Raw genomic sequence first — 57463 nt, forward strand, 5'->3', positions numbered from 1 at the left:
ACCCTTCGATTAACAGTCGAATGCTCTGCCAATTGAGCTACGGAGGAATGAAGCGTGTACAAGCCTAACAAAGGGCTGCCGGGAAACGAAATCGGCGCCAGGGCGGCCCTCAGCTGTCCATGCGGAGCGCGCGGCGCTGCATTTCCAGCTGCATGAGTTCCCGGTTGAGGCGCTGGAACTCCTCAGGCTGGGCCGAGGCGTCCAGACGCTGCAATTGGCCCATCTTGTCCGCCTTGACCCTGGTGATCTGCAGCTCGAAAAGCCGGGCCAAAATGTCGCGGCAATAGCGCTGAAGCGCTTCGGGCGTGCTGGCCGGCAGTGGGACGACGGCAAGCTCGGAGACCAGGCCTTGGAGCGGTTCCGGAACCTCCTGGCGAATCCCTTCCACCCAGGCCACAGGGTCTCCCGCGTGTGCCAGCCCGGCGGCCCGGATGGCGGTGTGCACGGCTGAGTAGGCCGGAGTGACGAAATGGGACGCTTCAAACCGTTCCCATGCTCCGCCGCTAAGCGCAGCTTCGCCACCGAGTACGGCCGGGTTCTGGATGACCACTTCGAGGGCCTGCCGTTCCATGGCGGCAATGGGATCCCGCGGGTCCGGGCGCATGAACGCGATGGGAGCGTTCGACGGCGGTGCTGCCGCCGGCTGGCCGGACTGGCCCGGCGCTGCGCCTTGCCCGTGCCCCGGGGTTCCTGGAGTGCCTGCAGATCCCGCAGTTCCTGTATTGCCCGCCGCGCCGGAGGCAGCGCGTTTGGCGGCCAAGCCCACGGCCCGGCTGACTTCCTCGATGGGCATGCCGAGCCAGCCTGCCAGCTCGCGGACATAGGCGGGACGGATACCGGAATCACGAATCTGCGCCACGACGGGGGCCGATTCCCTCAGGGCGGCGACCCGGCCTTCCACGGTGTCCAGGTTGTGGCGTTTGAGTGAGGCCCGGATGGCGAATTCAAAGAGGGGCCGGCGGGTGCCGATCAGGTCCCGGACAGCCGCGTCGCCCTTGAGCTGGCGAAGATCACAGGGGTCCGCTCCGCTCGGTTCCACGGCCACGTACGTCTGCGCGACGAATCGCTGGTCTTCTTCAAAGGCGCGCAATGCGGCCTTCTGCCCGGCGGCGTCGCCGTCGAAGGTGAAGATGACCTCTCCCCCGGTGCCGTCGTCGGACAGCAAGCGGCGGGCGATCTTGATGTGGTCCGTACCGAAGGCCGTACCGCACGTGGCCACAGCGGTACCGACGCCGGCAAGGTGGCAGGCCATGACGTCCGTGTACCCCTCCACCACCACCAGTTGCCGGTCCTTGGCGATGTTCCGCTTGGCGAGGTCGATGCCGTAGAGGACTTGGGACTTCTTGTAGAGCACGGTCTCCGGAGTGTTCAGGTACTTCGGTCCTTGGTCGTCCTCGTAGAGCTTGCGGGCGCCGAAGCCGATGGTGTCGCCGGCGATGTCCCGGATGGGCCAGATGAGCCGGCCCCGGAAGCGGTCGTAAATGCCCCGGTTGCCTTCGGAAAACATCCCCGTCAGCTTCAGCTCGGCATCCGTGAACCCGCGTCCGCGCAGGTGCTTCAGCAGCGAGTCCCAACCCTGGGGCGCGTAGCCGACGCCGAACTGTTCGGCCGCGGTCCGATCGAAGCCGCGGCCGTGGAGGAAGTTGCGGCCCTCTGCGGCACCTGCGGTGAGCAGTTGGGCACGGAAGAACTCGTCGGCGATTTTGTGGGCATCCAGCAGCCGTTGGCGCTTGCCGACCTCTTCGCGGTTGGGACCTGTGCCGCCGTCTTCATAGCGGAGCTCGTAGCCGATCCGGGCTGCGAGCTTTTCCACGGCTTCGTGGAAGGAGCTGTGGTCCATTTTCTGGACGAAGGAGATGGCATCGCCGTCTTCGCCGCAGCCGAAGCAATGGTACCGGCCCACTTGCGGACGGACGGTGAACGACGGCGAGCGCTCGTCGTGGAAGGGACACAGGCCTTTGAAGGTCCCCAGGCCGGCGCCCTTGAGGGTGACGTAGCCGTCCACTACTTCCTTGATATCGGTGCGCTGGCGTACTTCGTCGATATCTTCACGTTTGATCAGGCCAGCCACGTCACCATCCTAGTCGCTCCGCCCGGTCAGCCGTGGGCCGCCGTCGGGGGCCGCCGTCGGGCTACCAGAGCGAGGGGAGGCTGCCCACGAGGCGTTCGTACATCGCCAGCGCCGAAGCGTCCGTCAGGGACGCCACCTGGTCGATGACAACGCGAAGCCGGGCGCCGTCGTCGGGGGCGTCCCGCCAGTCCGCGGCGAACATCGGTTCCAGATGCCGGTCTCCGCTCGCGTTGAGCACGCCGACGAGGGCGTGCAGGACTTCGCGCTGGCGCTCATAAACGGGCTGCCGATGGTCGGTGGAGATCACGAACGTCGTGGCAAGGCCCTTCATGGCCGCGATCTCGGTGACGGTTTCCTCGGGGACCATGAGTTCCGCAGCGTACCGGGTGAGGTGGTCCGGGCCGAAGTGCGCCCTCGTGGTCTCCAAGGCACTCTGGCAGAACCGGCCGATCAACTGGCTGGTCATGTCCTTCAGCGCGGCCATCGACTTGCGGCTGCCGTCGGCTTCGCGGACCCACACGCTCGTGGCTTCGAGGCGGGCCAGTGCGGCGTCGATTTCAGCGGGATCGTTGTGGGGCAGGTACCACTGCTTGGTGTAGCCCACCACGCGGGCCCGGTGGTCGGGATTGTCCAGCCACTTCAGCTGGAAATGGCCGGCAACAATGGCGTCCTCGACGTCGTGGACGGAGTACGAAATATCGTCGGCCAGGTCCATCACCTGGGCCTCGATGCAGGAACGGTTCCCCGGCGCTCCGTCACGAAGCCAGGCAAACACGGGCAGATCGTCCTCGTAAGCGCCGAATTTGCTGCTCCGCTGTCCGTGGATGACGGGGGCATCGACAGCGGACCACGGATACTTGGACGCGGCGTCAAGGCTGGCCCGGGTCAGGTTCAGGCCCGCGGGCCGGCCGTCGGGGGCAAGGACCTTGGGTTCAAGCCGGGTCAGCAGGCGCAGGGTCTGGGCGTTGCCTTCGAAGCCACCGATTCCATGGGCGACCTCGTTGAGCGCCGATTCCCCGTTGTGCCCGAAAGGCGGATGGCCAAGATCGTGGCTCAGGCACGCCGTGTCCACAACATCCGGATCGCAACCGAGAGCGCGGCCCAATTCGCGGCCCACCTGGGCCACTTCAAGGCTGTGCGTCAACCGGGTGCGCACGAAGTCATCGGTATCCGGGGCCACCACTTGGGTCTTGGCCCCGAGCCGCCGGAGGGCTGACGAATGCAGCACCCGTGCCCGGTCCCTCTCGAAGTCCGAGCGGTAGGTATTCTTGCGGGGTTCCTGGACCCAGCGTGCCGAGTCGGCCTCCACGTAGCCTGGAATGCCCGTTGCGTTTTCGGCCGGGCGTGCTGCAGACATCGCTTCAGTTCCCATGGGTATCTGCCTCCTCCGCTTGCCGTGCACCGGCGTCTCTTCAGCCCGTGCCTATGCAGCCAGTTTTCCACGACTCGGGCTGTGCGCGTGCACGCGCCGGTCCGGGCCGCGCTTTAGCCGCCTGAGACGTCGAGTTCGGCTGCGGCGATATCGCGCGTCTGGTCCGCGTCCATCTGCCGGCTGAGAAGCCAATCCTTGGGCAACGCCGGCTTTTTGGGGGAACCTGCGCGTCCGCGCGGGCCTTCCGAATCGATGCCTGGGTACGGCAGGTCCATGTCCAGCTGGTCCAGCAGCTCGCGCAGGACCTCGAGCGTCGGCACCGTGGCCAGTTTGGCACGCAGCTCCCCTCCCACCACGTAGCCCTTGAAGTACCAGGCCATGTGCTTGCGGATCTCACGCAGCGCCTTGTACTCGTCGTTGCCGAAGGTTTCGATCATGAGCTCGGCGTGGCGGTAGACGCCCTCGGCTACTTCGCGCAGGCCCGGACGGTGGCGCTGGTCGCTTCCTTCAAACGCGGCTTGGAGGTCGCCGAAGAGCCACGGGCGACCTTGGCAACCGCGGCCAACTACGACGCCGTCGATCCCGGTTTCGCGCACCATGCGGACTGCGTCTTCGGCGGACCAGATATCCCCGTTGCCCAGGACGGGAATGTCCGGGAGGGCTTCGCGCAGGCGTGCGATGGCGGACCAGTCGGCCTGGCCGGAGTAGAACTGCGCGGCTGTGCGGCCGTGGAGCGCGACGGCGGCAACGCCCGAATCGCGGGCGATCCGGCCGGCGTCGAGGTACGTGAGGTGGTCCTCGTCAATGCCCTTGCGCATCTTGATGGTCAGCGGGATGTCGCCCTTGGAGGCTTCCTTGACAGCCGTCTGGACGATCGAGGTGAAAAGGTCGATCTTCCAGGGGAGGGCGGATCCGCCGCCGCGCCGGGTGACCTTGGGCACGGGGCAGCCGAAGTTGAGGTCGATGTGGTCCGCCCGGTCTTCTTCGACGAGCATGCGCACTGCCTGGCCAACGGTGACGGGGTCCACGCCGTACAACTGCACGGAACGGACTTTTTCATCGTCGTCATGGGAGATGATGCGCAACGATTCCGGGGTGCGCTCCACTAAGGCACGGGAGGTCACCATCTCCGCCACGTACAGGCCGCCGCCGTATTCACGGCACAGCCGACGGAAGGCCGAGTTGGTGATTCCGGCCATCGGGGCGAGGATCACGGGGGTGTCCACCGTGATCCGGCCGAGCTGCAGCGGGGGCAGTTCGAGCTTGGGCGAAGGGGGCGTTGCTACTACAGTCACCCGTCCATTGTCTCAAAGCGGGGCAAATCGACGGGACGGTCGAATACGTGCCTGGCCGCTAGAGCAGCCAGCCGTTGTCTTCGGCGATCCGCACGGCCTCGGCACGTGTACGGCCGCCGGTCTTGGCCATCGCGGCGGACAGGTAGTTCCGCACCGTCCCTTCGGAAAGCATCGCCGACTTCGCGATGTCGGCTACCGTTCCGCCGTCGGACGCTGCCTTCAGCACCTCCCCCTCGCGTTCGGTCAAAGGGCTGTCTCCCGCGGTCAACGATTCCGCGGCAAGCACCGGGTCCACCACCCTGAGACCTTGGTGTACGCGGCGTACCGCTTCGGCCAATTGCCGGGCGGGCGTGTCCTTGACGACGAATCCGGAAGCGCCGGCCTGCATGGCGCGCTTGAGGTAGCCTGGCCGCCCGAACGTGGTCACCATGAGGACCCGGCAGGACGGCGCGGCCCGCCGCACGGCCGCTGCCGCGCTGATCCCGTCCAAGCCCGGCATCTCGACGTCGAGCATTGCCACGTCGGCGGAGTGCTCGACGACGGCGGCCGCCACCCCTGTCCCGTCGCCCAGTTCGGCGACCACCTCGATGTCCGGCTCCAGCCCCAGCAACGCGGCCAATGCTCCGCGCACGAGCGCCTGGTCGTCTGCGATCACCAATCGGATACTCATACCTCCACCGCCAATCTGAACCCTCCCAGGTCGCTCGGGCCAATGCTGACCGTTCCCCCGGCGGCACCCACGCGTTCGCGGATCCCGGCCAGTCCATTCCCGGAGCGGCCCCCGGAGGCCGGACCGACGCCGTCGTCCTCGACTAGAACGCTCGACGCCGTCAACCGGACGCGGCAGCGCGCGGCGCCGGAGTGCCGCACAACGTTGGTGACGCCTTCGCGCAGCACCCAGCCGAAGAGCTCCCGGTGACGCGCCGGAACCTGTTCGACGGTTCCCGGCAATTCGGCGTCGATCCCTGCCGATTCCAGGGCCGTCCGGGCGACTGCGAGTTCCGCCAGGACGTTGACGCCGCGGTAACCGGCCACCGTGGCGCGGACGTCGGCGAGCGCGCCACGGGCCAAGTCCTGCACCGCGGAGATCTCGGCGGCGGCCCGGTCGCGGGCCGGGTACTCGCCGGGGACGGTGTCCAGCATCCTGCCGGCCAATTCGGCCTTCACGGCGATGACCGTCAGGGAATGCCCCAGGATGTCGTGCATGTCCCGGGCCACGCGGCTGCGCTCCGCCGCCACGGCTGCATCGGCCAGTTCAGTCTGCGCTTCCCGGAGCCGTGCGGTCTGCCTGATCAGCCGCGCGAAGGCGGACATCATGAGGCCGAGGGACACGATGATCCCGGCCTGGAGCAAGGCCTGCTCCCCGTTGCCCGTCACCAACTGGGTGGTGAAGGAAGCGAGGGCCAATCCGACGATGAGGAAGAAATCCGCGCGCGGCGGAAGAGACGTCATGGCGATGGCGCAGGCCAGGAACGTCCAGGTCCACAAGGCTTCCCGTCCGATGATGAAGATCATCAGCCCGTTCAGCGCCAGCAGGATGAAGACGGACACGATCCCCGCCCGGACGCCCAGGCGCCAACTGATCTGTGGCAGGAAGACGTAGGCGGCGAAGAACACAATCAGGGACGCCGACGCCGCCGTTTTCCAGGCCAGCGGCTCGTCCACGGACCACACGATGTTCCACGTCGGCCAGGCCCAGAGCAGGATGGAAAGTCCCGCGCCGATGAACCAGCCCCGCGGCCCAGGACCGCGGAACATGGCACCGCGGAACATGTTGCCGACGAGCATGTCCCTGAAGGAGGTTCGGCCTTGGCTGCTGGTCATGGTGCCCACCCTAGCGGCCTGTTCAGACACGTTTCGTGTCGCGGCGGAACGCCATCGCAGCCCCGGCCACGAAGATCGCGAGCCAGATAAGGACGTTGACGATCCACGCCCAGTCGAACTCGCCGGTGATGGGACTCCGGGCCAATTGCCCGATCCCGTACGCGGGCGTGAACTTGGCGATGTTCCCGAAGGTCTCCCCCATGATCTCGATCGGCATGAACAGTCCACCGAGCATGGCAAGGATGGCCAGGGCCGGGCCGAGGATCTGCATGACGTTCTGGCTCGGCATAAGGTATCCGACGAACAAACCGAGGGCCGCGAAGACCAGCGAGCCCAGCCAAGCCACCAACCCCGCGGTCAGCCAGGTCTGGGCATCCATGGTGACACCGGCAAGGGCGCCGATGACGAACTGGGCCACGACGGCGACAAGGGACAGCGTGAGGGCGGCCATGGCTTTCACCGCGATGTACGCACCGGGCAGGAGGGGCGTGAGCCGAAGCTGGCGGCTCCACCCTTGGGCACGCTCCACCGCCACTTGGCTGCCGGCGCCCGTAGCTGCGGTCATCGCGGCATAGACCGTGAGGCTGATGAGGATGTACTGGCCGTAGCTGTGCCCGTTGGGCAGGAGCTTGTCCTTGTTGGAGAGGCCGAAAATGAAGAAGAAGACGGCCGGCATGAACACCGTGAACATGATGGTCCGGCGGTTCCGGAGCATCCGCTTGATTTCGATCCACAGGAACGTGCTGTTGACCCCGCCGGAGGACGCTTTCCGTTCCTGGAGGACTGTTGCCGCGCTCATACGAGGTCTCCTTCAAAAGTGATGCTCGTGGATTCCGGCACCGCATCGTCTCCGGTGAGGGCCACGAAGGCCTCCTCGAGGTTGTTGGCCGCCACTTCCACGTCGTGGGCGCCCGTGTTGTTGAGCAGGAAACGCACGACGGCGTCCGAGTCGCCCGTGCGGACGGTGAGGCGGCCGCCGTTGTAATCCATGCTTTCGACGGGCGGCATCCCGGCCAGGAGCCCGCGCTCTGCCGCCGGAAGCGAAGCCTTGACGGTACGGCCCGAGGCAAGGTTCTTGATCTGGGCGGCGGTGCCGTCCGCCACGATGCTGCCTTGCCGGACCAGCACAATCCTGTCCGCGTAGGCGTCGGCTTCTTCGAGGTAATGGGTGGCGAAGATGACGGTCCGTCCGCGCTGGGCGTCGCTCCTGATCGCGGTCCAGAAGTCCCGTCGTCCCGCCACATCCATGCCGGTGGTGGGCTCGTCCAGGATCAGCAATCCGGGATCGGAGACGAGGGCCATGGCGAAGCGCAGCCGCTGCTGCTGGCCGCCTGAGCACTTTTCGACCTTGCGGTCGGCGATCTCCAGGATGCCCGCCCGCGCCAGGACTTCGTCCACGGGCCGGGAGGAATCGAACATGGCAGCGTTGAGCTGCACGGTCTCGCGGACGCTGATGTCCCGCAGCAAGCCGCCGGTCTGCATCACGGCTGCCACCTGGCCGCGGGCGATGGCTCCCCGGGGAGTGTGGCCGAAGATGGAGACGCTACCCTGGTCCGGGGCGCTCAATCCGAGGATCATGTCGATCGTGGTGGTCTTGCCCGCCCCGTTGGGACCGAGGAACGCCACCACCTCCCCCGGCTGCACGGTGAGGTCCAGGCCGCGTACGGCGTGGACCTTCCCGAAGCTCTTGTGCAGTCCGGCGGCTTGGACGGCCGGCACACTCGCTGTTGTCATGACTCTCCTTGGCTTTGGTTTGCTCCACTACCCATCAAAGCCGGGATCCGTGTCCGGCGCCCGGGCGTGTGTCACCAATGAAGGATGACAAATGTCATCGGAGGCTAGCGGCGCTCGGCTTCCCTGCGTGCCCGCCTGGTCATGACGACGGCGGCAAGCTCGCCAGTATCGAAGGACTCGAAGGCATCGGTGGACCCGGCGTTTTCAAGCTCGCGGACCTTCCCGTCGTCGTCGAGAGCTGGCGCCGCATCCGCCGCGACGGCAGCCGCGAGCCGCCTCGGACCGGTCGCCTTCACCACCAGCACGGCGATCAAGGTGGTCACGGGGATGGCCAGCACCAGGCCGATGGAGCCCACCAGTGTACGGATGACTTCCTCGGACAACTCGGCACTCGTGAGGGCATCGACCAGCGGACGGTCGTACAGCATGACGATGATCAGGAGGGGTAGCGCTGCGCCGGCGTAGGCAAAGGCGATGGTGTAGACCGTGGAGGCGATGTGGTCCCGGCCGATCCTCATGGCCGAGGTGAACAGCTTTCGCGCGCCAGTCTCGGGTGCGAGCTCGTAGAGTTCCCACACGGCCGCGGACTGGGTGATCGTCACGTCGTTGAGCACTCCGAGCCCGGAAATGATCAGACCGCAGAGAATGATTCCGGAGAGCGAGATCTTGTCCGACATGTTCACGAGCGTGGCGCCCTCGCTGCTCGCGATCCCGGTCAGGTTGGCCGCATCCGTGGCCCAGGCCGCCAGCAGCGCCGTAATGCCGAGGCCGAAGATCGTACCCAGCAACGCGGTGGAGGTCTTGGCCGAGAATCCGTGGGCGAAATAGAGCACCCCCATCATGATGGCGGTGGAGCCGACCAAAGCCACGAGCAGCGGCGGCTTGCCTTCCACCAGTCCCGGAAGCATGAAGCTCACCATCACCACGTAGGCTCCGGCCAGCCCGAGGAGCGCCCTGAAGCCGCGCCAGCGCGCCACCGCAATGACCACCACGGCATACAGGATCGCCAGAAGGGCCATGGGAACGGTCCGCACGAAGTCGAGGAAAACGTACGACGGCGAGCCGTTGCCTGCCGCTGCGCCCTGCACCCCGGAGAGGTTCAGGTAGCGGATGCTGTCCCCCACTTTGACGCCGTGGGACTTGGCCACGTCCGGGTTGATGACCACTTTCACCGGGCTGCCGCCGTTATCCGGTTGCGTGGACGCGAAGGTGCATTGGGACCCCTGCGGCTGTGCGCCGCTGCTTTGGTTCGTGCCGTTCGTACTCGGCGCCTGCGTACCTTGCGTGCAGCTTTCCTGGGTAACCGCCTGGATCTTGCCCGTATCGAACGTCACCCCGGGAGCGGCCGTGTAGGGGCTCGCGAACGTGATGCCCTCTTTGCTCCCCGATGGCCACATGACCACCATGGCAACGATCGTGAGTACCGCGATCGGAGCCAGCACGGCCACGAGGAGCCAGTTGGCCCGCCTGCGTGACGCGAGCGCCGTCGGGCTTGGCTCGAAATGCTCTGCGTGTCCGTGTGAATGGCCGTGACCCATTAGCTGCAAAACCTCATGCCCACAAGCCTACGTGGGGCAGCGCTGTGTCCCACCCAACTAGCTCGCAGTTGGTGTCGTTATGAGCGCTCAAAACGACACCTACTGCTAGTCAGTTGGGCTCGGTTGATACCCGAGTGCTCAGGCGGGTTTGATGTTTTGGTTGACATGGAAAAGGTTTCCTGGGTCGTACTTGCCCTTGATGGCTTGCAGCCGCTCGTAGTTGACCCCGTAGTTGTCGCTGATCCTGCTTTGGTCTTCTGCATCCATGAAGTTGATGTAGCCGCTGGCAGCCGAATGCGGACGGAGCGCCTCCGCGTAGTTGCGGGCCCAGGCAATGTTGGCTTCGTTGTCCGCGGGGTCCGGCCATTGTGCCGCGATCACCGGGGCGAACTTCATGCCGCGGTTCGCGAAGGCGGTGTCCTGGGCTCCGACCCGGGCCGCCGCGCCGTCGATCGGGTAGACATGGACGGCGGTGTTGAGGCTGGTCACCGTGGACCCGAACTCCGCATGCGCACCAATGACGCCATCGTTGAGTTCACTGATGAAGTTGGCTTTCCAGTATCCTTGCAGCCCCTTGGGATTGAGCCCGTCAAATGCCACGTTGAGTGCCGGGTACGGCATCGGGGTGATCAGGGATCCGGCTACGGGTGCGGCTTCGAGGAACGGCGCCCAGCGGGATTCGCCTTCGGCCATGTCTCCCGTCCACATCCCGACCACGACGCACACTGGCTTGCCGTGCCATTCTTCGGGAAGGAACGGCACCGGCGGGCCTTGATGGAAGCCGAGGAACGCGCCGAACTCTTCGGGAGCGGAGTCCATATAGTCCCGGTAGAACTTCGCCACCGTCTCGGTGTTCTCCGCTCCGTAGATGACAATGCCCACATGGACCATGTCCACTGGGTGCAGCTTGTACTCCAGCGAGGTCACCACACCGAAATTTCCCCCACCTCCCCGCAAGGCCCAGAAGAGATCCTCGTTCCGGGTTTCGCTCGCAGTCAGGAACTTGCCGTCCGCAGTCACGACGTCAGCGGAGATCAAGTTGTCACAGGACAGGCCGTGCTTGCGGGCAAGATAGCCGATGCCGCCACCCAGGGTCAGGCCTGCGATGCCGGTGGATCCCACAATCCCGCCAGTGGTAGCGAGTCCGAAGGCATGGGTGGCGTGGTTGAAATCTGCCCAGGTTGTTCCCGCCTCGGCACGGGCCGTACCGGTGTCGGGGTCAACACGGACCCCGGTACGGTTGACGAAATCTATGACAAGGGCATCGTCCCAGGTCCCGAAACCGGGGGCGCTGTGGCCGCCGCCGCGGATAGCCAATGGCAGGGAATTGTCCCGGGCGAAGTTCACGCTCGCGATGACGTCCGCCACTTGGGCCACCCGGACGACTCCCGCCGGACGCTTGTCGATCATCCCGTTAAAGACTGCACGGGCGGAGTCATAGTCAGGATCGCTGGGAGTGACGAGTTGCCCACGGAGCTGTTCACGGAGTCCGTCGAGGGCTGTTCCATTCATGGGTGTTACCGCCGATTCTCTTCATGAGACCGGATTCGTTCCACCCGCCGCTACCCCACCAGAGCAACGGCCGGGGCTTACGTCGTCATGCCTACACCCAGGGCAGCGGCGCCGTCAAGGGTTCACCCAACTGGCTCGCAGTTGTTGTCGTTATGAGGGCTCAAAACGACAACAACTGCGAGTCAGTTGGGCCAGCCGCAAGCTATTCGCTGACCACCAGGGTGTCCGCACCGCGGAGCTTCGCCTTGCCCTGCTCGAGCAAGGGATCGACGACGGCGCACACGGCCGTCATGGAATCGTCCACTTCAAGGAGCACGGGGTGCTGGTAAGCAATAAGCGCCAGCAGGTCGCGGACCGCCTCCCGCGCCTCGTCATCCGGCAAAAGCGGGTCGTGGCCAAGGAACACTTCCGAGGGCTCGTCCGAGCTGCCCTGGGCATAGCTGATGGCGAAGGCCTGCAGCTTGCCCTTGCGGGTGGCCGGAACGCCGGCGCCAAAGGCACTCGCCTTGGGTGCTCGTAGCACGACGGCTCCGTGGGCCCCTGTCAGATCGTCGAGGAACAGCCGCTGCACGGTGGGGATGCCCAGCTCGCCGGGGTTGTCCCAGTGGTGCACGGCTGTGTAGTACCGGCCGACGACGTCGCTCAGTTCCACCGATCCCGTGGCGAGGTCCTCCACCCGCTCGGAAGCGGCTTCTTCGGAGCCGTCACCAAACACAGGCAGCCTGAGCGGCTCGGGATCCACCACCACAAGCCGGGAACGCTGGATGGGTGCAAGCCCTGCCCACTCGGCGAAGGCGGCACCGGCCGTGCCGGGCTCCACTTTGCTGCGCAGCTTGGTGACGCCCGACGGCGACCGCCCGGCTTCGCGCCGCAGCATGGTCAGGAGCGTGGCCCCGATCCCGCTCCGGCGGTGGTCCTTGGCAACCTCGATGTAGGCCCAGAGACGTTCCGCGTGCAGGGACGCCTCGTGGACCACCCCCGCGGCCACCGGAATTCCGATGCCGTCAACGACGTCTTCCGCCACGATGCACCGGCGCCAAGGCTGGCCCTGGCCGCTGTTGCTCGACGGCGCAAGGGCGGCGCGGAATTGCTGGGCCGGCAGGGTCTCCGGCCCACCCCACATTTCCAGGAGCGCGAGGTCGTCGCCCTCACGCCATTCGCGGTACTCGATGGACACGCTTAGGCGCCGATCAGTCGTGCGGCCAGGTAGCCCTCCACCTTGTCCAGGGACACACGTTCCTGGCTCATGGTGTCGCGCTCACGAATGGTGACGGCCTGGTCATCGAGGGTGTCGAAGTCCACGGTGATGCAGAACGGGGTACCGATCTCGTCCTGGCGACGGTAGCGGCGGCCGATGGCGCCGGCGTCGTCGAAGTCGATGTTCCAGTTCTTGCGCAGCTGGGTGCCCAAGTCCTTGGCCTTCGGGGACAGGTCCTCGTTGCGGCTCAGGGGCAGCACGGCTGCCTTGACCGGCGCCAGGCGCGGGTCAAGCTTCAGGACGGTACGGACGTCGACGCCGCCCTTGGCGTTGGGTGCCTCGTCTTCCGTGTAGGCGTCCACAAGGAAGGCCATGAAGGAGCGCGTCAGGCCGGCGGCCGGTTCAATGACGTACGGCGTGTAGCGCTCGTTGGTGGCCTGGTTGAAGTAGCTGAGGTCCTGACCGGAGGCCTTCGAGTGGGTGGAGAGGTCGAAGTCGGTGCGGTTGGCGATGCCCTCAAGCTCGCCCCACTCGGAGCCCTGGAAACCGAAGCGGTACTCGATGTCCGTGGTGCCCTTGGAGTAGTGGCTGAGCTTGTCCTGCGGGTGCTCGAAGAAACGCAGGTTCTCCGGCCGGATGCCCAGATCGGTGTACCAGGACATGCGTTCTTTCATCCAGTACTGGTGCCATTCCTCATCCGTGCCCGGCTCGACGAAGAATTCCATTTCCATCTGTTCGAACTCGCGGGTGCGGAAGATGAAGTTGCCCGGCGTGATCTCGTTGCGGAAGGACTTGCCGATCTGGCCGATGCCGAACGGCGGCTTCTTGCGGGACGTGGTGAGCACGTTGCTGAAGTTGACGAAGATGCCTTGCGCGGTTTCCGGGCGCAGGTAGTGCAGGCCTTCTTCACTGGCCACGGGGCCCAGGAACGTCTTGAGCAAGCCGGAGAACTCCTGCGGTTCGGTCCACTGGCCGCGGGTGCCGCAGTTGGCGCAGGCGATGTCCTTGAGGCCGTTTTCGGCGGGACGGCCCTTCTTTTCCTCGTACTCTTCCTCGAGGTGGTCGGCGCGGTAGCGCTTGTGGCAGGAAAGGCACTCGACCAGGGGGTCGGAGAACACCTCGACGTGGCCGGAGGCTTCCCATACCTGGCGGGGCAGGATCACGGAGGAATCCAGGCCCACCACGTCTTCGCGGCCGCGGACAACGCTCTGCCACCACTGGCGCTTGATGTTCTCCTTGAGCTCGGCACCGAGGGGGCCGTAGTCCCACGCGGACCGGGAGCCACCATAGATTTCACCGGCCTGGAACACGAAGCCCCTCCGCTTGGAGAGGGAAATGACCTGGTCGAGGACGGATTTTGCTGCCATGGGTACTCCAATGTTCTACAGGGCCGCTGGGTGCGGTCCGTGGTTGTGCGCGAAGGTAATGCTGTGCAGGAAGCTGCGTGTCCTAGCCTACCGGCCTTTGGCCGCTGTCCTGCCTCCGGGACTGGCCCGAATGGCGCTTGGCGGGACGGCGGGGAGCGAGCGCGCCCTTCGGCCAAGGCAGCGTGGCGACGATGATGGCGAACAGGGTCAGCAAGGTGCCAAGGATCGTGGGGAAAGCCACCAAGGTTCCCGGAGCCGGCAGGATCAGGTCAAGCGCGAGGGATCCGAGCAGTTGCCCGGCGATCATCCCCAGCCCCGTGACCAAAACACCGAGGCTGCGGACCAACAAAGCAGCCAGGCCGATAAAGACGCACCCCATCGGGCCGCCCACGTAATACCACCACTCAGCAGGAAGGGCGTGCCCGGGACCAAGCAACGACATCTTGATGAGCCAGGCGATCCAGAGAATGACCGTTCCGGCCACGAAATTCACCAGCGTCGCGGCGATGGGGCTGCCGTAGTGCACCGTGGCAGTCCCGTTCATGGCTTGTTGGAAACTCATGAGGCAACCCGCCACGACTGGCAACAGGATCGGGAACAGCAAGGACCCGACATCGGCCGCAGCCCCGAGGCGCGGCGACACGGCCCAGGCGACGGCGGCGATCGTCAGGATGCTTCCCAAAATCCTGACCCCCGTGATCGAGCGTTTCCCGCCGGGACCGATGCCGAGCCGGTCCACGAACAGGCCGCTCACGGTCTGCCCTGTGATCACGGCTACCGTGAACAACGCGACTCCAAGAAGGCCAATGGTGAACGATTGGGCAATCACGTAGAGAGCGCCGATCCCGCCAGCCACCACATAGAACCGCGGAAAGCTGCGCTCCTTGACGGCAGGCACTATCCGGCGCAAACCAGCGCGGCCCTTCGGCAGCGCAAGGCCGATCACGGCGATCAATACCAGCCCGGTAGTGAAGCTGACGACGGCGGCCGCCACGCCGTCGTCGAGCTTTGCCCCCAGCGCACTGTTGATCCGGCCTTGGACCGGAAGCAGGGTACCGTTGGCCACCGCGAGAAGCAGGCCGGTGAGCAACGGACGGGAGGTGCTTCGGATGGCGGGACGGGACGATTGCGGCATTTTCACCAACTTACTTCAGGCATCATTGCTTGTATGAGCAACCCGGAAATCGAAGAAATCCCCATCCGCGACGACATGATCCGACTCGGCCAGCTCCTGAAGCTCGCCAACCTGGTGGAGGACGGCGTGGAAGCCACGGAACTCATCAAGAACGGCCTGGTCAAAGTCAACGGCGAGATCGACGATCGGCGCGGCCGCCAACTCCATGTCGGCGATACGGTGACCGTCAACGGACAGACGGTGCGGATCGCGGCCGCTTCCTAGGGCAACGCGGGGTCACTTACGGCCCATAACGTACTTCGGGATGGGCCGTAAGTGACCCCGCGTTGCTACGAGAGGACCTTGTGCTCCAGGAATTCGCCAACGTGGCCGATTTCCTGCTGGTTGATGCCGTGCCACATGCCTGTGTAGAGCACCTTGGTCAGATCCGTGTGCTTTCGGACCCAGTCCATGGTGTATTCGATCTTGTCCGGGGTGATAACAGGATCCTGCTGGTCCCGTCCCCAGAAGAGCGGCACGGAACCGTCCAGTTCGGCGTCGCGGAATGCGGGGTCCGCATCGGCGTCGACGGCGAAGCCTGAAAGCCCGACGACGGCGGCAAAGTCCGCCGGGCGCTGCCGCAACAGCGAGGTGGCCATGGCCATACCCATGGAAAAGCCGAGAAGCGTCACCGAGCTGTGGTTGGACTTGAAGGAGTCCAACCAGGAAAACACGTACTCCGCGGCGTCCTTGACGGCATCGAGGGAATAGTCGATGGACGCCGTGAGCGGGAACCACGTGAAGCCCGGGCCCGTCGCGATCGGCGCACGGAGCGAAGCGACGACGAAGTCCTGGGGCAACAAGCCTGCAAGGCTGAAGAGGTCCTGCTCGTTGGACCCGTAACCGTGCAACAGGACCAGCAATGGCTTGCCAGCCCGCTCCTCCTCTTCGTGGGACCACAAAACGACCGGGGCAGGAAAGGCGGAAGCTTGACTCATGGGACTATTCTTGCAGTTACCCATGAGTAACAAGCTACGGGCGCGTGGCGTTGCAGCAAGAGGCAGGATATGGACGTGAGTGACATTGATCCCACGGTGGGACCAAAGCCGGACGAAAGGATTCATCCGTGGACCCGCTACGTGGCATTGGGTGATTCCTTTACCGAAGGGATCGGCGACCCCGAGCCCAACAACCCCGGGGGACATCGCGGCTGGGCCGACCGCGTAGCCGAGGAACTGAGCCGGGGGCACCGGGATTTCGCCTACGCCAACCTGGCCATCCGCGGGCGGTTGCTCCAGCAGATCCTCGACGAACAACTTGGCCCGTGCATGGACCTCAAGCCGGACCTCGTGAGCATCTCCGCAGGCGGCAACGACCTCATCCGTCCCGGCGGCGATCCCGACGCCTTGGCCGAGAAACTCGATGCCGCAGTGCAGACCCTGAGTTCCGACGGTGCCACCGTGGTTCTCTTCAACGGTCCGGACACCGCGTCATCGGTCCTCGGCCGGATCCGCGGCAAAGTGGCCATCTACAACGAAAACCTCCGCACGGTGGCCGCCCGCCACGATGCCGTGATCGCCGATATGTGGTCCCTGCGGCAACTCTCCAACTCCCAGATGTGGGACGAAGACCGCCTGCACTTCTCGCCGCTCGGCCATCACACCGTCGCGGCGATGGTCCTCGATTCGCTCAACGTGCCGCACAACCTCGAGCCGCTGTTCCCCAAGCCACTCCCCCAGCGGAGTTGGCGCGAGGCCCGCTCGGGCGACCTCGTATGGGCACGGGAGTATTTTGTCCCGTGGGTCATCCGTCGGATCCGGCACCGCTCCTCCGGCGACGGCATCCTGCCGAAACGCCCGACGCCGGGACCCGTCTTCGGTCCTGCCGACACCATCCTGCCCCGGAGCTGAACGGGAGCCGTGTGGGTCACAGGGAGCGGGGCTAAGCTGGTGAAAGACTAGGGAGGCCCTCCACTGTGAACAATGTGATCTTCTGGATCATCGTCTGCTCCTGGCTGATTCCCATGGGGATCCGCATGTACAACCGATCGCGCCAGCGCAGGCTCCGGGACTTCCCTCCGCAGGATTACCCCGGGCAGCCCTATCCTCCGCAGCACTACCCCGTCGGATACCCGGAGCAACCCCCGGTCATCTTCCCGGCTGAGCCGCAACCCCCGGTGGGAATGCCCGCACCTCAGGCCGCTCCGCGGTCGTCGGCTACTCCGCAAGCGAACAGCGCGCCCCAGCCGGACAGCGCGCCGCAAGGCTACCGGGCACGGAAACTGGCCGAACTCGACCAGGAGTATAGCGACGGGAAAATTGCCATGGAGGACTACATGAAGCTCCGCCAGGAGATCATGAACGGCTGATTCAGCCGAAGAACGCCTCCCGCAGCTGGGGGCCGAGCTGGCCGATCTCGGTGAGGAAACCGTCGTGCCCGATGGGCGCCTCGATCACATGAACGGGGACTTCTCCGGGCAAGGCCTTGGCCAGCTCGTGCGATTGTTCCGGGAAATAGAGCCGATCCGAGTCCACCGAGGCAACGAAGAACTTCGCCGTGGCCACGGACAACGCGTCCTCCAATGAGCCCCGGCCGCGAGTGATGTCGTGGCTCATGAGCGCCTCAGTGATGGCGATGTAGCTGTTGGCGTCGAAGCGCTGGACCAGCTTGCGTCCCTGGTGGTCGAGGTAGCTCTCCACCTGGTAGCGGCCCCGGTCCCCTAAGGCCGCAGCCTGTAGGGGTGCCTCGCCGCCTTGGGCGTTCCTGCCGAAGCGGAAGTCCAGTTCATCCGCCGAACGGTAGGTGATGTGGGCGATCCGCCGGGCGAGGGCCAGCCCCGCCTCGGGCGCGGCCTGGCCATAGTAGTCGCCGCCCTTGAAGTCGGCGTCCTGCCGGATGGCGAGCGTCTGGGCCTGCGCGAACGCAATCTGTTCGGCAGTGCTGTACGCCCCGATCGAAATCACGGCACATCGCTTGACGCGGTCCGGATAGCTGACGGCCCACTCCAGTGCGCGGGCACCGCCCATGGACCCGCCCACCACGGTGTGCCAGCTGTGGATCCCCAAGGCGTCGGCGAGCCGGGCTTCGGCTACAGTGCTGTCCCGCAGGGTCACAAGCGGGAAGCGGGAGCCCCATGGCTTGCCGTCAGGAGCGCTCGACGACGGCCCGGTGCTGCCGTAGCAGCCTCCCACGATGTTGACGGAGACTACGAAGTAGCGGTCCGTGTCGATGGTGGCGCCGGGACCAACGAGTTGCTCCCACCAGCCTTCTTCGTCGCTCTCGCCACGGGCCACATGGGTGCTGCCGGTCAGTGCATGCTCCACGAGGACGGCGTTGGAAGCGTCGGCGTTGAGCCGGCCCCATGTCTCGTACGCAAGGACGACCTCAGGGAGGAAACCCCCGGCCTCCAGTTCGAGCCCTCCTACGGAAACATACTTGAGGGTTCCGTCCTGGGTACCTGAAAGGGGTATGGCTGTTGCAGCAATTGTCATTCGTCGACACCTCACATCGCGCTTGCCCGCCGCCAACACAGCGAAGGGCCAGGTCTTCACCCGGGGCACCCCGCCGCGAAAGGAGGGTTGCCGGCCAGCAAGCCGGGGCTGTCGCTGGCACTCATGACCTATGGGAAGAGTCTAGGAAAACCGGACCCCTTCTGACGAAGATTATGACAGCTTTGTGACACTTGGCCGCGTTTTGTTCACGAAGCCGGGGTTGTGGATGTCTGAAATTGAAGAGACGGGTGATGCCTGTGTGACTGGAGATAGAATTGGGCGCAGCAGTCTGCATCCTTCGGATGTCTCCGCCGCCACTGTGCGTCACAGGAAGATTGAAGCTCGTGAAAAAGCCATCCGGCGTCGTTCCAATAGCCCTGTTCTTGCTGGTATCAGGTTTCACCGTGGGAGTGCCGCTGCCGGCGCACGCCGACACGACTCCGGCAGCAGGCGAAGACAGATACATGGTCCACTACGCCGAAGGCACCGACGTTGACGGGAAGACCGCGGAGCTGCGCTCGCAGGGAGTCTCGGTGGACAAAACGTTCACGCATGCCGTGAAGGCCGCGGTCGTCACGGCGACGCCAGCGAAGGCCGCTGCGTTGGCGAAGTCGAGCCACGTGGCATCGGTCGAGCGGGACACCCCGGTACGGATTTCGGACACCCAAGCGCCGGCACCCTGGAACCTCGACCGGACCGATCAGCGCACCCTCCCTTTGTCCGGGAGCTACACCCCGCCTTCGAGCGGCGCCGGGGTTCAGGTCTACATTGTGGACAACGGGGTGCTTGGCACCCATGTGGACTTCGGCGGTCGGGTGACCGCGGGGTGGAGTGCCTTCTCGGGGCAGCCCGCCAATGCCCCCTGCACCGATCCGGCAATGCCCGACGCCGGCCACGGGACGCACGTAGCAGGCATCACAGCCGGCAGCACCTACGGCATGGCCAAGTCGGCAACCATCGTGCCGGTGCGGGTCCTTGGTTGCGACGGTACGGGATACTCCTCCGACGTCATAGCCGGCCTCGATTGGATGGTCCAGCAGCACCAGCCCGGCCAACCCGCCGTCGCCAACCTCAGCCTCTCCGGACCTGCGAACCAGAGCCTGGACGACGCTGTCCAGGGCGCGATCAATAGCGGCATTATCGTCACCTTGGCGGCCGGCAATTCCAGCACGGACGCGTGCACGCTGTCCCCCAGCCGCGTGGCTGCCGCGATCACGGTGGCCGCGAGCGACAGCTTCGACCGGCAGGCATCGTTCTCCAACTACGGTCCCTGCGTCGACCTGTACGCACCAGGAGTCCAGATCACCTCGGATTGGCAGACGTCAAATACCGCAACGGCTGTCCTGAACGGAACCTCGATGGCCTCTCCGCATGCGGCAGGAGCGGCCGCGATGCTCCTCGCCATGCATCCCTCGTGGAGCCCCGCGCAGGTCTCGGCAACGTTGACCGTCGGCGCAACAGCCGGAATAGTCCAGTCGACCGGAAACTGCATGCCTAACCGGCTGCTGTACGTCAGCCCGTCGCTCTTTTCGCCGTCGCAAGACCCGTTGGGCGGATTTGCGGCTACAACCCCCTGCAGGCAGCTTGACACGCGGGACGGGACCGGTGGCGTCAACGGGCCGGTCGCCCCCGGACAGACGATCAGCGTCAAGGTTGCTGGACGCGGCGGCCTCCCGGCGACCGGAGTTTCCGCTGTCGCAATGAACATCACGGTGGCCAACCCGACGTCGAACGGCTTCATCACCGCGTACGCCGGCGGAACAAATCGTCCGGCGACCTCGAACCTGAATTTTGCCCCAGGGCAGATCGTCCCGAATTTCGCGATCACGCCGGTGGGGTCCGATGGCACGATTTCCTTCACGAACAGCTCCAACGGCACGGTCCAGCTCATCGCCGACATCACCGGTTACTCCCTCACGCCTGGCGCGTCGCCCGCTCCCGGGACGTTCTCCGCCCAGGCCCCGTCCCGGCAGCTGGATACCCGTGACGGCACCGGCGGCGTCGGCGGACCCGTTGCCCCCGGACAGACCATCAACGTCAAAGTCACAGGCCGCGGCGGTATTCCCTCTTCCGGTGTTTCCGCCGTCGCGATGAACATCACGGTGGCCAATCCCTCGTCGTTCGGCTTCATCACCGCTTACGCAGGCGGGACTCCGCGACCGAACGCCTCGAACGTGAATTACGCGGCGGGACAGATCGTTCCGAATTTCGCCATTACGCCGGTCGCTCCCGACGGGACGATTTCATTCACGAACACCTCCGGCGGAACCGTCCAGATCATCGCCGATACCTCGGGCTATTACCTTGCGGGCACACCGTCAACCGCAGGCGCGTTTTCCGCGCAGGCCCCGTTCCGGCAATTGGATACCCGTAACGGCACCGGCGGGATCAACGGACCTGTTGCCCCCGGGCAGACCATCAACGTCAAGGTCGCGGGACAGGGTGGCATTCCAGTGTCCGGTATTTCCGCTGTCGCGATGAACATCACCGTGGCCAATCCGACGTCGTTCGGCTTCATCACCGCCTACGCCGGAGGAAGCCCGCAGCCGAGCACCTCGAACGTGAACTACGCGACGGGACAGATCATCCCGAACTTCGCCATTACGCCCGTCGCTCCGGACGGTACGATTTCCTTCACCAACAACTCCAACGGCACAGTGCAGCTCATAGCCGACACTTCCGGGTACTACATCGCGGGCTAACCGCGAGATGGGGCGCCCATCGGAGTGGGCGACCCATCACGGAACGAACCGGCGACTGGCCTAGCTGCCCTTGGCCGCCCGGAATCCTGACTCGAGGTCCGCGAGGATGTCGTCGATGTGCTCGATCCCGACGGACAGCCGCACCAGTCCCGGGCTCACGCCGGCCACGGACTGCTGTTCTGGGGTCAGCTGACTGTGAGTCGTGGACGCGGGGTGGATGACCAGGGAACGGACATCGCCGATGTTTGCCACATGGGAATGCAGCTCCAAGGCGTCCACGAAGCGCTTGCCGGCGTCGATCCCGCCCCGGATGGTGAAGGACACCACGGCTCCGGTGCCCCGGGGCCCGTACTTCCGTCCTCGTTCGAACCACGGGCTGGATGGCAGCCCCGCATACGCGACCGATTCGACATCGTCGCGCCCTTCCAGCCATTGCGCCACTTTGGTGGCGTTGTCCACGTGGCGTTCCACCCGCAGGCTGAGGGTTTCGATTCCTTGGGAGATCAGGAAAGCGTTGAACGGTGAAACTGCCGAGCCGAGGTCGCGCAAAAGCTGGACCCGGGCCTTGAGGATGTAGGAGAGGTTCGCGCCGAGGGCACCGTCCTTGCCGAGGTCGCGGGCATAGACCAGGCCGTTGTAGCTCGGGTCCGGGGTGTTGAAGTTGGGGAACCGCTCAGGGTCCTTGCCGAAATCGAAGTTGCCGGAGTCCACGATGACACCGGCAATGGCGGATCCGTGCCCGCCCAGGTATTTGGTGGCCGAATGCACCACGATGTCAGCGCCCCACTCGATGGGCCGGATCAGGTAGGGCGTGGCGAGGGTGTTGTCCACGACGAGCGGGACTCCAGCCTCGTGCGCGGCGCGGGAGACGCCTTCGATGTCCAAAACGTCCTGGCGGGGGTTGGAGACAACTTCCGCGAAGAACAGCTTGGTGTTTGGCTGCACGGCCTCGCGCCAGTGGTCGAGGTTGTCCGGGTCCTCGACGAAGGTCACCGAGATTCCGAATTTCTTCAGCGTATGCGCCAGCAGGTTGTAGGTGCCGCCGTAGAGGCTCGGGCTGGCCACCACGTGGTCACCGGCCTCGGCGACGTTGAGGATGGCGAACGTTTCCGCGGCCTGGCCGGAGCTCAGCAGGAGCGCGGCCAAGCCGCCTTCCAGGCTCGCTATGCGCTGTTCCACCGCATCCTGCGTGGGATTGCCGATCCGGGTGTAGATGGGCGCCAGCTCGGCGAGCGCAAAGCGGTTGGCAGCGCTTTCCGCGCTGGGAAACACGAACGAGGTGGTCTGGTAGATGGGGAGTGCCCGGGCTCCGGTGGCGGAGTCCGGCTCCTGACCGGCGTGGATCTGGCGCGTTTCGAATGACCATCCTTGGGACATGCGGACTCCTGGTTGTCTGGGCTCTTGCCGTGCTTCAGCTTGCCGGGCCGAAGTATTCAGCCTGCCGGTGTTCGGTTGCCGCCAGTCTAGGGATGGTGTTGCGGGCTCCGGAAGCTTTGTGACGAACACAGTAGTTTTCGGTCCCGGCACGTCCTGAAGTGACTCTGAGCTGCCTTTTCGATACATCCCACCTTGGTTAGGCTTGACTTAGCTGAGAGCTCCATCACAAAGTGCCAAGATGAAGCCATGCGCATGGATCACGTCTCTTACGCTTGTGAACGAGATGGCCTTTTGGCCACCACCGAGCGGATTTCCGCAGCATTGGGAGTGGACGCAGTCCGGGGCGGAGTGCACCCGCGCTTCGGTACCCGGAACATGATCATTCCCCTTGCTGACCACAAATACCTGGAAGTTGTCGAGGTCCTTGACCACCCGGCATCCGACAAGGCACCTTTTGGACAAGCCGTCCGTGCACGCTCCGCCGCGGGAGGTGGTTGGATGGGCTGGTGCGTCGCTGTGGACGACCTGAGCCCGTTCGAACAGCGGCTTGGACGCGCCGCCGTTCCTGGCAACCGCAAGTTCCCGGACGGCCGCGAACTCGTCTGGTCGCAAATCGGCATCCTGGGGCTCATCGCCGATCCCCAGGTTCCCTACTTGCTGCGGTGGGAGGGCGACCCTGCACTTCACCCGTCCCTCGTCTACCCGAGCGACGTCAAGATGTCCAGCCTCACCATCGCCGGCTCCGCGGAGCGTGTCACCGAGTGGCTAGGGGAACCCGTGGAGAAGCCTCTCGAGGACGTTGCAGTCCAATGGATGGCTCCGCACGGAACGCCGGGAATCATGTCGGTAACGTTCGAAACCGCCAACGGAGCCGTCACCATCTGACGGACCATCGGGCCAGGAGTGCCCGGGAAAAACTTCGGCCGCCATATGCGGGTGCCAATGACGTCACCCCGCAGTGGCGGCCGAAACCTTTTAACGCGCTTCAGCCCAGCCCGATTGCCTTGCCGAAGACGCTGAAGCCGACGAACGCCACGATGTCCAGGAGAGCATGGGCCACCACCAGCGGCATGACCCTCTTGGTCTTGGTGTAGATCCAGCCGAACACGAGGCCCATGACGGCATTGCCGATGAAGGGCCCGAAGCCTTGGTACAGGTGGTAGCTGCCGCGAAGGAGCGCGCTGAGCACAATCGCCAGCGTGGTGCTCCACCCGAACTTCCCGAACCGGTCCAGGAGGTAGCCCACCACGATGACTTCTTCGACGACGGCGTGCCGCACCGCGGAGAGGACCAGGACGGGCACTGTCCACCAGTAGGAGTCCAGGCCGCTGGGGATGATCGCCGTCGTAATCCCGAGGGCGCGGCCGGCCGCGTAGAGGCCCAGCGACGGGATCCCGATCAGCGCGGCGAGGCCCAGTCCTTGCAACGCGTCACGGCCCGGGCGGGCGAAGTTGAAGCCCAGCCGGGTGAAGCCCGAGGGACTCTCCGCGGTTTGGCGGTGCAAGGACAGGAAGTAGAACACCAACACCACCGGGACCAGGGCAAACGCGATGTCCAGCAGCTGGTAGGTGAGATCGAAGTACTCGCGCGTGCTCTGCGAGCGGTTGAGCGTGGACGTCGCATGGGCCAAAGGCCCTTGGGTCATCTTGTCCAACAACTGCACCACGGAGTACACGGCCGATTGGCCCAGGGACAGGCCAAGGACGATCAGTACTTCGGCGCGCAACCGGCGCGTTGAGGCTAGGAGCATGCTCCTATCTTGCCTTCATTTGCCTGAGGTTTCCCGTGAGCCGGGTCCACCAGTGTCCGCCTGCGCGGGCCGGGCCACTCCTGAGCCTATGCTTGGTGGGATGAGCGCGCCAGCACGAATCTTCATGATCCGGCACGGCCAGTCCGCCGCCAACGCCGACACTTCCATCTACAACCGTGTGCCCGATTACCGCATCCCGTTGACGGAGCTTGGCGTAGAGCAGGCACGGGCTGCGGGTGAGGCGCTGCGCAGGAAGCTCGACGGCGAACCCGTATGCGTTTACGTCTCTCCGTACCTTCGGGCCTACCAGACCCTTGAGGCACTGAATCTGGGCAGCCTCACGGAAAGAGTCATCGAGGAGCCCCGGCTGCGTGAACAGGACTGGGCCAACTTCCAGATCGCCGGAGACATCGGGGACCAGAAGGAGCTCCGCAACCTCTACGGGCATTTCTTCTACCGGTTCCGCGAGGGCGAATCAGGCTCCGATGTGTATGACCGGATTTCGTCCTTCATGGAAACCCTGTACCGGCATTGGGAGAAACCCGACTACGCGCCCAACACCCTGCTGGTGACCCATGGCCTCACCATGCGGCTCTTCTGCATGCGGTGGTTCCACTGGTCTGTGGAGTACTTCGAATCTCTCAACAACCCGGGCAACGCGGAGCTACGGACACTGATCCGCAACGACCAGGACAAGTACGATCTGGACACGCCGTTCAGCCAGTGGGTGCAGCGCAGCACCGATGAAACCGTGCTGAATGCTCCCCCGATGGTCTTCTGACGGTCACTTATCGAAGCTAGTCGTCCTTGGCCACGATCACTTCGGTGCCGCTTGCTTCAAACGCAGCCTTGTCTTCTGCCGTGATGCCCGAATCGGTGATGAGCCGCCGGAAGTCGTACCCGGCCATTGCCGCGAAGGCACGCTTGCCGATCTTCGTGGAGTCGGCCAGGACATAGGAGTCGGTGGCACGCCGGGCCATGACGGTATTCACCATGGCTTCTCCCTCGTCGGTGATGGTGGGCCCGATCTTGGGATCGACGCCGTTGACCCCGATGAAGGCGATGTCCAAGGCAACCTTCTGCATGATGACATCGGTGTAGGGCCCCACAAGTTCGTAGGAACGCGGGTTCAGGATGCCGCCGGTGACCATGATCTTGATGTTGGGGCGCACGGCAAGCTGGGCTGCGATGTTGATGGCGTTGGTGACCACCGTCAGCATGGGCCGGTTGGAGGGCGCGTTCAGGTCTTCGCGGGTAGAAAGCACCTGGGCCAAAGCCGTGTTGGTGGTGCCTCCGCTGAGTCCGATCACGGCCCCGGGCATGATGAGCTCCGAAGCGGCCAAGGCAATCTGCTGCTTGGCCTCGGCGTGGTCATCCCTGTTGTAGCGCCCCGGAAGTTCGTACGCCACGGATCCCGTGGTCGCACCCCCGCGGGTTCGGCTCAGGAGCCGCTGCTTGGCGAGGCTGTCCAGGTCACGGCGGGCCGTCGCCGGCGAGACGGCCAAGCGGGTCACGATATCCTCGACCTCAACATGCCCTGACTCGGCGAGGAGATCAAGGATGGCTGTCAGTCGATCGTTGCGGGTCATCACGAACCTTCCGGAAATTGGGACTAGTTCACTTTCGCGAACAGCGTCAGCAGACGTGCGGTTTCCAACACCAGGGCGTCACGTCCGGCCTTGATGTACTTGCGGGAGTCCACCACGGAAGGGTTGGCATCCAGGTACTCACGGACGGCGCGGGTGAAGAACCCGTTCAAGTGTGTGGATACGTTGATCTTAGTCATACCGGCCCGGATTGCCGCCACCAGCGTTTCATCTGCTACGCCGGAGGACCCGTGCAGGACGAGCGGCAGCCGGACGGCTTCCTTGAGCCGGGTGATCAGGGCCAGGTCCAGGGCTGCGCTGCGTTCGGTCATGGCGTGCGAGGAACCAACGGCGACGGCGAGGGCGTCGACGCCGGTGGCTTCCACGAAGGAACGGGCTTCGGCCGGATCGGTGCGGACCCCCGGGGCATGGGCACCGTCCTTGCCTCCCACCTTCCCGAGCTCGGCCTCGACGTAGACCCCGTGGTCCTGGGCGTAGGTGGCGACCCGACGCGTGACTTCAACGTTCGCGTCATACGGCAAGTGCGCGCCGTCGTACATGACGGACCCGAAGCCAAGGTCGACAGCCTGCAGGGCAAGTTCTTCGGATTCGGCGTGGTCCAGGTGCAGGGCCACGGGCACCGAAGAGTCCCGGGCAATGGACATGGCACCCCGGGCGATCGGTACGAGTCCGCCGTGGAAACGGACACAGTTCTCCGAGATCTGCAGGATCAACGGAACACCAGCCGACTCCGCCCCGGCAACCAGGCCTTCCGCGGTTTCGAGGTGGATGACATTGAAGGCGCCCTGTCCGATTCCGTCGGCCGTGGCGGTGTCCATGAGTTCCCGTGTACTGACGAGCGTCACAGGGTCTCCTTCCAGCTGAGAATGAGTTGGTCTTCGAGGTCCGCGCAGAGCGGCGAGATCTCGCCGGCGGCCGGCATGAGCACCGCGGCGGCGGACCAGGCTGTTGCCCGGCGGAGGATCGTGGGGATGTCGGTGATGCCGTCGGCGAGCGCGACGGCGGCCGCCGCCACTCCGGCGTCGCCGGCTCCTGTGGGGTTGCCGCTGAGTGGTTCCGGGAGCCGGGCGACCCAGTACCCTCCGCGGGCGGCATGGTGGAACGCGAGCATGCCGTCGGCGCCGGAACTGACCAGGACCGTCTTGGCCCCGAGCCCGATCAAACGCTCTGCCGCTACGTCCAGGCTGCTTTCCCCTGTTGCTTCGAGGAGCTCGTGGTTGTTGGGCTTGAGGAGGTCCGCCCCGGCGCGTGCGGCGGCGATGATCCCCGGACCGGAGGTATCGACGACGGCGGGAATCCCGGCGTCGTGCGCCAGGCGCACCAGCGCCGGGTAGAAGTCGGCCGGAGCGCCGGGCGGCAGGCTGCCGGAACCGACAAGCACTCCCGGGCTTTGACCGTCCAGGGCGTCGACGACGGCGGCGGCCAGCGCCTGCCATTCTGACGGTTGGAGGGGACTGCCCTCTTCATTGAAGATGGACGTTTCGCCGCCCACCGTATCGACGAGGGCGATGCTGCGCCGAGTGTCCGCGGCGACTGGAACCAGGCGATGCGGCACGCCGCTGCTGAGCAGCTCGGCAGCGAATTCGGCACCCGCCGTGCCGCCGCAGGGCGCGAGTGCCAGCACGGGATGGCCCAGCTGGTGCGCCACGCGCGCAACGTTGAGGCCTTTTCCGCCTGCGCGGCTGAGGGGCGCGGCAACACGATGGCTTGCTCCGGGGGTGATCCCGGCGACGTGGTAGCTCAGGTCGATGGCCGGATTGGGGGTAACGGTGATGACCCGTTTCATGGGCTGGTTCATCGGCTGGTTCATCGCCCCGTCCCCGTGCCGGAGGCGGCCTTCGCAGCCGGGAGCAGGGCCCGGGCCCTCATGGCGGCGCCAAGCAAACCCGCATCCTGGCCCAGTTGGGCGCGCATGATGATGGGCCGGCGTTGGAAATCGAGCAGCTCATCGAGGCGGGAACGCAGTGGCTGCAGGAGTCCTTCTCCGGCTTCGGCAAGCCCGCCTCCCACCACCACTGCTTCGGTGCCGATGATGCTGACGCATTGGCTGAGGCTGAACGCGAGGGCGTCCACGGCGTCGGCCCAGATCCGGGCCGCAAGGGCATCGCCGGCTGTGGCCCGTTCGAGGACTTCACGGGCACCGGCGCGCGGAGTTCCGGCTTTGTCGCTGTAACGCCGGGCGATCGCTCCGGCGGAGCCGACGGCCTCGAGGATCGTGTGGCCCGGACCGTCGGGGTCCGGAACGAGGGCGTGCCCCAGTTCCCCGGCGAAGCCGCCTGCGCGTACCGGGTACCCGTCGGAGATGACAGCGGCGGCGATCCCGGTGCCGACCACCATCACCACGACGTTGCGAAAATCCCGGGCCGCTCCGAAACGGAATTCGGCTTCGGCGGCCGTGCTGACATCGTGCCCGAAGGAGACCGGCAGTCCGAGGCGTTGCGCGGCCTTTTCCCCAAAGGGAAAGTTCCGCCAGCCCAGGTTCGCCGAATAGATCCCCACTCCGGTGTCGGAGTCCACGATTCCCGGGACCACAATGCATGCTGCCTTCGCCGGGTGGGCGGGGAATTCAGCGGCAAATTCCGAGGCCAATGCCTCAACGGCGTCCAGGATCGCCTCGCCCGGCCGCAAAGGATCATGCGGCGTAGCCCTGCGGCGTAAACCCAGGACATTCCCGGCTGTGTCGACCAGGCCTGCCTTCAGATCGGTCCCTCCGACATCGAAGGCCAGGACTGCGGATTCAGCGGCTCCGAGAACCATGGGATTGCCTAGGCCGTGGCGTTCAGGACAACAGAGCGCGTGAGGTTACGCGGGAGGTCGGGATTGAGGCCGCGTACGCGTGCCCTCTCCAGCGTGACCTTATGGACCCGGGCCAGCTCGGCGAGCGGGTGCTTGCCGGTATTGACGTAAAGGGCGCCGGTGCGGCCCATGTCGGCGTCCAAGCCCTCGGGCTGCGGGCCGAAGATCCACGTCACCCGGCCAGGGGCGGCGATGGAAATGGGACCGTGCCGGTATTCCATTGCCGGGTAGGATTCGGTCCAGCCCTGAACTGCTTCGCGCATCTTGAGGCCTGCTTCGTGGGCCAGGCCAACGGTCCAGCCGGTACCGAGGAAGGTGAACTGTTCGGCGTCGAGCAACTCCTGGGAAACGGGCTCGGCCACTGCCGGTCGGGCGTCCTCGATTGCGGTGCCGAGTTCGATGCCCAGGCTCGTCAGGAGGTACACGAGGGCGGTCGTGGCGAAGCGGGTCTGGACCACCGATTTCTCGTCCGCGTAGGGAAGGCCGATCACGGCGTCGGCCAGGGTGGTGATGGGTGAATTCACGTCGCCGATCACCGCGATAGTGCGGACTTTTCCACGCAAGGCTTCCAGGAGCTCAAGCACCTCCGTGGTGGTGCCGGAGCGGGTAATGGCGATGACGGCGTCGTACTGGCGGCCCGCGCTGTTGTGATTGAGGAAGGCTTCGGACGCTGCGAACGCGTCGGTGACGCCCTTGCCTGCGGCTTCGCGGGCGGCGGCATAGCTTTGCGCCATGAACCATGAGGTACCGCAACCGACGACGGCGATCCGCTCGCCGTCGGCGGGAAGCAGGTGCTCCGCTTTGGATTGCTCGATGGCCCGCTGCCAGACCTCGGGCTGCGAAACAAGCTCTTCTTCCATGAAGGCCCCGAGGGTGTTGTTACTCATCGCACTTACCATTCCTGTCCGCGCTACTTCGACGCGCTCTTCAGCACTCAACCATTTGACGTTTTATGATCCATATAAACACTAAACGATCATATTCAATCGCACAAGGATCGTGCGGCACCTCGGACACGCCCAAGCAAAAGCAGGGCCCCTCCATCTGGAGAGGCCCTGCCTGTGCTGCGAAAGCTGTGGGGAGAAGCGTTGCGGAGGCGCCGCTAGACAGCGCGGACGCCCGCCCGCCACACGGCGAAAGTCAGCGGGATACCGGGCCGGTACGCCAGGTGGGTCGCCGACGGCGCCTTGAGCATGTGCAGGTCGGCGCGGTGCCCGACGGCGATCGAGCCCACCGCCCGTTCGCCGTCGACGTCATTGCCTGACTCCCTGCCGAGCGCAAGCGCACCGCCATACGTAGCCGCCCGGACAGCCTCATGGACGCTCAGGTGCATCTGCAAGACCGCCGTGGTGACGCAGAAGGCGATGGAGCTCGTGTAGGAGGTGCCGGGGTTGCAGTTCGCGGCCAAGGCAATCTGCACCCCAGCGTCGATCAACGCCCTGCCCGGGGCGAGCGGCTGGCGGGTGGAGAGATCGCAAGCAGGCAGGCAAGTGGCAACCGTGCCGCGCGTGCCCGTTCCGGTGGAGGCATCCCAGCCGCTCCAGGTCCCGGCGAGCGCCCCGATGTCTGCCGCCGAGAGGTAGTTGACGTGGTCGACGCTGGCCGCACCGAACTCCACGGCCAACTGCACGCCAGGTCCTTCACCCAGTTGGTTGCCGTGGACGCGCAGGCCCAGGCCCGCGTCGCGGCACGCGGTCAGGACGCGGCGCGACTGCTCTTCGGTGAAAGCGCCCCGCTCGCAGAAGACATCGGCCCACTTCACGTACGGCCGGACGGCGTCGAGCATCGGACCGCAGACGAGGTCCGTGTATTCCTCGGCGTCGGCTCCAGCCGGGACCAAGTGCGCGCCGAGGTAGGTGACTTCGTCCACGGTCGCTGCCGCGATGCGGGCACTGCGGGCCTCGTTCTCAAGGTCCAGTCCGTAGCCGGTCTTGCTCTCGAGGTAGGTGGTGCCCTGGGAAACGGCTTCTGCCACGCGCCCGGCAGCGAGCCGGGTCAGTTCCTCGTCGCTCGCTGCGCGCGTGGCGCCCGTGGTGACGGCGATGCCGCCGGCGCTGTAGCTCTGGCCGGCCATCCTGGCCTCGAATTCGGCGGTGCGGTCTCCGGCGAAAATCAGGTGCGAATGCGAGTCAACCCACCCCGGGAGCACGGCGCGGCCTTCCGCGTCCACGTGCCCATCAGCCGAGGGAGCCTCCGACGCCGGACCGATCCAGGCAATCCGCTCACCCTCGATTACTACGGCGGCATCCTTGAGGACGCGATGCTCCGCGTCCTGGGTCATCAGTTCGCCGATGTTGCTGATCAGTGTGCTCGTCTGCCCGCTCATGAACCTATTGTTCAACGGCGGATGGACCAACGGGCCGCTGCCAGCTCCCTCGGTGTCCGGGATGCCGGACTGATGCCCGGTGCGGTGCCAACGGTCCCCGAACCCAGGATCTCCGCGGCGGCGAGTTCGGCGATGGCGGAAGAGGTCTGGAATCCGTAGCCGCCCTGTCCGGCAAGCCAGAAGAAGCCGGGAGCCTCGGCGTCGAATCCCACCACCGGAACGCCGTCGGCAGCCTCGGTGCGCAACCCCGTCCAGGCTTTTGCCACGGAGCGGATGCCCAGCGACGTGATCGAATTCAGCCGGGCCACGAGCTCTTCGACGTCGCCGGGCCGCGGCCGCGCGTCCTCGGGTCCGCTCGGCACCGTTTCCGACGGGGAAATGAGCACTTGCTCCCCCTCGCGCCGGAAGTAGTAGGTGTCATCGGCCGCCGCCACCATGGGGGTGCCCGGCCGAAGCGGGCGCTCGACGTCGACGATGGCCGCCGTGCGCCGGAACGGCTGCAAGCCGAGCTTCTCCACGCCGCTGAGCACCGCGAGCTCGTCCGCCCAGGCACCTGCCGCGTTGACGACGACGGCGGACTGGAAGCCTTCCAGCCCGGCGCCCAATTGCCAGCCGGAACCAAGCCGTTGGGCAGAATGGACCCGGGCGCCGGTAATGATGTCCACTCCCCCGGCCTCGGCGCGCTGCCGGTGGTCTTCCAACAGCACGGGCGCATTGCAGGCGAATGACCCCGTGTCCAGGCCGGCGGCCGTGAAGGCCCCCGGATTCAGTGCCGGGCACAGCTCAAGGGCTTCGGCGTGCGTGATGGGGTGCATGTGTCCGCTGGCTTCCGCCTTGACGGTGGCTTCGTCGCCCACCAGCATGAACGAGCGCGGTTCCAGGACCGGTACCGGCAATCCGGCGTCGCGGGCTGCCATCAGCTCCAGCGTGCGGACGGTGAGTTCCTGCACGACGGCGGGTCCATAGCTGGGGATGAGCTGCCGGGCCGAGCGGGAGGACGTGTGGTACGCCAGTGTCTGTTCGGCTTCCACGAGGGCTACCGAACACTGGCCGGCCAGCGCTGAGGCGAGCGACAACCCGGCGATTCCTCCACCGACAATTACCACATCATAATGTGCAGCCATCCCCCCATCCTGTCAGCGCGCAGGCCCAGATGCGAGTAGCGCCCGGTGCCGAACAGGGCCGGTGCCGGCTATTCCAACGCGGACGGCTTGATGCCGCTGTAGGGGGTCCACCACGTGAGCGGTTCCGTGACAGTGAAGCGCCGTCCGGAGATCGAATCCGCGGGAACCCGCACGAAATGGTCCTTCTTGCCGGATTCCCAAGGAAACAGGGGCAGGGAGAACGTGTTGATGACGTCGTCGAGCTGTTTGACGGGCGCCGCCTTGCCGTGGAGCACAACGCTCCACGCGACACCGGTGTTGGCGTCGACGCCGTCCACCTCCATGGCCACCGGGAATTCCCCCAAGGCCGCGGCGAGCTTTGTGCCCGCTCCGGTCCTGAAGACCACCGTCCCCTGGTCCACCGTGTAATTGATCGGAAAAATGTCAGGGTGGTCTCCCAGCCACACGGCCAGCCTGCCGACGGACACGCCCCTCAGGAGATTCCAGCATTGCTGCGAATCCAACACTTCGGTCACGGAAGGTGCTGCATCTTTGTCCATGCTGCAGATACTAGGCCTCCTCTCCGCCTCGGGACAGGGCTTAGGCGAAGGGGTTCAGCGCAGGTATTGGAGTTCCTTGAAATGGCCGATGTAGTCGGCCAGGAGCGCTTCTGCCACCCTGACCGAGTCCACGAGCGGGTTCATGGCCATCGCCGTGTAGGCGGAGCGCCGGGAACCCGTGAGCGCAGCGTCGATGGTGGCGCGTTCCACCGCCTTGGCGTTGACGACGAGCCCGCGCGCGTAGTCCGGTAGGGGCTTGGCCGGGAGCAAGCGGGCTCCACCCGCATCCACGAGGCACGGCGCCTCGATGACGGCGTCGGCGTCGAGTTCCGCCAGGGTGCCTTTATTGGGGACATTCAGGATCAGTCGGGCCGATTCGCCCTGGCTGATGGCGCGCATGATCGCCAAGGCCACGGCCTCGTAGCCGCCGGAAACCAGGTCTTCGGCGTCGCGTTCGAACGTGCCTGCCGCGTCCCTGTTGCTCTGCATGTATGTCTCTTCGCGATCGAGCTTGGTCTTCTCCCAGAGCCTGAAAGCCGCTTTCGACGACGGGACCCCCTGGGCGGGCTCCGCACCGCCGTCGTTCGCTGCCGCGAGCCCGCTGTAGAAGGACGACTGTTGGCGCGCCAAGTAGGCGCCGCGGGTGGTGCGGGCGCGCCGGTCGGCGTCGAGCGCTTCCCGCCTGAAGTAGTAGTAGTGCAGATATTCGTTGGGAACCGCACCCAGGGCTTTGATCCACGAAGCGCCGAACAGCCGGCCCTCCTCAAAGGACTCGATGGCGCCGTCGTCGGCCAGGAGCCGTGGCAGGACATCCGCACCGTCGACCACGAGCCCGCGCAACCAGCCCAGGTGGTTCAGGCCGATGTAGTCGATCTGCACGGAGCCATCCCGAAAGGCAGCCGCGCCGCGGTGGATTCCGGCTGCGAGCAAGCATCGCCTGGCGAGCCCCACCGGCGAATCGCAAATCCCCACCACCTTGTTGCCAAGGACCTGCGTCATGACCTCGGTGATGACGCCGGCCGGGTTGGTGAAGTTGATGAACCAGGCGTGCGGAGCATGCTTCTTCACCGACTCGGCGATATCCAGGACCACGGGAATGGTCCGGAGGGCGTAGGAAATCCCCCCTGCACCGACGGTCTCCTGCCCGATGACACCGTGCGCCAGGGCAATCCGCTCATCGGCGGCGCGCCCCTCGAGTCCACCCACCCGGATGGCGGAGAAGATGAAGTCGGTGCCGGGCAAGGCTGCCGGCAGCGCCGTGAACGTCCTCACAGCTGGTGCGTCGGGCACCCCCTCGGCCATGTCGGCGAGGACCCTGGCCACCACGCCCAGGCGCGCGGGGTCGGCGTCGAACAGCCTCAGTTCGGTGACCCGGCCGGGCCCATGGTCGGACAGCAACGCTGAATAGACCAGGGGTACCCGGAATCCCCCGCCGCCCAGGATGGTGAGGATCATGGGAACTCAGAGCCCCGCGGCTGCGCGGCTCTTCACGAAGGCCTGGACACACGCCTCGACGTCCTCGGAGCTGTGCGCGGCCGAGAGCTGCACGCGGATCCGGGCCGCTCCCTTGGGTACCACGGGGTAGCTGAACGCGGTGACGAACACTCCGTGGTGGAACATCTCGTCGGCAACCTTCGCGGCAAGCACGGCGTCGCCGAACATCACCGGAATGATGGCGTGTTCGCCGTCGAGCAGCTCGAAGCCTTCCTCGCTCATGCGGCGGCGGAACAAGGCGGCGTTCTCGAAGAGCCTGGAGCGGAGCTCGCCCGAACCCTGGACCAGTTCAATGGCCTTGATGGTGGCTGCGACGATTGCGGGGGCCAGGGAGTTGGAGAACAGGTAGGGGCGGGCCTTCTGGCGCAGCATGGCGATGATTTCGCTGCGGCCGGAGACGTAGCCGCCGGAGGCGCCGCCCAGGGCCTTGCCGAACGTCCCGGTGTAGATGTCGATCCTGTCGGAAACACCCGCGTGTTCCGGAGTTCCGGCACCGGTGGCTCCCATGAAGCCTACGGCGTGGGAATCGTCCACCATGACCAGCGCGTCATGCTTTTCGGCGAGATCGCAGATGGCCTCGAGCGGCGCGAGGTAGCCGTCCATGGAGAAGACGCCGTCCGTCACGATGATCTTGCGCCGGGCCGGTGCCTCGCCGCTTGAGGCCTCGATCAGCTTGGCTTCGAGGTCAGCCATGTCCTGGTTGGCGTAGCGGAAGCGCTTGGCCTTGCTGAGCCGGATGCCGTCGATGATCGAGGCGTGGTTCAGGGAATCCGAGATGATGGCGTCCTCGGCCCCGAACAGGGACTCGAAGACACCTCCGTTGGCGTCGAAGCAGCTGGAGAAGAGGATGGTGTCCTCGGTTCCGAGGAACTGTGAGACCCGGGCTTCGAGCTCAAGGTGCAGGTCCTGGGTGCCGCAGATGAAACGGACGGAGGCCATGCCGAAGCCGCGCTCGTCCATGGCGGACTTGGCGGCAGCGATGATGTCCGCGTGGTCTGCCAGGCCCAGGTAGTTGTTGGCGCAGAAGTTCAGCACGGTGTTCGCCGGCTGGCCGAGCTGGCCTGCGGAGATGTGGCTGGCCTGCGGCGAGTCGATGTGCCGTTCGGTCTTGAAGAGGCCCGCGGTGCGGATCTCTTCAAGTTCGCCCTGCAGCTGGTCTTTGATGCTTGAGTACATGGTGGCTCCTGGTACTGGGGTCTTGGGGAGGACTTTACGGTGTCTTAGAATTCGGCGTTCTAGAGTTCAGTCCAGTCGAGGACAACCTTGCCGCCTGTGCCGGCGCGGGCGATTTCGAAGCCCTTTTCCCAGTCGGTGGCGGACAGCTTGTCCGTGACGACGGCGGAGATGTGGCTGTGCAGCACGGGGTTGGAGGACAGCATGGCACTCATGGCGTACCAGGTTTCGTACATTTCGCGGCCGTAGATGCCCTTGAGGGTCAGCATGTGGGTGACCACTTTGCCCCAGTCGATGTCGATGGACTGGCTGGGCAAGCCAAGCATGGCGATGCGTCCGCCGTGGTTCATGTTGTTGATCATCTCAGGCAGGGCCGTCGGATGCCCGGACATTTCCAGGCCGATGTCGAATCCTTCGCGCATGCCGAGCTCGAGCTGGGCATCCTTGACGCGCATCTTCGACACATCAACGGCGAGGTCCACGCCCATCTTCCGGGCGAGTTCGAGGCGGGGAGCGGACACGTCCGTGATGGCGATCTTGCGGGCACCGGCGTGGCGCGCGACGGCGATTGCCATGAGCCCGATGGGGCCGGCGCCTGTGATGAGCACGTCCTCGCCGACGAGGGGGAAGCTCAGTGCGGTGTGGACGGCGTTGCCGAAGGGGTCGAAGATGGCGCCAAGCTCCGGGGTGACGGAGGGATCGTGGTGGACCCAGACGTTGGTCTCCGGGATGACAACGTATTCGGCGAAGGCGCCGTCGCGCTGCACGCCCACGGACACCGTATGGATGCACATCTGGCGGCGGCCTGCGCGGCAATTGCGGCAGATGCCGCAGACCACGTGGCCTTCACCGGAGACGCGGTCACCGACCTTGACGTCGCGGACGTCCTCGCCCACGGACACCACTTCGCCGTAGAACTCGTGTCCCGCGATTAAGGGAGTCTCGATGATGCTCTGCGCCCAAGCGTCCCAGGACTGGATGTGCAGGTCCGTTCCGCAGATACCGGTGGTCATGACGCGGATCTTGACGTCGCTGGGACCTGCCTCCGGTTCGGGCCGTTCGACGAGTTCAAAACCAGCGTGGGGACCGGACTTGTAGAGAGCCTTCATGGGTCTTCCTAACTCAAGGGATTGGGCCGTTTGTGTGCCGTTTCACTTCATTGAAGCCCCACGGACGGTTTAGCACAACTAGGTTTTTCTCAATCAACGATTTAGCATTTGCTAAATGGAAGTACATCAGCTCCAAATGCTCAGGGAACTAGGAGATCTCGGCAGTGTCAAGGCCGTGGCCGAGACGCTCATGGTCACTCCCTCGGCCGTTTCCCAGCAGCTCGCCCTCCTGCAGAAGTCGGTGGACGTGCCCTTGACCCGCAAGGAAGGCCGCGCCTTGGTGCTCACCGACGCTGGCCGGGTCCTCGCCGACGCCGGAGCCGCCGTCGTGAGCGCCATGGCGGACGCCCAGGCGGCGATCGGCGCGTACCATGACTCCCCGGGCTCCACCGTCACTGTGAGCGCCTTCCACAGTGCGGGGCAGGCTTTGTTCGCTCCGCTCGCGGCCTTGTTGACGACCGCACGCGCCGCGGGTCCGGAAAACAGCGTTCCCCGTGTGAAGCTCGCCGACGAAGACGTTGCCCAGGAAGACTTTCCGGGCCTCGCCGCGCGTTACGACCTCGTGCTCGCGCACCGGATGGAGCACAGTCCCGGGTGGCCCACCGACAAAGTAGCCGTCATCCCGCTCGCCGACGAACCGCTCGACGTCGCGTTGCCTGCCGGGCACCCGCTCGCGGCGCGCCGCGAACTCAGGCCGGCCGACGTCGTCGGGCAGCCCTGGGTGACCAGCCGCGACGGATACTCCCCCGCGGACGTGCTGGCCGCCGTCGTCGCTGTCAGCGGGCGCCCGGCCGATGTCCTGCACCGCATCAACGACTATTCCACCGTGGCCTCGCTCGTGGCGGACGGTGGCGCGATAGGTTTGCTCCCGCGGTTCACCGCCCAGCGCGTCCTGGACGCCGGCGTGGTGCTGCGACCGCTCGCGGGGGTGAATTCCGTGCGCAAGATCGACATCCTGGCGAGGCCGGAGACCCTGAAACGGAAATCGGTCATGACGGTCTGCGAAGCACTACAGACCGTCATGACCGAACTCGCCGGGGGCACGCGGCGCTAGAGTTCCCGGACCCGGGCCGGCTGCCCTGCGTTGAAATACTCCACGAGCTCTTCCGGCAAGGCCGGAACCAGCTTCGCGCAACCGTCGCCGCGGAGGGACTCGGTGGCAAGCACTCCCGCGGCCACGGCCTCCCGGGCCGCGATCGGCGAGGTCGCTGTGGTTCCCCCGGCCTTTGCGAACCGCAGGAACTCTGCGATCAGCAAGGGGTCCGCACCGCCATGGCCGCCTTCCCCGTCACGGACCAAGACCTTCTGGTCGGGTTCGGCGAAACCTGAGGTTGTCCGGGTGGTCCATACATAGATCTGATCGCCGGCCCCGTCACCGAAGTTCTCGATCCTGCCCTTGGTGCCGATCACGGTGTAGTTCCGCCAATAGTCCGGGGTGAAATGGCACTGCTGGTACGAGGCAAGCACACCGTTGTCCAGGACCATGTTCATCATCGAGATGTCCTCGACGTCGATCGTCTCGGCGAGGTCCGTCTGCTCGGTGGGGGGCCAATTGTCCACCGAAAACCAATCCCCCATCCGGCGGCCCGTGTTGTCGCGGCGGGACGCGACGTCCCCGTAGACGGCCAGATCCCCGATTGCCTGCACCTTGGTGCTGTACCCCCCGGCGAGCCAGTGGATGACGTCGATATCGTGCGCGCCCTTTTGCAGCAGCAGCCCGGTGGTGTTGGCGCGCTGGGCATGCCAATCCTTGAAATAGTAGTCCCCGCCGTTTCCCACGAAGTGCCGGCACCAAACGGCCTTGACGTCACCGATGGTCCCGGCCTGGATGATGTCCCGCATCTGCACCACCACCGGCATGTGCCGCATGTTGTGGCCCACGTACAGTCGTGTCCCGGTGTCGAAGGCCGTCTGGAGGATGAGGTCGGCTGCTTCGAGCGTGACATCGAGCGGTTTCTCGCAGAAGGTGGGAATGCCCGCTCTAAGCGTCCGGACCGCGACGGCGGCGTGCTGGTTGTCCGGGGTCAGGACCAGCACCGCGTCCAGGCCTGAGGCCAACAAGACGTCCAGGTCCTCGGTGATGACCGCCGTCGGGATCTTCTCTGCTGCGTCAGCCCTGCCGCGCTCGCCCAGATCGCACACAACCGTAACTTCCGAACCGTGGCCGGGCTTGTGCGCGTGGCGCCACAGCGACGACCGCAAGCCGAATCCGACGATGCCTACTTTGAGGTCCATAAGTACTTTCCTAACTAGATAAGTTGATGCGCGCGCGGTGTTTGACCCACGCGCTGCACGATTCCCTGGTTGACCAGCTCGCGAACCCTCCGGTAATGAAGGGGGTCGTAGCTGAAACTGTCCATAGCGAGGCTGCCGCCGGAGCCGTTCGTATCGATGAGCGCCAGCACCTCCTCGCGACCGGCCAGCTTGGCCAGGAGCGAGAGAGCCCGGTGGTCCCACATGGCCTGCGCGAACACCCTGTAACGGATCGACTCCCACGGCACCCCTTCCGGTCCCGGGTAGACCAGGAAGGCATCGCCGCCCGGGAAGGCTCCCCCGGCACACGTGTCCTTGAACGGGTCCACGGGCGCCAACGAATGGGCCGAGTTATAGAAGTTGAATCCCCAATGCAGGAACCCCGCACATTCCAGGGCGAAGAGATGATGACCCAACACCCTGTTTCGCACCGAGGGCATGGAAATGAACCGGTTGGCAACGCCGGTGTCCTGGGCGACGCAGTAATAGACCCACAGGTCCTTCACTCCGGCGGCCAGGAACGGCGCCACGGCGTCGCTTGCCACCACGGGATTCGGTACTGCCCCACTGCGATAGAACTCAAAGTCGCTCAGGGCATCAACCACCGTCAGACCGTCCAGGAGATCCGCGACGACGCCCTTTGCCCGTTGGTATCCCTCCAGGGCCTCGGCGCCCTCCGGTTCATCGGATATGTGGAAAATGACCCGGTCAAGCGACCAGTGCTCCGCCAGGAAGGAACGCAGGGCCGGCAGCAGCTCGGCCATGAGCTCGCGGTACGAGGACGACGTCGCCGGTACGTCCCAGCCAAACCGCCGCTCCAGGCCTTCCGCGGTTTCGACATAGATCGCCGGAGTCGCTTTGGCCCCCCATTGTGTGAACAAGTGGGCTATTTCCAGGTACTCGATGCCGTGTTTGGCGCAAAGGCCAACCCAGCGCTCCAGCCTGCTGAAATCAAAGTGGTGGCCGGAATCGTCGCGGATCCCGATTAGTTGGGTGGCCAGCCGCGTTCCCCCGATGGCCGTGTCCAGCGGAGGCGTCCACGTGGGTGTCAGCAGCGAGTTGGCGCCCATCCTTGCCGCGGACCCCATGAAGGCATCGATGATCGACCAATGCTGCTCACTGAAGACCTCGACGCCGTAATGGCTCGCCAGGCCGTCGCAGTGGAACCAATGGGCGTTCACGATCTCCAGTTCCGGGGCGTGCGTATGCACTACGGTGACGCAGATATGGGTGGCGAAGAGCGTGTTGCCTTCCGCGTCCCGTACCGAGATCCCGAGTTCATGCTCACCGGCGTTCTCCGCGGATGGCACCACGAAGTCGATCCATGCGGAGGTCCATTGCCCGTAGAGGGGCTTGATCATCCCGTCCGGGGCTGGCCGCAATAGGTCCGGATACAGTCCGGGGGTGTCGCGGTCGTAACCGGCATCATGCGCCGGGAATGCCGCCAATGAACATGGCACCAGCTCAACCTGCGAAATGGAGGTAAATCCTGCCGCCGGACCATCGACTGAGACTTCCAACGCCCCCGACAGCCGGAAGTCGTGCTTCATGGGCGGCCTGAGGGCCACCTGCACCGAGGCGGTCTCGCCGGGGAAAACGGACATCGGAATGGTCCTGTCGAACGGCCGGGGTGGAGCGTCCGGGTAGACCTTTTCCAGGGCATCCACGAGCACGAACGACCAACCGTCTTCCGGGGCCGGGTTCTTTTCCGTCAAGGCTGCGATCCTTTCCTACGTGGGTGTCCAGGTGAGTCTCTACGTGGGTGTCCACGTGAGTCTCTACTTGAGTCCGGAGCGGCCGATGCCCGCCATGACACGCTTCTGCATGAGCAGGAACATGATCAGGATCGGCGCCATGGCCATCAGGGAGGCCGCCATGAGGATCGGGTAATTGTTGGCGTGCTCACCCTGGAGGTTCGAAAGCCCGACGCTCAACGGTGCGGCGTTCGCCGTCGACGTCACCACCAAAGGCCACAAGAGGTCATTCCAGGACCACAGCACAGTGATGATGACGAGGGCCCACAGGCCGTTGGCCGCGAGTGGCAGCATGACCCGGAAGAAGATCTGGAATGGATTGGCGCCGTCGAGCCGTGCCGCGTCTTCGAGTTCGCCCGGGAGCCCCATGAAGAACTGGCGCATCAGGAACAGGCCGAAAGCGCTGAAGATGCCCGGAGCCACGATGCCGGCAATGCTGTTCAGCCACCCCAGGTTTTGGATGATCTGGTACTGCGGGATCAGGAACAACTGGGACGGCACCATGATGATCGACAAGACGACGGCCAGGATGAGCCCCTTGAACCGGAACTGCATCCGCGCAAAGGCGTAGCCCGCCATCGAGCAGAGAAGCACTTGCCCGATCACCCGGATCACGGTGATTGCTACTGTCACCCAGAGCTGTGAACCGAAATTCATGGAGGTGAAGACGTCCGCGAAGTTGTGCCACTGGACAACGCTGGGCCACAGCGTGGGCGGCGTGCTTTGGACTTCTGCGTTCGTCGAAAGCGACATGACGATCTGGTACAGGAGCGGCGAGATCATGGCCAAACCGCCAATGCCCAGTACACAGTGCGCCAGCACGTTCGAGCCTTGCTTGCCGCCTTTGGCGCCGCCTCGGCTCTTGCCGTTGCTGCCCTTGGTGCCGCGGCTTGAGGGTCCCGGTGGTTTGCCCCCGGCGCGAGAGGGGCTGAATGCAGCTGTTCCGCTCTGCCGCGATTCGACGCCGCTTTTTGTTGAGAGCATCGATTCAGACATAGTTGACCCACCTCTTCTGGATGCGGAATTGGAAAGCGGTCAGAAGAGCGATGATCAGCAGGATCAAGATGCCGATGGCTGCCGCATAGCCCTTGTCGTTCTGCAGGAAGGCCTGGTTGTAGAAGATGTACACGAGGCTTTGCGTCTGCGGCATGGCCAGGTTCGCTTTCCCCATCATCACGTACAGCAGATCGAACAGCTGGAAACCGCTGATCACGGTGACGATCGTGACGAAGAAGATGCTGGGCGTCAACAGCGGAACGGTAATGCTGAAGAACTGGCGGACCCGGCTGGCCCCGTCCATCTCCGCGGCTTCGAAGAGCTCCCGCGGAATCTCGCGCAGTCCCGCGCTGATGATGATGAGGTTGAATCCCAGCGACATCCAAAGCCCCACGGTAGCCACGGCAAGCAGCGCGAACCCCGGCGTCGATGTCCAGTAGGGGCCCTGGATCCCGAACAAGCCCAGGAACCAGTTGATGGGTCCGAAGTCACCGTTGTAGATCAACCTCCATACGATCCCGACGGCGGCCGGCATGGTGATGTAGGGAATGAAGTACAGCGTCCGGTACAGGGCCGCGAAGCGCAGGCCGGGACGCTCGATCAAGGACGCAAGGATGACCGCGATGGGAATTCCCAGCAGCACGACCACCGTGTAGACCAGCGTATTGACGATTGACTGCGGAATGGTGGAATCCGCGAACATCCGCACATAGTTGTCCAGGCCGATGAACTTGGTTCCGCCGAAGACTCCCCACTTGGTGAAGCTGTAGTAGAACGTCTGGACGATCGGCCAAAGGTAGAACACGCCGATGCCCGCGACAGTAGGCACCACGAACAACCATGGCCACCAGCCATCCGATTTCGATTTTCCTTTGCGGCGATGCCCCGCTGGTAGGGCTGCACGGACGCCCTTGGCTGCCGGCGTCAGGGTCTGGGCTTTCATGATTCTTTGGCCAGGGCGGCATTCATCTGGCTGGCAAGGTCCTTTGCGACGTCGGCAACCGGCTTGGTCCCGGCGAACGCCTGCGGCAGCAGGGTGTTCTCGAGTTCGTTCCAGGCGGCTGTATTGGCCGACGCCGGGTAGGGCGAGGCATCCTTGGCCAGGTCAAGGAAGACGCTGAGGTCAACGGAGGGAACAGACTTTACCCAGGCGTCCTGGTTGCCGTTGAAGGCCGGGATGACGGTTCCCGTTTCCGCCTGGATCTTGGCAGCATCCTGGGTTCCCAGGAAGGCCACGAATGCCTGCGCCGCGGCAGGGTTCTTCGCATTGGCGGGAATCACGTTGGCAAGTCCGTGGATCACGCTCTGGTTGCTCTTCGGCCCCTTCGGGAGGCTGACAATGCCCAGATCGTCACCGAGTGCCTTTTGGGCCGGCCCGACGGTCCAGGAACCGTCCATGGTCATAGCCAATTTCCTGGACGTGAACATGTCGCTCGAGGAGGTGTCCGTCAATTGCTGCATCGAGGGTGAAACCCCGGACTCGATCAGGTCGCGCCAGAACTGGAGGCCGGCGATTGATCCGGCGGAGTCGTATCCGGACTTCTTGCCGTCGGTCGAGATGATGGTCCCGCCGGCTTCAATCATCGTGTTGTAGTAGCTGGTCTGGCCACCCGTGAGGTCGCCGGCATAGCCGTAGATGCCTTTGCCCTGGTAGAACTTGGATAGTTTCGCGCCGGCGGATTTCACGTCGTCCCACGTCCAGGTGGACGTCGGTTCGGACACGCCGGCCTCCTTGAAGAGGGCCTTGTTGTAGAAGAGCGCACTGGTGTCGAAGTCCTTGGGGACCCCGTAGAACGCCCCGTTGACGGTGTACAAATCCACGAGTGCCTTGGGGTAATTGGCCGTGTCCACTGCTTTGCCGGACACCAGGCCGTCCAGGGACAACAGCTGGTTGTTTTGCGCGTAAAGCTTGATGTGCGGGCCGTTCATCCAGAAAACGTCCGGAAGGGTGTTGCTGCTTGCCTGGGTTTGGATCTTCGTCCAGTAGGCCGAGCCCTTGGACGGCGTGACGTCGATGGTGACTTTGATGTTCGGGTATTGCTTGTTGAATTCGGTCACGATCTTCTGCATCGCGGGCTTTTGCGCAGCGTCCCAGATGGCGTAGCTCAGCTCCGCGCTCAGGTCCTTCGCGGGAGCAGCGTAGGCGGCCTTGGCTGCGCTACCCCCTGCGGCACTGTTCCCGCCGCAGGCAGCGAGCGAAACGACGGCGGCACCGGCAGCCGCAAAGGAAAGGAATGACCTGCGGGTCACGTTGTGGTTCATAAGAATTCTCCGATGTCTTGGTCAGAAGACCGACGGTCCTTCGGGGCGGGCCCGCATTCGGCGAACAGCCAACCCAACTGGTGTTGTGCAGTTGATCACATCATGTTAATCGTTTAAAGGCAAGATTTCGAATGATCTTTTCTTAACTTTTTCGGGCACAAAACGTCACCAAAGTGCATGGAGGGCGGTTAGAGCGATCACCGGGCGCATGCCTCGACCTGCCAAAGGGACAGCCCCGGCTCACGCCGGGAGCGTCGGGTTTCTCATCGGAGAGTCGGATTCACGCCGAGGGCGCTGAGTCCCTCACGATGAGCTTCCACGGGAATTCCAGAATGCCGGCAGGCACATCGGGATTCTCTGCGCGGTCGAGCAGGAATGCGGCCAAGCCATCGAAAAAGCCCTCAGGACCAACGGTGGTCAACGACGGCGTCATGCGCTCGCCTTCCGTGGTGTTGCCGATCCCGACCACTTCGACGTCTTCCGGAATGCGGAGTTGCAGGCGTTGGGCCGCATGGATGGCTGCGATCGCGGCGAAGTCGGTGGTCGCATAGATCGCGGTCGGTCGGTCCGCACGCTGCAGGAGCCGAAACGCTGCGTCGAACGCGCTGAGTCCGTCGCGGTCATACGCCTCGACGTAGTCGTCCCGGTACTCCAAACCAGCCTTGGCAAGGCCGCGGGTGTAGGCACCCAAGCGGATGTCCAGGGTGCTCATCGACGGTGCCGATGAGATCAGGCAAGCCACGCGGCGGTGCCGCGCGGTGAGGTGCTCCACTGCCAGATCGCACGACGAACCAACCACCGGCCGCACGACGTCGAATCCCTCAGGTTCCATGGTGTCGCTGAAGACCACCAGGCGCTGCAACCTTGCCGCCTGTGCCAGCAGTTCGACATCGCCGGGCTCGTCGGCGCCGTCGATGAATGTCACGTCCGCGTTTTGCCGTTTGAGGGCCACCCGCCAGTCGGTATCGGCCAGGATCATCGGCGTAATGCCTCGTCGGGCCGCAGCCGTACCAACAGCGCGGCTCACATCCAATGCCCACGGATCCGAGATCATGGTGAGCGACAACATGAGCAGGTTCGTTCGTCCGGTGCGGATTGCCCGTGCCGATTGGTTGGGGCGATATCCGAGGGCGAGGGCAGCCTCTTGAACCCGAAGCACGGTAGCGGGGGCCACCCCGGAACCGCTCCTGCTGCCGTCTTTGCCGCTCCTGCCTGAAAGCACATAGGACACGGTCGCCGTCGAGACCCCGGCTGCCGCCGCCACGGACTTGATCGTGGGGCGCATTCGTCTCCTTCGTGGCTAAGCCGCCGGACCACGGGCGTGGTGCGGCGGTAGTAGCATCATAGCCAGACGAGCGGGCGCAGGGTCAGCTCGAACAGCGTTCAGGAAGAGACGCTCCCGTAGCCCAACCGCCGTCCGCCATCACTGGGCCCAGCAGGCAAGGTACCTGCGATAATGCGTGTGGCCGTGACTGTGGTGCCGCTCTTCGTGCCGGAGACTGCGACAGTGTCGCCCGTCTTCAGGTCGGTGGCCTTGATGGTTTGGGGCGATGGCCGCCGGCCTTGCGTGCCCGTTCCGGAAGCGGGGAGCTTGACGATGGTGGTCGACGATGTGATCGCGTAGCTCTGCGTGAAGCCGTCATCGCTCTTGACGGAAATGCTCGAATCGCTGACGGACTGCACGGTGCCTCGCTGCGACACGAGCGTCGTGTAGCTGCCGTCCTTGTTCTTGACCGTGAACTCACCGTGGATCCCCGGACCTGCGATGCCGCGGGGAAGCACGGGGAACGGCCTGGCCTTGCCGGGCGACGGCGTGGCGGGCGACGTAGCCCCGGGCGACGGCGTGGCGGGCGACGCCGTACTTGTCGGCGTCGCGCTTACCACGTACGCGGGGATGATCTGGCCGGCAGCCCAGACTGCGGCCACACCACCGCCGCTCAAGACGACGGCAATACCGCCGGCGATGAGGGCCTTACGAACCCCCGGAGTCATGGTGGACATGGCCGAATCCTTTCTCCGCTCCTCCCCGGGCCGGTAAGGGGCGGGCAGCAAAGAACTGATGACTCCATGATGACGCTTGAAGCTGTGTGGGGGCTGTGGATCCAGACACAACTAAGTCGCAGTTGTTGTCGTTTTGACGGCTCAGAACGACATTAACTGCGACTCAGTTGGGTGAGGCGCGGGTGGTCAGCCTTCGACGCCGAGCCGCTCCAGGATCAGCTGCTTGACGCGGCCCGCGTCGGCCTGCCCTCGGGTGGCCTTCATGACTCCGCCGACGATCGCACCGATGGCCTGAAGCTTGCCGCCGCGGATCTTCTCCGCAACGTCGGGCTGGGCCGCCAGTGCGGCGTCGATCGCTTCCAGCAGGGGGCCGTCGTCGGACACGACCGCGAGGCCGCGCTTCTCCACGATCTCGGCCGGGGTGCCCTCGCCGGCGAGGACGCCGTCGAGCACCTGGGAAGCCATCTTGTTGTTGATCTTGCCGCCCTCGACGAGCTTGTTGAGCTCCACGATGGTTTCCGGCGTGACGCCGAGTTCGGAAGGATCGACGTCGGCCGTCTTGGCGCGTCCGACAATCTCGCCCATCCACCACTTGCGGGCCACGGAGGCGCTGGCACCGGCGGCGATGGTCTCCTCGATGGAGTCCATGACGCCGGCGTTCACGACGTCGCGGAACTCGAGGTCCGAATAGCCCCAGTCGGCCTGGAGCCGCTTGCGGCGCGCCGCGGGCGGCTCGGGCAGCGTGGCGCGGAGTTCTTCGACCCATTCACGGGACGCCAGGACCGGAACGAGGTCCGGCTCCGGGAAGTAGCGGTAGTCGTCGGCGTCGGACTTTGCGCGGCCCGACGTCGTCGTGCGCGTGTCCTCGTGCCAGTGGCGCGTTTCCTGGATGACCGGCTCGCCGGAATCCAGGACGGCTGCGTGGCGCTGGATTTCGTAACGGACGGCGTGCTCGACGGCGCGCAGCGAGTTCACGTTCTTCGTTTCGGAACGGATGCCGAAACGTTCGCGGCCGTGCGGGCGCAGCGAGACGTTGGCGTCGCAGCGGACGTTGCCGCGTTCCATCTTGGCGTCGGAAACGCCGAGGTTCTTGACGATTTCGCGTACTGCGGCCACGTAGGCCTTGGCGAGCTCAGGTGCCCGGCTACCCGCGCCCTCGATCGGCTTGGTGACGATTTCGACGAGCGGAACACCGGAACGGTTGTAGTCCACCAACGAATAGTCGGCGCCCTGGATGCGACCGGTGGCGCCACCCATGTGGGTCAGCTTGCCGGCGTCCTCCTCCATGTGCGCGCGCTCGATCTCGACGCGGAACACAGTGCCGTCCGAGAGCTCGATGTCCAGGTAGCCGTCGTACGCGATGGGCTCGTCGTACTGGGACGTCTGGAAGTTCTTCGGGGTGTCCGGGTAGAAGTAGTTCTTCCGGGCGAAGCGGCAGGACTCGGCGATCTTGCAGTTCAGGGCAAGGCCGATCTTGATGGAAGACTCTACCGCCGTCTTGTTCACCACGGGCAGGACGCCGGGCATGCCAAGGTCAACCTCGTTGACGTTGGTGTTCGGCTCGTCGCCGAAGACATTCGGAGCGGAGGAGAACATCTTGGTCTTGGTGTTGAGCTCCACGTGGACCTCGAAGCCAAGGACGGGGTCGTACTTCTCCATGGCCTCTTCGAAGCTGAGGATGGCGTCGGTAGACATCAGTTGGAACCTCCGGCGGTGTTGAATGCGGTACCGAGACCTGCGTTTTTCAATTCAGGTGCCTTCGCCAACAGCGGGCCACCCCACTTCTCTTCAAGCAAGGATTCAAGGACAGCGCCCACGCGGTACAGGCGGGCGTCCTCGCGGGCAGGCGCCAGCAGCTGGATGCCTACGGGCAGGCCGTCTTCGTCGGCCAGGCCGCCAGGCAGGGACAAGCCCGGGATACCGGCCATGTTCGCCGGGATGGTGGCGACGTCGTTGAGGTACATGGCCAGCGGATCGTCCAGCTTCTCCCCCAGCTTGAAGGCCGTCGTGGGAGCCGTCGGCGAAATCAGGACGTCGGCCTGCGCGAACGCGGCGTCGAAGTCGCGCTGGATCAGCGTGCGGACCTTCTGCGCCGAACCGTAGTAGGCGTCGTAGTAGCCGGCGCTCAGGGCGTAGGTGCCCAGGATGATGCGGCGCTTGACCTCATCGCCGAAACCGGCGGCGCGAGTGGCACCCATGACACGTTCGATCGTCATGGGACCGTCCTTGGGCAGGACACGCAAGCCGTAGCGGACGCCGTCGAACTTGGCCAGGTTGCTCGAAACCTCGGACGGCATGATCAGGTAGTAGGCGCCCAGCGCGTACTTGAAGTTGGGGCAGGAAACCTCGACGATTTCCGCGCCGGCCTCCTTGAGCAGCTCAAGGGACTCGTTGAAACGGTTCTCGACGCCGGCCTGGTAGCCCTCGCCGTGGAGTTCCTTGACGATGCCGATCTTCATGCCGGTGACGTTGCCCGTCTTGGCTGCGGAAACGAGCGTATCGAAGGGGTCCGTCAGCGAGGTGGAGTCGAAGGGGTCGTGTCCACCGATGACTTCCTGCAGCAGGGCCGAGTCCAGCACGGTCCGCGAAACCGGACCGATCTGGTCCAGCGACGACGCCATGGCAATGGCGCCGTAACGGGAAACGGCACCGTAGGTGGGCTTCATGCCGACCGTGCCGGTGACGGCGCCAGGCTGGCGGATGGATCCGCCGGTGTCCGTGCCGAGGGCCAGCGGAGCTTCGAAGGCCGCGACGGCGGCCGCGGAGCCACCGCCCGAGCCGCCGGGGATGCGGTCCAGGTCCCACGGGTTGCGGGTGGGGCCGTACGCCGAGTGTTCCGTGGAGGAACCCATGGCGAATTCGTCCAGGTTGGTCTTGCCCAGGATGGGCATCTTCGCTGCGCGCAGCTTCTTGATGACGGTGGCGTCGTAGGGGCTGTGCCAGCCCTCGAGGATCTTGGAGCCGGCCGTGGTGGGCTGGCCGATGGTGACGATGAGGTCCTTGACGGCGATGGGTACGCCGGCGAGTTCGTGCAGCGCTTCGGCTTCGGCACCTCCGGCGGCGCGTATCGCGTCCACCTCGGCGGCTACGGCGAGCGCCTCTTCAGCGTTGACGTGCAGGAATGCGTTGACTTGCCCGTCAACGTCGGCAATCCGGTCCAGGTACGCCTGGGTGACCTCGACGGACGTGACCTCGCGCGCGGCCAGCTTGGCGGCCAGCTGAGCCGCGGACAAGCGGATGAGTTCGGAGTTGTTCAATTCAGTCATTCGCTTAGTCCTCATCCAGGATTGCCGGAACCTTGAAGCGGCCCTCGAAGGAATCCGGAGCCCCGGACAGCGCCTGTTCGGCCGTGAACGTGTGGCCCACAACGTCTTCGCGGAACACGTTGTTCAACGGAATCGGGTGGGACGTAGCCGGGACATCGTCCCCGGCGGCTTCGCTGACGGACTTCACCGAATCGACGATGACGGCGAGCTCGCCCGCCATCCTGTCCAGCTCTTCGGCACTCATTTCAATGTGAGCCAGACGCGCAAGATGCGCGACGTCGTCACGGTTGATCGCAGCCATGGATCTCCCCTGCAAAGTTCAAATGGTTTTCCGGACTAGTCTACGTGGGTTGGACGACGAACAACGCGGGGTCACTTACGGCCCATCCGGAGGTCCCGAATGGGCCGTAAGTGACCCCGCGTTGCTGGGTGCTTTGTTACCCGATGCCGATGGCTCCCGTCAGCATGCCCACTGCGAGCATGACGACCGAGATGACCGCTGTGCGCCACAGGACCTTCTTGTGGTGGTCGCCCAGTTCCACCTTGGCAAGCGAGACGAGCAACAGGATCGCGGGGACCAAGGGGCTCTGGAGGTGGAAAGGCTGGCCGGTGATGGAGGCCCGGGCCATTTCCGCGCCGCTGATGCCGTAGTGCGCGGCGGTTTCACTCAGGACCGGCAGGACGCCGAAGTAGAAGGCGTCGTTGCTCATGAAGAACGTCATGGGGATGCTGAGCAGGCCGGTGATGACGCCCATGAACGGACCCATCTCGGCGGGGATGATGTGGACCAGCCACGCGGACATTTCCTTGACCATGCCCGTGCCGTTGAGGACACCCGTGAGGACAGCCGCCGCCATGACCATGCTGACCACCGCCACGATGGACGGTGCGTGGGCCACCAACTGCGCGCCTTGTTCCTTGACCTTCGGGAAGTTCACCAGCAGGGCAATCGCGGAGCCCACCATGAAGACGTAGGGCAGCGGCACAAGGTTGGCCACGAGCATGACCATCACGGCGACGGTGAGGCCGAGGTTGAACCAGAAGAGCTTCGGGCGCAGGGTCTTGCGGTGGGGATCGAGTGCGGTGTCGGTCAAGCCGATGTCGGCGAGGTCAACCAAGGTTTCGGTGCGTTCCAGGACCACGACGCCGGAACCTCCGCCGGTGCCAGTCCCGCCGCGGCCCGGGCCGAAACCGCGGCCCGAGGATCCGGTGCCGCCAGCGCCGCGGCGCGTGCCGCCGTCGAACACGTCCCCTGCGTCGGCGACGTCGCCCCAGATCTCGGGAGCGGTGGCGCGGAGGCGGTTGCGTTCCTGCAGGCCCAGGAGCCAGGAGAACACGAAGACGACGACGAGGCCGGCGATGAGGGACGGGACCATCGGAACAAACACGTCGTTGACGTCGATCTTGAGGGCTGTGGCTGCGCGGGCAGTGGGACCGCCCCACGGCAGGATGTTCATGGTGCCGTTGGCGAGGCCGGCCACACAGGTCAGGACCACGGGGCTCATCTTCAAACGGAGGTAGACAGGCAGCATCGCCGCGGTGGTGAGGATGAAGGTGGTGGAGCCGTCGCCGTCGAGCGATACAGCGGCCGCGAGGATGGCGGTGCCCAAGACCACTTTGGCGGGGTCGTTGCCCAGCTTGCGGAGAATCAACTTCACCAACGGGTCGAACAGTCCGACGTCGATCATGAGTCCGAAGTAAACGATCGCGAACATCAGGAGTGCGGCCGTGGACGTCATGGACTTCATCGAATCCATAACCATTGGCCCGATGCCAAGACCGGCACCGGCAAACAGGCCGAAGATGGTGGGAACGATGATCAGCGCCAGAACGGGCGTCAACTTCTTTGTCATGATCAGGATCATGAACACCGCAATCATTGCGAATCCAAGCAATACCAGCACAGCCGGCTCCTTACTACAGTGAACGGCATCACGTCGATGTGATGCGCGATACAGAACCTATAGTGGCGACGCTCACAGCAAGGCGTTTGTGGGATTTGATGGACATACTGCTGATTGAGAGCATTTTGCTCATTGTGCTCAATGCTTCAATGGAGAGGTAGAACGTAGAAGTACAGCGCCGCTGCTGCCCCGCTCCAGCCGGCCAATCCCCGCCGGAAGGAGGCAGCATGCCCAGGCTTGCCCTGCGGTTCTCGACGCAGACCCTGCTCTTGCAACTGGGGGTCGTTCTCTTGGTCGTGCTGCTTAGCGGCACCGTGCATGCGTGGCTCGTCTATGGGCGGATCGGCACGGAGGCGGAAAACCAGGCGCTGACTTTGGCACGCACCGTGGCTTCGGATCCCGCGCTCCGTTCCCAGGTCCAAGCCATCAGCAACGAGCCGGGAACGCCGCCTCCTGCAGTGCTCGCGGCCGGCCCCATCCAGGCTGCTGCCGAGGCTGCCAGGAGCCGCACTGGTGCTTTGTTCGTGGTGGTCACGGACGAGACCGGCTTGCGGCTTGCCCACCCGGACTTGGTCCGGCTGGGCGAACGGGTCAGCACGGATCCCTCGGATGCGCTGTCGGGGAAGGAAGTCACCACCCGGAACACAGGCACTCTGGGACCGTCCGCGGGTGCCAAGGTCCCGGTCTTCGCTCCGGGTTCCGCAGGGACGGGTTCCGCAGGGACGGGTTCCGCAGGCACGGTGGTGGGCGAAGTCAGTGTGGGCTATTCGATGGAGTCGCTCAGCCAGAGCCTTGCCAAGGACATCGTCCCGATTGCCGTGACCGCGGCAGGCTCCCTGGTTGCCGGGGTTCTGGCGTCATTCCTCCTCCGCCGCCGTTTGCAACGCCTGACGTTGGGCCTCGAACCCGAAGAAATCAGCACCCTGGTTCATGACCAGGTTGCCGTGCTTCAAGGAGTGGACGACGGCGTGATCGGCATTTCCGCCGATGGCCGCATCACGGTCTTCAATGCCGCGGCCAGGCGGCTGCTCGGCATGCCGGAAGGCGCGGTAACTCCCGGCTCCCCTGCCGCGGCGGGCTCGGACTGGTCCGGCACGGACTTGGCGGGCACCGATTGGGGGAATGCCCCCGTCCCAGCGCAGCTCAAAGCCCTCACGCAACCCTCTGCGCACGACGCCGAAGCCGTGGAAATCGTCGCGGGCGGGCGGGTCTTGGTTGCCAACGCCCGCAAGGCGCTGCACCGCAAAGAGGATCTCGGCTGGGTGGTCATGCTCAGGGACCGTACCGAGCTGCAGCAGCTGACGCGCCAGCTCGACGCCGTGGGCACCATGTCCGCCGCCCTCCGGGCCCAGCGCCACGAATTCGCGAACCAGCTCCATACGATCGCCGGATTCATGAGCATCGGCCAGCACGGCCAGGCCAAGGACTACCTCGCCAGGATCTCGGCCACCGGCCCCCTGAAGTTTCCCGTGCAGCAAGCCGAACTCCTCCAGGATCCCTATCTGCAGGCGTTCGTCGGCGCGAAGAGCGTGGAAGCGGACGAGCGAGGGGTGGCGTTGCGGATCGGCCCGGAGACGCTGGTGCGGGAGCACGTCACCGAGCCACAGGACGTCACCACCGTGCTTGGCAACCTGATCGACAACGCCGTCAATGCCGCCGTCGCCGGCTCTTCGACGCAACGCTGGGTGGAGCTTGAGCTGCTCGACGAACCAGGGCCCGACGGCGGCACGCTGCATATCGTCGTCGGGGACTCCGGCGACGGCCTCGGCGGTGTCGAGCCCGAAAGGGTTTTCGTGGAGGGGTTCACGACGGCGGAACCCGCCGAAGGCGTCATCGCCAGGGCAGGCGGGCAGGGACTCGGGCTCGCGCTGGTCCGGCAACTCGCCCGGCGTCGCGGTGGCGACGTGCGCGTCCTGGACCCCGGCTCGTCCGGCGGCCCGGGCGCCGTCTTCATGGCCACGATGCCGGGGGTTACCGGCAAGCCGGGCGATGCCTCATTGGCAGAATCCTCCGCAGCAGCCGAACCACCCGCAGCCGAACGCAAGGAAGGACACCAATGAGCGAAGACTTCAGGGTGTTGATTGTGGATGACGATTTCCACGTCGCCAAGCTCCATGCCGCCTACGTGGACTCCGTGGCCGGTTTCCTGGCCCTGGCCCCGGTGGGTTCGACGGCGCAGGCATTGCAGTCCGTGCATAGCCTTCGGCCGGACCTCGTGTTGCTGGATGTCTACCTGCCGGACGGTTCGGGCCTGGATCTCCTGGGGCAACTCGATGTGGATGCCATGATGCTGACCGCGGCTTCCGACGCCGTGTCCATCAGGACAGCCCTCCGGCGGGGTGCCTTGGCATACCTGCTCAAACCGTTCACCGCCGAATCGCTGTCGCAGCAATTGCGCTCCTATGCCAGATACCGGCGGATCCTGGGCCGGCAGCATGCGGTGGACCAGGACACAATCGAAAGGGCCAAGCGGGCGCTCGTCGCGGGGGACGTGGCGCCGTCGGGAAAGCCGCGATCGGCGACCGAAACATCGGTACTGGAATCCTTGGCGCCGGGGGAACAATACTCGGCCACGGAAGTAGCGGAACGGGTGGGCGTCTCACGCGCCACGGCGCAACGGTACCTGTCCTCGCTGGCCGACGATGGCGCCGTCGAAATCCAACTGCGCTACGGCAGCACCGGCCGCCCGGAACACCGCTACGGCGTCCCCGCGCGACTCTCCCCCAACTGACTCGCCCACCCAAGTAGTTCCCACCCAACTGACTCGCAGTAAGTGTCGTTATGAGGCGTCAAAACGACACTTACTGCGAGTCAGTTGGGCTGTTTAGGCGCTCTTCTGGGCTACCAGTTCGATTTCGACCAGCATCTCCGGGTCGAGGAACGGCAAGACGTGGACCAGGGAAAGGGTGGGCCGGATCTCGCCGAACACCTCGCCGTGCGCGCGGCCGGCGTCTTCCCATTTGGTGATGTCGGTCAGATAGAGCTTGGACTGCACGACGTCCTCGTAGTCGAACCCGGCGTCGGCCAGGACCGCACCCAGCTTTTCGAGGATGTATTTGGTCTGCGAGTAGAAGTCGTCACCGACGATGCCATCAGGTCCCGACGCCGCCGTGGCCGAAATGAAGAGCGTGTTGTCCACCTGGACCGCTCGGGAGTATCCAAGTGCCTGTTCCCAGACCGAGCCCGTGCCGAATGTCTTGCGCATGCCGCGCCTTTCTCAGTTTCCGCACCCGGCCCGATGACCGGGGTTTACGAGGAAACTTTATGGCTGGCGCACATCCTGCCGATAAACGAACAGTTTTATGTCGGTCCCGGGTACGAACCAATCCCGCTCCGGTTCGCGCTCGAATCCGGTTTTGGCGTAGAGGGCGTTGGCGCTTTCCCACGTTGCGCCCGTGGTGAGGGAGACGGCGTTGATGCCTTCCATGGAGCGGGCTTGGTCGACGACGGCCTGGACCAGTGCCCGTCCCGCGCCGGAGCGCTGAACCTCCGGATCAACCACCAACGTACGCATTTCGAGTTCGTCCGGAAGGCCGATGTCCGAGAAGTCGCATCCGGCCTTCGCCGACGTGACGGATCCGATAACCTGGCCGTCGCGTTCGGCGACGAAAACGTCGGCGTACCGGGCGCGGCCGGCCACGTCGCGCAGCTTCTCCAGGTATGGGTGGTCCGGGCTGCCATAGTAGCCAGCGGTCACGTAAGACGACATCGTGATACGGGCTACGGCGTCGTAGTCTTCGGGCAGGGCGGGTCGGACGGTAATCTGCGAATGCACTGATCCATGGTAGTCGCGCCCGAGGTGCCCGGGGTGCCAAAGCGGTGTTTCCGTGACCGAACTATCACCCGGGGCCTAACGCCCGCTCAGATACAAGGCCGTTCCACCCAACGCTCGCTCACTTAAGTGAGCGAGCGTCGGCGGGAAACCCCACATAAGTGAGCGAGCGTCTTAAAGTACGACGGCGGTGGGCGGCTTTGCGTCGTCCAGCCCGCCTCGGACGCTCGCTCAGATATCCACCCCAATCCCCCAACGCCCGCTCAGATATCCACCCCAATCCCCCAACGCCCGCTCAGATACCAGGCCGTTCCACCCAACGCCCGCTCAGATATATGTGAGCGAGCGTCGGCGAGAAACCCCACATAAGTGAGCGAGCGTCGGAGGCCGCTCAAACATTGCTTCGCGTGGCGCCAGATTGAGTCCGGTTTCCGGCTGTGAAGCCCGGTTTCCTGCTGTTGCGGGAAGGTTTCGCGATGCTGGCGCGGGGCGGTTGTCTCGTGGTTGATTGGCGGCCAGGAGACAACGAAAGGAACACAGATGAGCCCCCAGCAACGCACACTCCACCTCAACGCATTCCTCATGAGCACCGGACACCACGAGGCTTCGTGGCGGCTGCCGGAAAGCAACCCGCGCGCCAGCACCGACATCCGGCACTACCAAAACCTCGCACGGATCGCAGAGCGCGGCACGTTCGACTCCATCTTCTTCGCAGACTCCCCCGTGATCTTCGGCGACGTCGGACGCCGTCCCGCGGGCAAGCTGGAACCGACAGTGCTGCTCACCGCAATCGCAGCCGCCACCGAAAAGATCGGACTCATCGCCACTGCATCCACCACGTATAACGATCCCTTCAACCTGGCCAGGCGCTTCGCCTCGGTGGACTTCGTCAGCGGCGGACGGGCCGGTTGGAATGTGGTGACCACAGCCGGACCGGAAGCCGCCCGGAACTTCGGCATCGACGATCAGCCCGCCCATGCCGCCCGCTATGAACGAGCGGCCGAGTTCCTCGAGGTGGCCGCCAAGCTCTGGGACAGCTGGGAGGACGACGCGGTCATTGCCGACAAGGAAGCTGGCGTCTGGGCAGACTCAACCAAGGTCCGGCCCATCAACCACGTGGGCAAGCATTTCCGGGTCCGCGGACCGCTCAACGTGCCGCGCTCCCCCCAAGGCCATCCCTTGATTGTCCAGGCCGGCTCCTCCGAGAACGGCAAGGGCCTGGCCGCCAGGTACGCCGAGGCCGTGTTCACGGCCCAGCAAACCCTGGAAGATGCCCAGGCGTTCTACGGAGACCTCAAGGCCCGGACGGTCGCGCTTGGCCGGGCGGCCGAGGGCATCAAGATCCTGCCGGGTATTGTCCCGGTGATCGCCTCCACGCATGCCGAAGCACTGCGCCTGGAACGCGAACTGGATGAGCTGATCCGGCCCGAATACGCGAGGGCCGAGCTGGCCAAGACGCTCCGCGTGAACCCAGAGGACCTGCCCCTCGACCGCCAACTTCCCGCCGATCTTCCGGACGAGGACTCGATCGAAGGCGCAAAGAGCCGCTACACCCTCATTGTGGAGCTTGCCCGCCGCGAGAAACTCACGGTACGCCAACTGATCGGCAGGCTGGGAGGAGGCCGCGGCCACCTGACTTTCGCGGGAACGCCGGAGCAAGTGGCCGACGCGATCCAACTATGGTTCGAAAACGGCGCGGCCGACGGCTTCAACATCATGCCGGCCGTTCTACCGTCGGGTCTCGAAACCTTTGTTGACCGCGTGGTGCCGGTGCTGCGCCACCGGGGGCTGTTCCGCACCGAATACACGGGCAGCACGCTGCGGGACCACTACGGCCTGGACCGACCGACGAACCGCTTCTCGGAGCTTGGGTCGCTCGCCGCGGCCGGGGCCTAACGACGAAGGGTCCAGACGCGCAGCCAGCCACAAAGCCCCGACGACGGCGGTCATCCCGCGTCGTCGGGGCCAAGGTGAAGGGCCTTAGAGCGGGAACTTGCCCGAGAGCTCGAGGGTTCCCGCGCAGGTCCACGCTTCCAAACGATCCGCATCCGTGGGGCCGCCATCCAGGGGGCTGGTCAGCCGTGGGCGGCGGACCCAGCATCCGGCTTCCTCGGCGATCAACGCACCAGCCGCGTAGTCGTGTTCGTTGAGCCCGCGTTCTCCGAAGGCGTCGTGCGTGCCATCAGCCACGAGGCACAGATCCAACGCGGCGGAGCCGAGCCGCCGGAGATCGGCGAAGCCTTCCATGAGGTTCCCGAGACCGGCGAATTGCTCAGCCCTCGTGGCGGGATCGTAGCTGAACCCGGAGGCCACAATCAGTCCCGTCCGGCCCAGGAGCGGTCCGCTCAGCTGGGTGCGCTGCCCATTCTCTTCAAGCCACGCCCCATGGCCGCGTGCCGCCGAGTAGATGCGTCCCAGCGCGGGGGCGTTGACGACGCCGGCCAGCCAGACGCCGTCGGCATCCGCAACGGCCACGGACGTGGCGTAGTAGACGATGTTCCGGATGAAGTTGGTGGTGCCGTCCAAAGGATCGATGGACCATCGGTAGCCGCTGGGCTGCTCGGGCCGGGTGGTGCCGTGCTCCTCGCCCGTGATGGTGTCGTGCGGGCGTGCTGCGGTAATTGCGTCCCGCACAGCGTTCTCCGCCGCGACGTCGAAGGCCGTCACCCAGTCGCCGGCGTCACCCTTGTTCACGACGCCGAGGTTCCGCGCCGAGCCGGGGCCGGCTGGCCGGGCGGCGAG

Annotated in this window: 51 protein-coding genes and 1 riboswitch (1 of these 52 cut by a window edge); of the genes, 10 read left to right on the forward strand and 41 right to left on the reverse strand. The window is 65.1% G+C overall.

Going from position 1 to position 57463, the window contains the following annotated elements; all coding sequences use genetic code 11:
* Nucleotides 1–109: 109 nt before the first annotated feature.
* The 12 genes from dnaG to QRN51_RS10240 form a co-directional block, all read right to left on the reverse strand.
* Nucleotides 110–2071, reverse strand: coding sequence for a DNA primase (gene dnaG / locus QRN51_RS10185; RefSeq protein ID WP_284989738.1), 1962 nt, complete (start codon nt 2069–2071; stop codon nt 110–112).
* Nucleotides 2072–2132: 61 nt separating this feature from the next.
* Nucleotides 2133–3443: a deoxyguanosinetriphosphate triphosphohydrolase gene (locus tag QRN51_RS10190; protein ID WP_370872192.1), complete on the reverse strand. Its 1311-nt coding sequence runs from the start codon at nt 3441–3443 to the stop codon at nt 2133–2135.
* A 113-nt stretch (nt 3444–3556) separates the two neighbouring features.
* The gene (gene dusB / locus QRN51_RS10195; RefSeq protein ID WP_284989739.1) at nt 3557–4738 is read right to left on the reverse strand and encodes a tRNA dihydrouridine synthase DusB; all 1182 of its coding nucleotides are present in this window, start codon (nt 4736–4738) and stop codon (nt 3557–3559) included.
* 58 nt (nt 4739–4796) lie between these two features.
* Nucleotides 4797–5408 (reverse strand): response regulator transcription factor, encoded by a 612-nt coding sequence (locus tag QRN51_RS10200; protein ID WP_234750748.1) that lies wholly within the window; start codon nt 5406–5408, stop codon nt 4797–4799.
* Nucleotides 5405–6562, reverse strand: a complete 1158-nt coding sequence (locus QRN51_RS10205; RefSeq protein ID WP_284989740.1) for a sensor histidine kinase — start codon at nt 6560–6562, stop codon at nt 5405–5407. Before QRN51_RS10205 ends, QRN51_RS10200 begins: the two co-directional genes overlap by 4 nt.
* Nucleotides 6563–6584: 22 nt before the next feature.
* Complete coding sequence (locus tag QRN51_RS10210) at nt 6585–7361, reverse strand: ABC transporter permease (RefSeq protein WP_059387865.1); 777 nt, start codon at nt 7359–7361, stop codon at nt 6585–6587.
* On the reverse strand, nt 7358–8296 hold the full coding sequence (locus QRN51_RS10215) for an ABC transporter ATP-binding protein (RefSeq protein ID WP_284989741.1): 939 nt from the start codon (nt 8294–8296) through the stop codon (nt 7358–7360). Before QRN51_RS10215 ends, QRN51_RS10210 begins: the two co-directional genes overlap by 4 nt.
* A gap of 104 nt (nt 8297–8400) precedes the next feature.
* The gene (locus QRN51_RS10220; protein ID WP_284989742.1) at nt 8401–9834 is read right to left on the reverse strand and encodes a YibE/F family protein; all 1434 of its coding nucleotides are present in this window, start codon (nt 9832–9834) and stop codon (nt 8401–8403) included.
* 138 nt (nt 9835–9972) lie between these two features.
* Nucleotides 9973–11346, reverse strand: coding sequence for an FAD-binding oxidoreductase (locus tag QRN51_RS10225; RefSeq protein ID WP_284989743.1), 1374 nt, complete (start codon nt 11344–11346; stop codon nt 9973–9975).
* A gap of 202 nt (nt 11347–11548) precedes the next feature.
* Nucleotides 11549–12523 carry a GNAT family N-acetyltransferase gene (locus QRN51_RS10230; RefSeq protein ID WP_284989744.1) on the reverse strand — a complete coding sequence of 325 codons (975 nt, stop codon included), beginning with the start codon at nt 12521–12523 and terminating at the stop codon, nt 11549–11551.
* A gap of 2 nt (nt 12524–12525) precedes the next feature.
* Entirely contained in the window at nt 12526–13911 is a 1386-nt protein-coding gene (locus QRN51_RS10235; protein ID WP_059387867.1) for a glycine--tRNA ligase, read from the reverse strand.
* A gap of 82 nt (nt 13912–13993) precedes the next feature.
* Complete coding sequence (locus QRN51_RS10240) at nt 13994–15046, reverse strand: DMT family transporter (protein WP_284989745.1); 1053 nt, start codon at nt 15044–15046, stop codon at nt 13994–13996.
* A 33-nt stretch (nt 15047–15079) separates the two neighbouring features.
* On the opposite strand from QRN51_RS10240, the gene QRN51_RS10245 reads away from it, so the two are divergent.
* Entirely contained in the window at nt 15080–15310 is a 231-nt protein-coding gene (locus QRN51_RS10245; protein ID WP_059387868.1) for an RNA-binding S4 domain-containing protein, read from the forward strand.
* Nucleotides 15311–15375: 65 nt separating this feature from the next.
* Here the strand turns inward: QRN51_RS10245 and QRN51_RS10250 are convergent, their stop codons facing one another.
* The gene (locus QRN51_RS10250) at nt 15376–16023 is read right to left on the reverse strand and encodes an alpha/beta hydrolase (protein ID WP_059387869.1); all 648 of its coding nucleotides are present in this window, start codon (nt 16021–16023) and stop codon (nt 15376–15378) included.
* 69 nt (nt 16024–16092) lie between these two features.
* On the opposite strand from QRN51_RS10250, the gene QRN51_RS10255 reads away from it, so the two are divergent.
* Together QRN51_RS10255 and QRN51_RS10260 are read left to right on the forward strand one after the other, a co-directional pair.
* Nucleotides 16093–16935 (forward strand): SGNH/GDSL hydrolase family protein, encoded by an 843-nt coding sequence (locus QRN51_RS10255; RefSeq protein WP_284989746.1) that lies wholly within the window; start codon nt 16093–16095, stop codon nt 16933–16935.
* Between the two features lie 65 nt (nt 16936–17000).
* Nucleotides 17001–17393 (forward strand): hypothetical protein, encoded by a 393-nt coding sequence (locus QRN51_RS10260; RefSeq protein ID WP_284989747.1) that lies wholly within the window; start codon nt 17001–17003, stop codon nt 17391–17393.
* 1 nt (nt 17394) lies between these two features.
* Here the strand turns inward: QRN51_RS10260 and metX are convergent, their stop codons facing one another.
* On the reverse strand, nt 17395–18516 hold the full coding sequence (metX, locus tag QRN51_RS10265; protein WP_284989748.1) for a homoserine O-acetyltransferase MetX: 1122 nt from the start codon (nt 18514–18516) through the stop codon (nt 17395–17397).
* Between the two features lie 13 nt (nt 18517–18529).
* A riboswitch (SAM riboswitch) is annotated at nt 18530–18645 on the reverse strand.
* Nucleotides 18646–18860: 215 nt separating this feature from the next.
* Between metX and QRN51_RS10270 the strand changes: the two genes are divergently transcribed.
* The gene (locus QRN51_RS10270; protein ID WP_284989749.1) at nt 18861–21218 is read left to right on the forward strand and encodes a S8 family peptidase; all 2358 of its coding nucleotides are present in this window, start codon (nt 18861–18863) and stop codon (nt 21216–21218) included.
* A 60-nt stretch (nt 21219–21278) separates the two neighbouring features.
* On the opposite strand, the gene QRN51_RS10275 is transcribed toward QRN51_RS10270, so the two are convergent.
* Nucleotides 21279–22595, reverse strand: coding sequence for a bifunctional o-acetylhomoserine/o-acetylserine sulfhydrylase (locus tag QRN51_RS10275; protein ID WP_284989750.1), 1317 nt, complete (start codon nt 22593–22595; stop codon nt 21279–21281).
* Nucleotides 22596–22841: 246 nt separating this feature from the next.
* On the opposite strand from QRN51_RS10275, the gene QRN51_RS10280 reads away from it, so the two are divergent.
* Complete coding sequence (locus QRN51_RS10280; protein WP_028266517.1) at nt 22842–23480, forward strand: VOC family protein; 639 nt, start codon at nt 22842–22844, stop codon at nt 23478–23480.
* Nucleotides 23481–23580: 100 nt separating this feature from the next.
* Here QRN51_RS10280 and QRN51_RS10285 read toward each other — a convergent pair whose 3' ends face one another.
* Entirely contained in the window at nt 23581–24345 is a 765-nt protein-coding gene (locus QRN51_RS10285) for a CPBP family intramembrane glutamic endopeptidase (RefSeq protein WP_284989751.1), read from the reverse strand.
* Nucleotides 24346–24445: 100 nt separating this feature from the next.
* Here QRN51_RS10285 and QRN51_RS10290 point away from each other — a divergent pair, with 100 nt between their 5' ends.
* The gene (locus QRN51_RS10290) at nt 24446–25126 is read left to right on the forward strand and encodes a histidine phosphatase family protein (RefSeq protein WP_059387874.1); all 681 of its coding nucleotides are present in this window, start codon (nt 24446–24448) and stop codon (nt 25124–25126) included.
* 16 nt (nt 25127–25142) lie between these two features.
* Here QRN51_RS10290 and QRN51_RS10295 read toward each other — a convergent pair whose 3' ends face one another.
* The 11 genes from QRN51_RS10295 to tdh all read right to left on the reverse strand — a co-directional run bounded on the left by QRN51_RS10295 (nt 25143) and on the right by tdh (nt 36513).
* Complete coding sequence (locus tag QRN51_RS10295) at nt 25143–25934, reverse strand: DeoR/GlpR family DNA-binding transcription regulator (protein WP_059387875.1); 792 nt, start codon at nt 25932–25934, stop codon at nt 25143–25145.
* Between the two features lie 23 nt (nt 25935–25957).
* Nucleotides 25958–26797, reverse strand: a complete 840-nt coding sequence (locus tag QRN51_RS10300; RefSeq protein ID WP_284989752.1) for a class II fructose-bisphosphate aldolase — start codon at nt 26795–26797, stop codon at nt 25958–25960.
* The gene (locus tag QRN51_RS10305; RefSeq protein WP_284989753.1) at nt 26794–27762 is read right to left on the reverse strand and encodes a 1-phosphofructokinase family hexose kinase; all 969 of its coding nucleotides are present in this window, start codon (nt 27760–27762) and stop codon (nt 26794–26796) included. The genes QRN51_RS10300 and QRN51_RS10305 overlap by 4 nt, the downstream gene beginning before the upstream one ends.
* Nucleotides 27759–28709: an ROK family protein gene (locus tag QRN51_RS10310; RefSeq protein ID WP_284989754.1), complete on the reverse strand. Its 951-nt coding sequence runs from the start codon at nt 28707–28709 to the stop codon at nt 27759–27761. The genes QRN51_RS10305 and QRN51_RS10310 overlap by 4 nt, the downstream gene beginning before the upstream one ends.
* 8 nt (nt 28710–28717) lie before the next feature.
* On the reverse strand, nt 28718–29635 hold the full coding sequence (locus tag QRN51_RS10315) for an SIS domain-containing protein (RefSeq protein ID WP_059387877.1): 918 nt from the start codon (nt 29633–29635) through the stop codon (nt 28718–28720).
* Nucleotides 29636–29850: 215 nt separating this feature from the next.
* Nucleotides 29851–31074: an imidazolonepropionase gene (hutI, locus tag QRN51_RS10320; protein WP_284989755.1), complete on the reverse strand. Its 1224-nt coding sequence runs from the start codon at nt 31072–31074 to the stop codon at nt 29851–29853.
* Nucleotides 31075–31085: 11 nt separating this feature from the next.
* On the reverse strand, nt 31086–32198 hold the full coding sequence (locus QRN51_RS10325) for an NAD(P)/FAD-dependent oxidoreductase (protein WP_284989756.1): 1113 nt from the start codon (nt 32196–32198) through the stop codon (nt 31086–31088).
* 68 nt (nt 32199–32266) lie between these two features.
* Nucleotides 32267–32737 carry a pyridoxamine 5'-phosphate oxidase family protein gene (locus QRN51_RS10330; RefSeq protein ID WP_059387879.1) on the reverse strand — a complete coding sequence of 157 codons (471 nt, stop codon included), beginning with the start codon at nt 32735–32737 and terminating at the stop codon, nt 32267–32269.
* A 54-nt stretch (nt 32738–32791) separates the two neighbouring features.
* Nucleotides 32792–34192 (reverse strand): 6-phospho-beta-glucosidase, encoded by a 1401-nt coding sequence (locus QRN51_RS10335; RefSeq protein WP_284989757.1) that lies wholly within the window; start codon nt 34190–34192, stop codon nt 32792–32794.
* 6 nt (nt 34193–34198) lie between these two features.
* On the reverse strand, nt 34199–35407 hold the full coding sequence (locus QRN51_RS10340; RefSeq protein ID WP_284989758.1) for a glycine C-acetyltransferase: 1209 nt from the start codon (nt 35405–35407) through the stop codon (nt 34199–34201).
* Between the two features lie 59 nt (nt 35408–35466).
* Nucleotides 35467–36513 (reverse strand): L-threonine 3-dehydrogenase, encoded by a 1047-nt coding sequence (gene tdh, locus QRN51_RS10345; RefSeq protein WP_284989759.1) that lies wholly within the window; start codon nt 36511–36513, stop codon nt 35467–35469.
* A 115-nt stretch (nt 36514–36628) separates the two neighbouring features.
* Between tdh and QRN51_RS10350 the strand changes: the two genes are divergently transcribed.
* On the forward strand, nt 36629–37567 hold the full coding sequence (locus QRN51_RS10350) for a LysR family transcriptional regulator (RefSeq protein ID WP_284989760.1): 939 nt from the start codon (nt 36629–36631) through the stop codon (nt 37565–37567).
* Here QRN51_RS10350 and QRN51_RS10355 read toward each other — a convergent pair.
* From QRN51_RS10355 to QRN51_RS10405, 11 genes are all read right to left on the reverse strand, one after another.
* On the reverse strand, nt 37564–38748 hold the full coding sequence (locus QRN51_RS10355) for a Gfo/Idh/MocA family protein (protein WP_284989761.1): 1185 nt from the start codon (nt 38746–38748) through the stop codon (nt 37564–37566). The genes QRN51_RS10350 and QRN51_RS10355 overlap by 4 nt on opposite strands.
* 14 nt (nt 38749–38762) lie before the next feature.
* Nucleotides 38763–40481, reverse strand: coding sequence for a DUF4091 domain-containing protein (locus QRN51_RS10360; protein WP_284989762.1), 1719 nt, complete (start codon nt 40479–40481; stop codon nt 38763–38765).
* 63 nt (nt 40482–40544) lie between these two features.
* Nucleotides 40545–41516 (reverse strand): carbohydrate ABC transporter permease, encoded by a 972-nt coding sequence (locus QRN51_RS10365; RefSeq protein WP_284989763.1) that lies wholly within the window; start codon nt 41514–41516, stop codon nt 40545–40547.
* Nucleotides 41509–42459, reverse strand: coding sequence for a carbohydrate ABC transporter permease (locus QRN51_RS10370; protein WP_284989764.1), 951 nt, complete (start codon nt 42457–42459; stop codon nt 41509–41511). Before QRN51_RS10370 ends, QRN51_RS10365 begins: the two co-directional genes overlap by 8 nt.
* Entirely contained in the window at nt 42456–43778 is a 1323-nt protein-coding gene (locus QRN51_RS10375) for an extracellular solute-binding protein (RefSeq protein WP_284989765.1), read from the reverse strand. Before QRN51_RS10375 ends, QRN51_RS10370 begins: the two co-directional genes overlap by 4 nt.
* Nucleotides 43779–44058: 280 nt before the next feature.
* Nucleotides 44059–45063, reverse strand: coding sequence for a LacI family DNA-binding transcriptional regulator (locus QRN51_RS10380; protein ID WP_284989766.1), 1005 nt, complete (start codon nt 45061–45063; stop codon nt 44059–44061).
* 98 nt (nt 45064–45161) lie between these two features.
* Nucleotides 45162–45779, reverse strand: coding sequence for a hypothetical protein (locus QRN51_RS10385; protein WP_284989767.1), 618 nt, complete (start codon nt 45777–45779; stop codon nt 45162–45164).
* A gap of 186 nt (nt 45780–45965) precedes the next feature.
* Nucleotides 45966–47474 (reverse strand): Asp-tRNA(Asn)/Glu-tRNA(Gln) amidotransferase subunit GatB, encoded by a 1509-nt coding sequence (gatB, locus tag QRN51_RS10390; RefSeq protein ID WP_284989768.1) that lies wholly within the window; start codon nt 47472–47474, stop codon nt 45966–45968.
* On the reverse strand, nt 47474–49045 hold the full coding sequence (gatA, locus tag QRN51_RS10395; RefSeq protein ID WP_284989769.1) for an Asp-tRNA(Asn)/Glu-tRNA(Gln) amidotransferase subunit GatA: 1572 nt from the start codon (nt 49043–49045) through the stop codon (nt 47474–47476). The genes gatB and gatA overlap by 1 nt, the downstream gene beginning before the upstream one ends.
* A 4-nt stretch (nt 49046–49049) precedes the next feature.
* A complete protein-coding gene (gatC, locus tag QRN51_RS10400; protein ID WP_184736130.1) occupies nt 49050–49346 on the reverse strand; it encodes an Asp-tRNA(Asn)/Glu-tRNA(Gln) amidotransferase subunit GatC in 297 nt (98 codons plus the stop codon).
* A 136-nt stretch (nt 49347–49482) separates the two neighbouring features.
* Complete coding sequence (locus QRN51_RS10405) at nt 49483–50949, reverse strand: CitMHS family transporter (protein ID WP_284989770.1); 1467 nt, start codon at nt 50947–50949, stop codon at nt 49483–49485.
* A gap of 227 nt (nt 50950–51176) precedes the next feature.
* On the opposite strand from QRN51_RS10405, the gene QRN51_RS10410 reads away from it, so the two are divergent.
* Together QRN51_RS10410 and QRN51_RS10415 are read left to right on the forward strand one after the other, a co-directional pair.
* Nucleotides 51177–53009 carry a sensor histidine kinase gene (locus QRN51_RS10410; RefSeq protein ID WP_284989771.1) on the forward strand — a complete coding sequence of 611 codons (1833 nt, stop codon included), beginning with the start codon at nt 51177–51179 and terminating at the stop codon, nt 53007–53009.
* Nucleotides 53006–53680, forward strand: coding sequence for a response regulator (locus QRN51_RS10415; RefSeq protein WP_284989772.1), 675 nt, complete (start codon nt 53006–53008; stop codon nt 53678–53680). The genes QRN51_RS10410 and QRN51_RS10415 overlap by 4 nt, the downstream gene beginning before the upstream one ends.
* A 93-nt stretch (nt 53681–53773) precedes the next feature.
* Here QRN51_RS10415 and QRN51_RS10420 read toward each other — a convergent pair whose 3' ends face one another.
* Complete coding sequence (locus QRN51_RS10420; RefSeq protein WP_284989773.1) at nt 53774–54154, reverse strand: RidA family protein; 381 nt, start codon at nt 54152–54154, stop codon at nt 53774–53776.
* Between the two features lie 57 nt (nt 54155–54211).
* Nucleotides 54212–54724 (reverse strand): GNAT family N-acetyltransferase, encoded by a 513-nt coding sequence (locus QRN51_RS10425; protein WP_284989774.1) that lies wholly within the window; start codon nt 54722–54724, stop codon nt 54212–54214.
* Between the two features lie 537 nt (nt 54725–55261).
* On the opposite strand from QRN51_RS10425, the gene QRN51_RS10430 reads away from it, so the two are divergent.
* Nucleotides 55262–56617, forward strand: a complete 1356-nt coding sequence (locus tag QRN51_RS10430; protein WP_284989775.1) for an LLM class flavin-dependent oxidoreductase — start codon at nt 55262–55264, stop codon at nt 56615–56617.
* Nucleotides 56618–56701: 84 nt separating this feature from the next.
* Here the strand turns inward: QRN51_RS10430 and QRN51_RS10435 are convergent, their stop codons facing one another.
* Nucleotides 56702–57463: the 3' portion of an inositol monophosphatase family protein gene (locus QRN51_RS10435; protein WP_284989776.1), read on the reverse strand. The gene runs 66 nt beyond the window's last position; the window shows 762 of its 828 coding nt (coding positions 67–828); the start codon falls outside the window, past its right edge — the gene reads right to left on this strand; the stop codon is at nt 56702–56704.

Source organism: Arthrobacter sp. efr-133-TYG-120 (assembly GCF_030209785.1).
Lineage (GTDB): Bacteria > Actinomycetota > Actinomycetes > Actinomycetales > Micrococcaceae > Arthrobacter.

Bases quoted from the DNA above. Each gene is read 5' to 3' on its own strand.
- QRN51_RS10200 (WP_234750748.1), bottom strand. From the start codon at position 5,408: ATGAGTATCCGATTGGTGATCGCAGACGACCAGGCGCTCGTGCGCGGA.
- QRN51_RS10370 (WP_284989764.1), bottom strand. From the start codon at position 42,459: ATGAAAGCCCAGACCCTGACGCCGGCAGCCAAGGGCGTCCGTGCAGCC.
- QRN51_RS10250 (WP_059387869.1), bottom strand. From the start codon at position 16,023: ATGAGTCAAGCTTCCGCCTTTCCTGCCCCGGTCGTTTTGTGGTCCCAC.
- gatC (WP_184736130.1), bottom strand. From the start codon at position 49,346: ATGGCTGCGATCAACCGTGACGACGTCGCGCATCTTGCGCGTCTGGCT.
- QRN51_RS10235 (WP_059387867.1), bottom strand. From the start codon at position 13,911: ATGGCAGCAAAATCCGTCCTCGACCAGGTCATTTCCCTCTCCAAGCGG.
- QRN51_RS10305 (WP_284989753.1), bottom strand. From the start codon at position 27,762: ATGAACCAGCCGATGAACCAGCCCATGAAACGGGTCATCACCGTTACC.
- QRN51_RS10330 (WP_059387879.1), bottom strand. From the start codon at position 32,737: ATGGACAAAGATGCAGCACCTTCCGTGACCGAAGTGTTGGATTCGCAG.
- metX (WP_284989748.1), bottom strand. From the start codon at position 18,516: ATGACAATTGCTGCAACAGCCATACCCCTTTCAGGTACCCAGGACGGA.
- QRN51_RS10415 (WP_284989772.1), top strand. From the start codon at position 53,006: ATGAGCGAAGACTTCAGGGTGTTGATTGTGGATGACGATTTCCACGTC.
- QRN51_RS10290 (WP_059387874.1), top strand. From the start codon at position 24,446: ATGAGCGCGCCAGCACGAATCTTCATGATCCGGCACGGCCAGTCCGCC.
- QRN51_RS10430 (WP_284989775.1), top strand. From the start codon at position 55,262: ATGAGCCCCCAGCAACGCACACTCCACCTCAACGCATTCCTCATGAGC.
- QRN51_RS10355 (WP_284989761.1), bottom strand. From the start codon at position 38,748: ATGGACCTCAAAGTAGGCATCGTCGGATTCGGCTTGCGGTCGTCGCTG.
- QRN51_RS10325 (WP_284989756.1), bottom strand. From the start codon at position 32,198: ATGGCTGCACATTATGATGTGGTAATTGTCGGTGGAGGAATCGCCGGG.
- QRN51_RS10245 (WP_059387868.1), top strand. From the start codon at position 15,080: ATGAGCAACCCGGAAATCGAAGAAATCCCCATCCGCGACGACATGATC.
- QRN51_RS10350 (WP_284989760.1), top strand. From the start codon at position 36,629: ATGGAAGTACATCAGCTCCAAATGCTCAGGGAACTAGGAGATCTCGGC.
- hutI (WP_284989755.1), bottom strand. From the start codon at position 31,074: ATGAGCGGGCAGACGAGCACACTGATCAGCAACATCGGCGAACTGATG.
- QRN51_RS10365 (WP_284989763.1), bottom strand. From the start codon at position 41,516: ATGTCTGAATCGATGCTCTCAACAAAAAGCGGCGTCGAATCGCGGCAG.
- QRN51_RS10215 (WP_284989741.1), bottom strand. From the start codon at position 8,296: ATGACAACAGCGAGTGTGCCGGCCGTCCAAGCCGCCGGACTGCACAAG.
- QRN51_RS10210 (WP_059387865.1), bottom strand. From the start codon at position 7,361: ATGAGCGCGGCAACAGTCCTCCAGGAACGGAAAGCGTCCTCCGGCGGG.
- QRN51_RS10280 (WP_028266517.1), top strand. From the start codon at position 22,842: ATGCGCATGGATCACGTCTCTTACGCTTGTGAACGAGATGGCCTTTTG.
- QRN51_RS10240 (WP_284989745.1), bottom strand. From the start codon at position 15,046: ATGCCGCAATCGTCCCGTCCCGCCATCCGAAGCACCTCCCGTCCGTTG.
- QRN51_RS10220 (WP_284989742.1), bottom strand. From the start codon at position 9,834: ATGGGTCACGGCCATTCACACGGACACGCAGAGCATTTCGAGCCAAGC.
- QRN51_RS10340 (WP_284989758.1), bottom strand. From the start codon at position 35,407: ATGTACTCAAGCATCAAAGACCAGCTGCAGGGCGAACTTGAAGAGATC.
- QRN51_RS10285 (WP_284989751.1), bottom strand. From the start codon at position 24,345: ATGCTCCTAGCCTCAACGCGCCGGTTGCGCGCCGAAGTACTGATCGTC.
- QRN51_RS10315 (WP_059387877.1), bottom strand. From the start codon at position 29,635: ATGAGTAACAACACCCTCGGGGCCTTCATGGAAGAAGAGCTTGTTTCG.
- QRN51_RS10375 (WP_284989765.1), bottom strand. From the start codon at position 43,778: ATGAACCACAACGTGACCCGCAGGTCATTCCTTTCCTTTGCGGCTGCC.
- QRN51_RS10385 (WP_284989767.1), bottom strand. From the start codon at position 45,779: ATGTCCACCATGACTCCGGGGGTTCGTAAGGCCCTCATCGCCGGCGGT.
- gatB (WP_284989768.1), bottom strand. From the start codon at position 47,474: ATGTCTACCGACGCCATCCTCAGCTTCGAAGAGGCCATGGAGAAGTAC.
- QRN51_RS10335 (WP_284989757.1), bottom strand. From the start codon at position 34,192: ATGATCCTCACCATCCTGGGCGGCGGGGGATTCCGGGTACCCCTGGTC.
- QRN51_RS10410 (WP_284989771.1), top strand. From the start codon at position 51,177: ATGCCCAGGCTTGCCCTGCGGTTCTCGACGCAGACCCTGCTCTTGCAA.
- gatA (WP_284989769.1), bottom strand. From the start codon at position 49,045: ATGACTGAATTGAACAACTCCGAACTCATCCGCTTGTCCGCGGCTCAG.
- QRN51_RS10295 (WP_059387875.1), bottom strand. From the start codon at position 25,934: ATGACCCGCAACGATCGACTGACAGCCATCCTTGATCTCCTCGCCGAG.
- QRN51_RS10190 (WP_370872192.1), bottom strand. From the start codon at position 3,443: ATGGGAACTGAAGCGATGTCTGCAGCACGCCCGGCCGAAAACGCAACG.
- QRN51_RS10225 (WP_284989743.1), bottom strand. From the start codon at position 11,346: ATGAATGGAACAGCCCTCGACGGACTCCGTGAACAGCTCCGTGGGCAA.
- QRN51_RS10380 (WP_284989766.1), bottom strand. From the start codon at position 45,063: ATGCGCCCCACGATCAAGTCCGTGGCGGCGGCAGCCGGGGTCTCGACG.
- QRN51_RS10255 (WP_284989746.1), top strand. From the start codon at position 16,093: ATGGACGTGAGTGACATTGATCCCACGGTGGGACCAAAGCCGGACGAA.
- QRN51_RS10420 (WP_284989773.1), bottom strand. From the start codon at position 54,154: ATGCGCAAGACATTCGGCACGGGCTCGGTCTGGGAACAGGCACTTGGA.
- QRN51_RS10310 (WP_284989754.1), bottom strand. From the start codon at position 28,709: ATGGTTCTCGGAGCCGCTGAATCCGCAGTCCTGGCCTTCGATGTCGGA.
- QRN51_RS10205 (WP_284989740.1), bottom strand. From the start codon at position 6,562: ATGACCAGCAGCCAAGGCCGAACCTCCTTCAGGGACATGCTCGTCGGC.
- tdh (WP_284989759.1), bottom strand. From the start codon at position 36,513: ATGAAGGCTCTCTACAAGTCCGGTCCCCACGCTGGTTTTGAACTCGTC.
- QRN51_RS10275 (WP_284989750.1), bottom strand. From the start codon at position 22,595: ATGTCCCAAGGATGGTCATTCGAAACGCGCCAGATCCACGCCGGTCAG.